Below are 56,503 nucleotides of genomic sequence, written 5' to 3'. Positions count from 1 at the left end.
GGAAGTGCGACATGGACGCTCGACCCACGGCGATGGTGGGCTGGGGCCATGACTTCGAGCAGTACGACATCCGAACGTGTGGTCATCGTGGGCGGCAGCTCAGGCATGGGCCTGGCGCTGGCGGCCGCGCTCGTCGCCGAGGGCGCGGAGGTCACCATCGCGGGCCGTTCCGCCGAGCGGCTCGCCTCGGCGGAGCGCACCCTGCCCAAGGGACCGGGCACGGTGCGCTCGGTCGTCGCGGACATTACCAGCGAAGCCGACCTCGAGCGTTTGTTCGCCGATCCAGAGCCGGTCGATCACGTCGTCACCACGGCGGCCGACGTCACCGGCGCCTACCAGCCGCTGGCCCGGTTCGACGCCGACCTGGCCCGAAACCTCGTCTCCGCCAAGCTGATCGGCCCCACTCTGCTCGCCAAGCACGCTCGTGTGGTACCCGGCGGCTCGGTGACGTTCACCTCCGGCGTCGCGGCGTACCGGCCCGCCCCCGGCGGCGCCATGGTGGCGGCCGTCAACGGCGCCCTCGCCTCACTGGCCTACGCTCTGGCCCTCGAACTCGGTCCGGTCCGTGTCAACGTGGTCTCACCAGGGTGGGTCGACACCCCGATCTGGGACACCATCGCGGGCGCCGCGAAGACCGAACGCCATCGGCAGCTCGCGGTGCGCCTGCCCGTCGGACGTATCGGTCGTCCCTCCGATATCGCGCAGGCAATGCTCGGCGTGATGCGCAATCCCTTCATCACCGGCACTGTCCTGCACGTCGACGGCGGGCATCGCCTGGTCTGACGCCTGGACAGGCGGAGTGGGGAGAGCTCGAGCAGACGATGGGATGTGGGTCATCGTCACCGGCAGGCGTTGAATTCAGCATTCGGATGCAACGGCGGGGCGAAGGCAGCCCGGTGAACGCTTGTCACCCCCCAGAATCACATATGGCTACGTGCCTATGCGCATCTAACTATCAAAGTCCGATCGATCACACACCGGTTCGCTGACTATTACCCCGAGAACTGCTAGGAAGGGAGGGTGCCCTAGCTCGCCGGACTGTCGATTCGAAGCGCAGGGCGATCAGGGTGGTCCCAACGGACGAAGAAATCCGGGGTGTACGGGTTCTCGGCGTCGTGCCGCAGCAGGGCGGGGATGGTCCACTGCGCATCGGGCGGAGTGTTGCGGCGGAGCGCGGCTTCGGACAGGTCCAGGCGGAGGCTCACGTCGACTGCGAGGTGTCGGCCCGCGAGCATCGGACCCGCGAGGACGATCGTGGTCGCGGGCGGCGCCGTGCGGATCGCGGCGCGCGCGGAGCGGTCGGCTGCTTCGTCCCAGAGCGCGGGCAGCCACCGGCCGTGCCCGCGCAGCGCGTCGACCACTTCGCGGCGCAGCGCGGTGTAGTCGAACCACGCTGTGCGATAGGACATCTCGTCGGTGCGGCCGAACTCCATGCGCAGTGAGGCAGGTCGCACGTAGTCGTGCAGGGAGACCACCTCGGCGGACCGGCCCGCGTCGCGCAGCGCCTCGACGATCCGGTCGGCGAGGGCCGCGGGCTGGGCGGCGTCCGCACCGTCGACGGCGATCACCGTGTGCGAGCGCGCGGTCAGGACGGGCTGGATCACTTGCTCGACAAGGCCGTCGCGGGTGATCGGCAGGAAGCGTGGCACCCGTCCATCTCAGCAAACCGCGACCCCCGGGCGGCCGGGGAGCGCACATGTTGCCGAGCGTTCACCGGCGGCCGGACGGCGCCCCCATCAGTGGCCGGGATAATCTCAGCGCATGGCGACAATCGAAGAGGCGCTGGAGATAGAGCGGCTCGAGCGGGACATCTTCCGTGGCGCGTCCACCAAGACCCAGCTTCCGCGCACGTTCGGCGGCCAGGTTGCCGGCCAGGCGCTCGTGTCCGCGGTGCGGACGGTGGAACCGCGGTTCCAGGTGCACTCGTTGCACGGTTACTTCTTGCGTCCGGGCAATCCGCAGGAGCCGACGGTCTACCAGGTCGAGCGCATCAGGGACGGCCGCTCGTTCTGCACCCGGCGCGTGACCGGCATCCAGGACGGCGCCGCGATCTTCACCATGTCGGCCTCGTTCCACGTGGGTGACCAGGGCCCCGAGCACCAGGACGTCATGCCCGAGGTCCCGATGCCGGAAGACCTCCCCGACGCGAGCACCACGATGAGCCCCGAACGGTTGTGGGAAATGCGCGAGTGGGAGCACTGGGACATCCGCATGGTCCCGCACGAGGATGTGTCCCGCCGCGATGGCGTGGTCTCCCAGCAGCAGGTGTGGTTCCGCTACCGGCACCTGCTGCCCGACGACCCGCTGGTGCACGTGTGCACCCTCGCCTACATGAGCGATATGACGCTGCTGGGCTCCTCGAAGGTCATCCATCCCGACGATCCCACCCAGAACGCCTCGCTCGATCACGCGATGTGGTTCCTGCGCCCGTTCCGCGCCGACGAGTGGCTGCTCTACGACCAGTCGTCGCCGTCGGCGGGCTTCGGTCGCGCCCTCACCGGCGGCAAGATCTTCACCCGGGAGGGCACGCTGGTCGCGGCCGTAGTCCAGGAAGGTCTCATCCGCACGCTGCGCGAGGGCTGACCGCTCGGCCGCGGCGACCGCCGTCGCGCACCGGACGGCGACCGTGAGCAGGCCCACATCGGCACGGCTCGTAAGCTTTCCAGCGTGAACGCTACCTCGGTCGCCGCGCCCGACGCCGACACCGGACAGACGCGCTCCCGTCCCGCTGTCGGTGTGCTGGCGCTGCAAGGCGACGTCCGGGAGCACGTCGCCGCGCTCGAGCGCTGTGGCGCCGAGCCCGTGCTGGTGCGGCGCGAGTCGGAGCTCGCCGCGGTGGACGCGCTGGTGCTGCCCGGCGGGGAGTCGACGGCGATCAGCAAGCTGCTGGAGGCCTTCGAGCTGCTGGAGCCGCTGCGCGCCCGGCTGCGCGACGGGATGCCCGCGTTCGGTTCCTGCGCGGGCATGATCCTGTTGGCCTCGGAGGTGCTCGACACCCGCCCGGACGCCCGGCACCTGTCGGGAATCGATATGACGGTGCGCCGCAATGCGTTCGGCCGTCAGGTCGATTCCTTCGAAACGGATCTGCCGTTCGCCGGCCTGACCGGCGGTCCGGTGCGAGCGGTGTTCATCCGGGCGCCGTGGGTGGAGCGGGCAGGTGAGGGCGTCGACGTGCTGGCCACCGTGCCGGACGGTCCCGCCGCGGGCCGGATCGTCGCGGTGCGGCAGGGCAATGTCCTGGCCACGTCGTTCCATCCGGAGGTGACCGGCGATCTGCGGGTGCACGAGATGTTCGTGGAGATCGTCCGCTCGGTTTGACGCACGCGGCCACGCGGGGGTGGAGTAGGCCGCGAAGCCGGGCGCTTTGCACGGCCCCGGTGGACGCCCGAGTAGGCTGGGGAAACTGTCCGCCCGGCCGTGCCGGTACCGTACACACGACCAGACGTGCCATCGACCTGAAGGAAGTAGGGAATGAGCGGCCACTCCAAATGGGCCACCACCAAGCACAAGAAGGCTGCGATCGACGCGAAGCGCGGCAAGCTGTTCGCGAAGTTGATCAAGAACATCGAGGTGGCGGCCCGGACCGGTGGTGGTGACCCGGATGGCAACCCGACGCTGTACGACGCCATCCAGAAGGCGAAGAAGTCGTCGGTCCCCAACGACAACATCGAGCGCGCCCGCAAGCGCGGCGGCGGTGAAGAGGCGGGCGGCGCCGACTGGCAGACGATCATGTACGAGGGCTACGGCCCCAACGGCGTCGCCGTGCTGATCGAGTGCCTCACCGACAACCGCAACCGGGCCGCGGGCGAGGTGCGGGTAGCGATGACGCGCAACGGCGGCAACATGGCCGATCCGGGCTCGGTGGCCTACCTGTTCCACCGCAAGGGCATCGTCACCCTGGAGAAGAACGGTCTGTCCGAGGACGACGTGCTGATGGCCGTGCTCGACGCGGGCGCCGAGGAGGTCAACGACCTCGGTGAATCGTTCGAGATCATCAGCGAGCCCGGGGATCTGATCGCGGTGCGCACCGCGCTGCAAGGCGCCGGTATCGACTACGACTCCGCCGAGTCCGGTTTCCAGCCCTCGGTGTCGGTCGCGGTGGATGCCGACGGCGCCCGCAAGGTGATCAAACTCGTGGACGCCCTCGAGGACAGCGACGACGTGCAGAACGTCTACACCAACGTCGACATCTCCGACGAGGTGCTTGCTCAGCTCGACGACTAGTCGATCAATCGCGCGTAGTACTCCTCCATGGCGGGATAGTAGTGCGCGAAATCGGGGCGGTCGCTCTGCGCACGGGCCGCCCCGAGCATGTCCAGGTAGTACTCCCAGCCGGGGCCGATATGCGGCACCTGGGCGATCTCGGTGTCGGTGAGCAGATGTTGAGTGAAGCGCAGCTCGGTGGTTCCCGCCGTCTCGCGCAGCGCCAAGTCCAGCCGCCAGCAACCGTGGTCGTCGATGGCGGAGACAGCGAGGCGGTGCGGTGGTTCGCAGGCATCGATGCGCAGCTCCATCCACGGCTGCCCATCCTCGAAAGCCAAGTGCACTTTGACGGTTCGTCCGGCGCCCGCCTCGCCCTCCCACGGTCCGAACCAGCGTGCGGTGCGGTCGGATTCGGTGACGCTGGCCCAGACGTCGTCGATCGGTGCGCGGTAGGTGCGGGTCAGCACCAGATCTCGGCCCGTATCGGCGGGAAACAGCTGTCCGGTGGGTCGCTTGGTCATGCGGTGTCCTTTCTCCATTCGGCGGGGCCGTGCGTGGTGACGCTGCGCTGCCGCCGTTGTGTTCGACCGCTCACGCGGTGTTGTTTTCTCGAGTGAGCGGGCCCTGCGTGGTGACGCTTCGCTGCCGCCTCCGGGCTTGACCGCTTACGCGGTGTCCTCCCGAATCGTGTACTGGTCACCAGAGCGGCGCTCGCGTCTGGCCCGGTACACCTCGGTTTCGAGTGCGTCGAGGTGGTGTGCCCAGGTAGCTGGTTGCCGGAATCGCTCGAGCCACTCGGTGAGCGCCGAGAGCGGTCCGGTGTCGAGCACGTAGAAACGCTCTCTACCGACGAGTTCGTCGCGTACCAGCCCGCTTTCGCGCAGGACCCGCAGATGCCGGCTGACAGCGGGGCGACTGATCTCGAAGTGCCCGGCGATCTCTCCTGCGGTGCGACGGGCGTTGATCAGTAGTTCCATGATCTCCCGGCGCACCGGATCGGCGATCGCACCGGCTACCTTGTCCACGACAAAAGCGTAACCGCTTGGTTACGCTTTTGTCCATAGCTGTGCGAGTCGGATTCGGTCAGAACTTCGCGACCAGGGGGCGCGTCACCGCCGCCGGAACGGGAAGGCGGAGCTCACTCGGCGATCTTCGTACGATCGCACCACTCGTACACGCGCAGTCGCCCTTGGGGGGTGTCCTGTTCCCGCTGAGTCACCTTGAAATGCTCGTATCCGCCCCGGTACGCGACCTTCAACTCCACTCCGGGCGGGGTGATCGGGACGATGCGCGCGGGCAGGTCCTGCGGCCCGCCTTCGAGGACAGCTTTTGCACCATTGCTCATCCTCGGATGGTAGAAGCGCGAACGCCCTGATCGTGGCAGATTCAGGGCACGGTGAGTACCAATTTGCCGACGGTTCGCCCGGTGTCGCCCAGCGCATGCGCTTTCGCCGCATCCGCCAGCGGGAAAGACCCCGCGAGCGTGGGACGCAGGGCGCCGGATTCGGCGAGTCCGGCCAGGGCGCGCATACCGGCGTGATCGTGTTCGACCAGCATGCGGACCGCGCGGACACCGAGCGCGTCGGCCTCGGCCGCGAGGTCGGCCGGACCGAGGGCGCGCAGTGTCACCAGCAATCCGCCCGGGCGCAGGGTGCGCAGCGAGCGAATGCTGTTGTCGTCATCGATCGAGTCCAGCACCACGTCCACGTCGCGAACCGCCTCGGCGACATCGGTGTCGCGGTAGTCGATCACCTCGTCGGCGCCGATTCCACGAAGGAAGGCATGGTTGGGCGCGCTGGCCGTACCGATGACGTAGGCGCCGCGCGCCTTGGCGATCTGCACCGCGAAGTGGCCTACGCCGCCCGCCGCGGCGTGGATCAGCACGCGTTGTCCCGCGCCGAGCTCGGCGGTGTCGACCAGCGCCTGCCAGGCGGTGAGTCCCGCGAGCGGGATCGCCGCCGCCTGCGCGTGGTCGAGGACGGCCGGTTTGCGGGCGAAAGCGCGGGCCGGGCCTGCGACGTATTCGGCGCAGGAGCCGTGGCCGTGCGGGTAGGGGAGCATTCCGAACACCTCGTCGCCGGGCCGGAACAGGGTGACGCCGACGCCGGTGTCCACCACTTCGCCGGAGACGTCCCAGCCGAGGACGAACGGCGGCTCCGGCAGGAACAGTCCGGCGTCGGCCCGGTGGCGCCAATCGGTCGGGTTGAGTCCGGCGGCGCGCACGCGAACCAGGATCTGGCTGGGCCCCGGGACGGGTTGCGGGAGTCGTACTTCGGTGAGCACCTCGGGGCCGCCGAGGGTGTTCTGGCTGATCGCGCGCATGGTGGCGGTGCTGTCGATGTCGGTCATGCCTGTCAGCCTGCCCCGGGTGAACGGCGAGGGAAATGGCACGATTGCCATTCTTCGATATGATCGTGCCATGGTGGACGGGGCCGCACTGCATCGAGTGGTCGTGCTGGCATTGGATGGGGTGTATCCCTTCGAGTTGGGTATCCCGAATCGGGTATTCGGTAGCGCTGCGGGCAGATACGAGGTGAGCACCTGCTCGGTCGACGGGCGTCCGGTGCGCAGCGCGGCCGATTTCGATATCGCCGTCGCGCACGACAGCCGGGCCTTGCGGAAGGCCGACACCGTCGTGCTGCCGGCCTGCGATATAGCGACGGCTGTCTCCGGCACGCTGCCGGAGCCGGTGCTCGCCGCGTTCGCGCAAATTCGTCCGGGCGCCAGAATCGTCGCGATCTGCACCGGCGCCTTCGTCGCCGCGGCCGCGGGCCTGCTCGACGGGCGACCGGCCACCACGCATTGGAACCAGGCCGGTCTGTTCCGGCGCGCCTTCCCTCGGGTGCGTCTCGACCCGGACGTGCTCTACGTGGACGACGGGGACGTCCTCACCTCAGCGGGCGCGGCGGCGGGACTGGACGTGTGCCTGCACTTGGTGCGGCGCGATCACGGCAGTGCCGTCGCGAACGCGGTCGCGCGCCGCTGTGTCGTCCCGCCGTGGCGCGAGGGCGGCCAGGCGCAGTACATCGAGCAGCCGGTGCCGCCCGCGACGTCGGCGGGCACCGCCACGGCCCGGGAATGGGCGCTGGAGAACTTGCGCTCTGCGCTGACCGTCGACGAACTGGCGGTCCGGGCTCGGATGAGCAAGCGCACCTTCGCCCGGAGGTTCCGCGACGAGGTCGGCATGAGCCCGGGGCGCTGGCTGATCCAGCAGCGGGTCTTCCGCGCCAGGCACCTGCTGGAGACCACGGACCTGACCATCGATCGCATCGCGGGCGAGGTCGGTTTCGCCACCGGGACCTCGCTGCGGCAGCACCTGGTCGAGTCGATCGGGGTGTCACCGCAAGCTTATCGGCGTACGTTCCGTGCGCGTGCCGCCATGGCGGAGAGCCGGACGATCGTGGCGTGATCCGCGCGAACCCGCCGGTCGGCTCGGCCTTCGCCCGCACGACGCAACCGCGCTGACGGGCCGACTCACGGCGCCGCGAACCGTGCGCGGGGCAGAATGCCAACCATGGTCGAACTGGTGCTCGTGCGTGGCGACATCACCGAACAAGAGGTGGACGCGGTGGTGAACGCGGCGAACTCGTCGCTGCTCGGCGGTGGGGGAGTCGACGGCGCGATCCACCGTCGCGGTGGCCCGGAGATCCTGGCGGATTGCCGCAGGCTGCGTGCGTCCCACTATGGCGGGGGACTGCCGACCGGGGCGGCGGTCGCCACCACGGCGGGACACCTGCCAGCGCGGTGGGTGATCCACACGGTCGGCCCCGTGTGGTCGGCTACCGAGGACCGCTCCGCCCTGCTGGCCTCCTGCTATCGCGAATCCTTGCGTGTGGCGGACGAATTGGGAGCGCGGACCGTCGCGTTCCCCGCGATCTCGACGGGCGTCTTCGGCTGGCCGATGGACGACGGCGCCCGAATCGCCGTCGACACGGTTCGGGCCACCGAGACGGCGGTGTCGGAAGCGCGGTTCGTCCTGTACGACGAGCGCGCTCACGCGGCGTTCGCGCGGCATGTCTCGGGAATCTCCGAACTCTGAGTCGCCGATGGCTTCCTTTCCGGAGCCGATTCGGATGAGGGGCGGCGAGTGTTCGGGCTATGTCCCGCCGAGTGCTCGACTGTCGGTCTGCATGCATCGCCTGCCGGTGCGGCGAACTTGTCGGTGCCTCCTGGCACAGTCGGCTCGTGTCGTTCAGTACTCGAATCGAAGTCCGCGTGTCCGATCTGGATCCGCAGTTGCACGTCACCGGCGCGGCCTACCACCAATTCGCCGACCACGCGCGTTTCGCGTGCGTCCAGGCGGCGGGTGTCTCGGTCGACGAACTGATCGCTTCCGGTCTGGGCCCGGTCAATCTGGAGACCGTGCTGCGCTTCCAGCGGGAACTGCGCGGCGGCGACTCGGTGGACGTGTCGTGCGCCTGGCAGTGGGGTGCGGGTAAGACCTATCGAGTCGAGCACGTCCTGACCCGTGCCGACGGGGTGGTCGCCGCGACGGTGACCAACATCGGTGGCTTGCTCGACCTGGCCGCGCGGCGCCTGGTCGCCGATCCCGCGCGGCAGTGGGCGATTCGCGCGAGCCGTCCCGAGCTGCTCGGGCTGCCGGGGGAGGCTCCGGAAGCGGGCGGATAGCCTGCCGTGTCGCTGGACGGCGAAAGGCCAAGCCTTCGCTAGACTCTCGAACAGTTGTTCGCTTCTGTGAGAGGGGTTGTCGTGCGGGTGATGGGCGTCGACCCCGGACTCACCCGATGCGGCCTCAGCATCGTCGAGGGCGGATCGGGGCGGAAGGTCACCGCCGTGGACGTCGACGTGGTCCGCACACCCGGGGATATGGATCTGGCCCACCGCCTGCTCGCGGTCGCAGACGCCGCCGAACGCTGGATGGACACCCACAAGCCAGGGGCCGTCGCCATCGAACGCGTCTTCGCCCAGCACAATGTCCGTACCGCCATGGGCACCGCGCAGGCGGGCGGAGTGATCGCGCTGGCCGCCGCGCGCCGGGGAATTCCGGTCGCGTTCCACACACCCAGCGAGGTCAAGGCCGCGGTCACGGGCAACGGCAGCGCGGACAAGAAGCAGGTCACCGCCATGGTGACCCGCATCCTCGGTCTGCCTGCCGCGCCGAAACCGGCGGACGCGGCGGATGCGCTCGCTCTGGCGATCTGCCATTGTTGGCGGGCCCCGCTGCTGGAGCGGATGGCGACGGCGGAGGCCGCGGCGGCCGCGGCGCAGCGCCGATACATCGAACGACTGGCCGAACAACGGAAGGCGGTGCACGGGTGATCGCGTCGGTACGCGGTGAGGTGCTGGAGATCGCCCTCGACCATGTGGTGATCGAGGCGGCCGGCGTCGGCTACCGGCTCAACGCCACGCCGTCCACGCTGGCCGGGCTCACCCGCGGCGAGGAGACCAGGCTCTACACCGCGATGATCGTCCGCGAGGACTCGATGACGCTCTACGGTTTCGCCGACACCGAGGCCCGCGACCTGTTCGGTCTGCTGCAAACCGTCTCCGGTGTCGGACCTCGTCTCGCCATGGCGGTGCTGGCGGTACTCGAGCCCGAGGCGCTGCGCAAGGCGCTGGCCGAAAGCAACGTGGCCGCGCTGACCAGAGTGCCGGGCGTCGGTAAGCGCGGCGCCGAGCGCATGGTGGTGGAACTGCGGGACAAGGTGAATCTCGTTCCGGTGCCCTCCGGTCCGCCCGGATCGGCGCCGGCGGCGGGCACGCCGGTGCGCGATCAGGTCGCCGAAGCGCTCGTCGGGCTCGGATTCTCCGCCAAGCAGGCCGAACAAGCGATCGATGCGGTGCTGGCCGACCAGCCCGCCGCCGACACCTCCACCGCCCTGCGGGCCGCGCTCGGCATGCTCGGCAAGAATCGGTAAGGCGTCATGGACCACCCAGAGGAACCCACCGAATCCCCGGTCAGCCCGGACTATCTGAATTCCGACGGTGAGATCGAGGCGAGTCTGCGGCCGAAGTCACTGGACGACTTCATCGGTCAGCCCCGAGTGCGCGAACAGCTCGCGCTGGTGTTGCGTGGGGCCAAACAGCGCGGCGGCACACCGGATCACGTCCTGCTGTCCGGCCCCCCGGGGCTGGGCAAGACCAGCATGGCGATGATCATCGCCGGGGAACTCGGCACCGCCCTGCGGATCACCTCCGGTCCCGCGCTGGAGCGGGCGGGCGACCTCGCCGCCATGCTCAGCAATCTGGTCGAGGGCGACGTGCTGTTCATCGACGAGATCCACCGGATGGCCCGGCCCGCCGAGGAGATGCTGTATCTGGCGATGGAGGACTTCCGGGTGGACGTGGTCGTCGGCAAGGGGCCGGGCGCGACCTCCATTCCTCTGGATATCGCCCCGTTCACCCTGGTCGGCGCCACCACCAGGTCCGGAGCGCTGACCGGGCCGCTGCGCGATCGTTTCGGTTTCACCGGGCACATGGATTTCTACGAGCCCGGTGAGCTGTTGCGCATCCTGCAACGGTCGGCGCACATCCTCGGCGTCGTCATCGAGGAGGAGGCGGCGGCGGAGATCGCGGGCCGCTCGCGCGGCACGCCCCGCATCGCCAACCGCTTGCTGCGTCGCGTCCGCGACTACGCGGAGGTCCGTGCCGACGGCCGGATCACCCGTCCGATCGCGCAGGCCGCGCTCGAGGTTTACGACGTGGACGTGCTCGGCCTCGACCGCCTCGACCGCGCGGTAATAGGCGCGCTCGTCCGCAGTTTCGGCGGTGGCCCGGTCGGGGTGTCCACCCTGGCCGTAGCGGTCGGCGAGGAGGCGGCGACCGTCGAAGAGGTCTGTGAACCGTTCTTGGTGCGTGCGGGCATGGTCGCGCGCACACCCCGCGGCCGGGTCGCCACCGCCGCCGCCTGGGAGCACCTCGGCCTCGTCCCGCCACCGGACCTGGTCTTCGGCTCCATCGAAGTGCGCGGTCGCGAGCCGCACCCCACCCTGGACCTGTTCGAGTGAACCGCGCGTTCGCGTGAACCGACCCGCGGTGGCGGGTCAGCGGCGGCGGCGCAGCGCGGCGGCGACCAAGTCGAGGAAGGCATCGACCTCGTCGCGTTGATAGCCGCGCGTGCCGAGGCGAGCCTCGGTGAATCGGACCGCTTGGACGTCGTCGATGGTGAGGCTGCCCGGTCCGCCGTGCGCGAGGGTAGCGGTGACCAGGTCGAGGAACGCGGCGACCTCTTCCTCGTCGTATCCGCGTCGGCCGACCGGGGCATGGGTGAATCGCATGCGCCGCACGTCATCGGCGGTGAGCAGGCTGTGGCCGTCGCCGTTCGCGCCCGGCACCGGCCGGACGCCGCGTTGGCGGAACTCCAGCTCGACGCGCAGCTGATCGAGATACTCGTCCACCTGGTCGGCGCGGTAGCCGCGCCGGCCGAGCCGAGGCGGGCCGAAACCGACACGCCGCAGATCGTCGGCGGCGAGTTCGCCCTCCCCTGCCAAGGTCGCGGCGACCAGCTCGAGGAAGGCGTCTACCTCGTCCGCGTGGTAGGCGCGATGCCCGGGCGTCGGGGTCGCGAAACGGGTGCGGCGCACGTCCTCGGGGGTCACGGGCCACATTCTGTCAGGCTCGGTGCGTCGGGCCGCTCCGAAGGAAAATCTCGCGATTCCCTGGCCTCTAGCGAACAAGGGCCGTCCCCCTGGCGAAAGCGTCGGATCAGTGCGCCTCACCCTAGCGCCGGTGGTCGTGTCAGGGGGATTGCCGAGTTGCTCAGTCCTTGCGGACACCGTCCACGAGCAGGCGTCGGATCGCCTGGTTCAGCCCGGCGATCGCGGCCTCGTCCGGCTCCCGCAACGAGTACACGATGCCCCCGATCAGCATGCCGGTCACCGCACGCGCGGTGTTCACGGTGTCCAGGTCGGCGCGCAGGTAGCCCTGCTCGACACCGTGGTCGAGATAGCCCGCGGTCAGCGCGTCGGCGGTGTCGAGCAGGCCGTAGAGCCGCTGGGTGAGTTCGTCATCGATGCCGGTGGCGTGGAACAGCAACAGCTGGGCCACCCGGCGATCGGCCAGCAGGATCTCGGTGAGAGCCACGCCGATTCGGTCGATCTGGGCGCGGTATTCGTCGAGATCGGCGGCGGCGTCCGGGGCGTTCTCGGTGCCCAGCGCGGCGATGATGCGCGCGGCCAGATCGTCGATGACGTGATCGATGATGTCGCGCTTGTTGCTGAAGTAGCGGTAGAAGGTGCCGTGTCCGATGCCCAGCTGCCCCGCGATGTCGGCGATGCCGGTGGCGTGATAGCCCTTCTCCGCGAAACAGACGAACGCGGTGTCGATGATCTCCTGGCGCAGTTCGGCTTTGCGTCGCTCGGCACGCGTGGATGGCTTCGTCACCTAGCCGATGATACAGTCGTCAGCAACGGAATGATGTGTCATTCTGTGATATGCGGTTCAGCTAGCAGGAGGTTCGGTGTGGCGCCTCAATACGACGCGGTCGTGGTCGGTGCGGGGTTCGGAGGCATGGGAGCGGGCATTCAGCTCGATCGGCTCGGTCTGAGCAATTACGTCATCCTCGAACGCGAGGACGATCTCGGTGGCACCTGGCACGTCAATCACTACCCGGGTCTGGCGGTCGACATCGCCTCGGTCACCTACTCGTACTCGTTCGAGCCTTACCCGCACTGGTCTCGGTTGTTCGCGCCGGGCGCGGAGCTGAAGAAGTACGCCGAGCACGTCGCCGACAAGTACGGCCTGCGCAGGCGGATGCGCTTCGGCACCACCGTCGACGGCGCGCGCTGGGACGAAGAGCAGCAGCACTGGGTGGTCTCGCTGGCGGGCGGCGACACCGTCACCGGTCGCTATCTGCTGACCGCGACCGGCTTCCTGTCCCAGCCCTACACCCCGCCGTTCCCCGGCATCGACTCGTTCGCGGGCAAGATCATCCACACCACCGCCTGGGAGGACGACTTCGACCTCACCGGCCGCAGGGCCGCGATCATCGGCACCGGCGCCACAGCCGTGCAGCTGGTGCCCGAGGTGGCCGATAAGGCCGAGGCGCTCACGGTGTTCCAGCGGACCCCGATCTGGGTGGTCCCCAAGATCGACACCGCGATCCCCGCCGCGGTGCGGAAGCTGTTCGAACGGGTCCCCGCCACGCAGAAGGCCGCGCGACTGGTCAACACCAGCCTGCTCGAGGCGTTGATGGTGGTCGGTGTACTGCACTTCAAGCAGGCCCGGCTGATGAACAAGGGCGCGGCCGCGCTGGCCAAAGCGCACCTGCGGGCGTCCGTGCGGGACAAGCAGACGCGCGAGCAGCTGACACCGCACTACGACTTCGGATGCAAGCGGCCGACTTTCTCCAACCGCTACTTCACCACGTTCAACCAGCCGCACGTACGGCTGGAGACGAATTCGATCGACCACATCGAGCCCGACGGCATCGTCACCGCCGACGGGCACAAGACCGAGATCGACACGCTGATCCTGGCCACCGGTTTCAACCTGTGGGACGTGAACTTCCCGGCCATCGAGATCATCGGCCGTGACGGGGTGAATCTCGGAAAGTTCTGGCGGGACAACCGCTTCCAGGCCTACGAGGGCATCACGGTGCCGAAGTTCCCCAACTTCCTCAGCCTCAACAGTCCCTACTCCTACAGTGGCTTGTCCTACTTCACCACCATCGAAGCGCAGATGAAGCACATGGGCAGATTGTTCGGCGAGATGCGCCGCCGGGGCGAGACCACCTTCGAGGTCACCGAGCAGGCCAACGCGGCGTTCCTGGACCGGGTCACCGCCAAGCTCGGTTCCTCGGTCTTCTACGGCGGTGACTGCGCCACGGCGCGCAGTTACTACTTCAACCCGCACGGCGAGGCCGCCCTGTTGCGGCCCACCAGCACCCTCAACGCCCACCGCGAAGCGGTCGGCTTTCCGCTGGAGGATTACGTCTACGGCAAGACGGCCTGAGCCGGGGCCGGGCCGCGCCGCACACACGATCTCGCCCGCCGGAGTATGTTCCGGCGGGCGAGTCGCTGTGTGAAGGAACGTTGTAGCTGCCCAGCAGGTGTGCCGGTGTGGCACGCGCGCGGCGAACTGGCAGACTGTGTGGGTACTTGTCCATCCCACCCACAACACTAGGGACTGACTTCGACGATGGAACTGCTGTTTCCGCTGCTACTGGTAGCCCTGCTCGTGCCGATGTTCCTCGGTGTCCGCCGTCAGAAGCGGGAGGCCGAGAAGGTCGCGAGCATGCAGGACAACCTGAAGATCGGCGATCAGGTCATCACCACGTCGGGTCTGTACGGCACCGTGGTCGAACTCGACGACACCACGGTCGACCTCGAGATCGCCGAGGACGTGGTCACCACGTGGTTGCGCCAGGCCATCCGTGAGGTGCGCGCCGACGACACGGCGAGCACCGAGGAGACCGGCGCGGACGCCACCGGCTCGGACACGCCCGAGGCCGTCGAGGAATCCACCGAGCAGACCGAGACCCGCCTGACCAAGGACTGATCGTCCGGTTGTGCCCCGGCTCGCCGGATTGTCGCCGCGGCCGTCCGTCCGCGCACCCGGCGTCGCTGGTGCATGCCCGCTTGTTCCATCCTCGACTTCCCGCCTAGGAGATGACGTACTGTGCCACCTTCCCAAGGATCGGCGCACCCGCTCCGGCTGCTCGGCGTCTATGCCGCGCTGCTGGCTGTGGTCTATGCGCTGGTGTTCTTCACCGGTGACAAGTCCCCGACACCCAAGCTCGGTATCGATCTGCAGGGTGGCACCCGGGTCACGCTGTCCGCACGCACGCCCGACGGCAGCAAGCCGAGCCAGGACAGCCTGAAGAAGGCGCAGGACATCATCGAGAACCGCGTCAACGGTCTCGGCGTCGGTGGCTCCGAGGTCGTCATCGACGGCGACAACATCGTGATCACCGTGCCCGGCGACGACGGGCAGCAGGCGCGCGCGCTGGCGACGACCGCCAAGCTCTACATCCGCCCCGTGCTGCAGGCCGTTCCCGCGACAGGACGCGGCGCCACCCCGCAGACCGCACCGGGCACGCAACCCGCCCCCGCCGCGCAGCCGGAGACGACCGCGACGCCGGACACGCCGGAGACGACGCAGCCCACGCCCGCTCCGCAGCAGCGTGTGTTCCCCGCCCAGCAGCCGACCCAGCCGCCGGCCGATCCCGCCCTGACGCCCACCGAAGAGGCCACCAGGGAGATCCAGGCCGCCAAGGCGCTGCGGCAGAGCGCCGATCCGGCCGTGCAGCAGACCGCGCTGGCCACCCTGGACTGCGCGAAGGCCGATCCGCTCATCGGCAACGACGATCCGGCGCTTCCGCTGGTCACCTGCTCGACCGACGGCACCGAGGTCTTCCTGCTGGACAAGAGCCGCATCGACGGCCAGGAGATCAAGGACGCCACCTCGGGCCTGAACCAGCAGCAGGCCAGGCACGAGGTCTACCTGGACTTCAAGTCCGGCGGCAGTGACGCATGGGCCTCGCTCACCGGCGAGTACGTCTACAAGCGGGTCGCCTTCGTGCTCGACTCGAAGGTGGTCAGCGCCCCGGTCGTGCAGCAGGGCCCGCAACAGGGCGGCCGCACCCAGATCTCGGGCAACTTCACCGCGACGTCGGCGAAGGAGCTGGCGAACACACTGAAGTACGGCTCGCTGCCGCTGTCGTTCCAGACCTCCGAAGCCGAGACGGTCTCCGCGACGCTCGGCCTGTCGTCGCTGAAAGCCGGTCTGATCGCGGGTGCGGTCGGTCTGGCCGTGGTGTTGCTCTACTGCCTGGTGTACTACCGGATGCTGGGCTTCGTCACCGGCTTGTCCCTGGTCGCCTCCGGCTTGGCCGTCTACGGCATCATGGTGCTGCTCGGGCGCTGGATAGGCTTCACCCTCGACCTAGCCGGCATCGCCGGTCTGATCATCGGTATCGGTATGACCGCCGACTCGTTCGTGGTGTTCTTCGAACGAATTAAGGACGAGATGCGCGAGGGCCGCAGCTTCCGTTCCGCGGCCCCACGCGGCTGGCAGCGCGCCCGCCGGACCATCCTGTCCGGCAACGCCGTCAGTTTCATCGCGGCGGCCGTGCTGTACATCCTGGCCGTCGGCCAGGTGAAGGGCTTCGCGTTCACCCTCGGTCTCACCACGATCCTCGACGTCGTGGTGGTGTTCCTGGTCACCTCGCCGCTGGTGTTGCTCGCTTCGCGGACGGCGTTCTGGTCCAAACCGTCGGTGAACGGCCTCGGCGCGATCCAGCAGATCGCCCGCGAGCGGAAGGCGGCCCAGGCCGCCGTCGGGAAGGCGTGAGGACGCGATGACCAACAGCCACACCACTCCCTCGCTCGACAAGTCGAGCGCCACCGAGACCACCGACGTGTTCCCGGCGCTCACCGAGCCGCGGCCACCCGAGCACGGCTTCTTCACCCGCCTCTACACCGGCACCGGCGCGATCGACGTCATCGGCAAGCGCCGGATGTGGTATCTGATCACCGCCGTGATCGTGCTCGTCTCGCTGGCCAGCATCCTGTTCCGGGGCTTCAATTTCGGCATCGATTTCGAGGGCGGTTCGCGCATCCAGTTCCCCGCGGGGAACGCGACCACCAGCGCGGTGGAGGACGTCTACCGCGGCGCGATCGGCACCGACCCGGTCTCGGTGCAGACCGTCGGCACCGGGGCCTCGGCCACCATGCTGATCCGCTCCGAGGCGCTGGACCAGAAGCAGGTGGAGGCGGTGAACAACGCGCTGTTCGCCGAATTCCAGCCGAAGGACAAGAACGGCAACCCGAGCCTGGCCGCGATCAGCACCTCTGACGTCAGCGAGACCTGGGGCAGCCAGATCACCCGCAAAGCGCTCATCGCGCTCGCGGTGTTCCTCGTGCTCGTCGCGGTCTACATCGCGGTCCGCTTCGAGACGCACATGGCCCTGGCGGCCCTGGCGGCGATGGCCTTCGACGTCAGCGTCACCGCGGGCGTGTACTCGCTCGTGGGGTTCGAGGTCACCCCGGCGACGGTGATCGGCATCCTGACCATCCTCGGCTTCTCGCTCTACGACTCGGTCGTCGTGTTCGACAAGGTCGAGGAGAACACCCACGGGATCCTGCACTTGACCCGGCGCACCTACGGTGAGCAGGCCAACCTCGCGGTGAACCAGACACTCATGCGTTCGATCAACACCGCCTTGATCGGCATCCTGCCGATCGTCGGCTTGATGGTGATCGCGGTGTGGATGCTGGGCGTCGGCACACTCAAGGACCTAGCCTTGGTGCAGCTGGTCGGCCTGCTGGTCGGCACGTACTCCTCGATCTTCTTCGCGACGCCACTGCTGGTGTCGATCAAGGAGCGCTGGGGCCCAGTGGCGACCCACACCAAGAAGGTTCTGGCGAAGCGGGCCGGTGCGGCCGGCGCCCGTGCGGGTATCGCCGCCGAGCGCCGGGCGCGCGGGGCAGCGGGCCGGGACTTCGACGAGACTCCGCGCCGACAGCGCGAGGCCGCGCAGGCGCCGCGCCCCGGCGCGCGCCCGAGCGGGAAACGACACAAGAGGCGGAACTGACACCAGGCAGGGGGTTTCATGCGACAGCCACGCAGGGCGGTACGACTGATCGGAGCGCTCGTTGCGGGCACGCTGGCCGCCGGGCTGATGGTCGGCTGCTCGAGCAAGAACCAGGTGCCCTCCATCGGTTACGCGACCGATGCCACCATCGCCACCTATAACGGCGGCAGCACGCTAGGGGCCGGTTCCGGCTCCGTCGCGGTGTTCTCCCGGGTGCTCACCGGATTCTTCTACACCGGTCCCGACGGCCAGCAAGTCGCCGACACCGACTTCGGGACCGCCAAGGAGGTGCCGGGCGAGTCGCAGACCATCCAGTACCGCCTCAACCCCGACGGCGTGTACTCCGACGGGGTCCCGACCTCGTGCGACGACTTGGTGCTGGCCTGGGCCGCCCGCAGCGGGCGGTACACCAAACCTGGGGACCGGGGACCGGTTCCGCTCTTCGACGCCGCGGGCACCAGCGGCTACGACGCCATCGAGCGGGTCGATTGCCAGCCCGGCTCGCGGGATGCCACGGTGGTGTTCCGGCCCGGGCGCCGGTACCTGCCGTGGCGCAACCTGTTCGCGGCCGGTGAGCTGATGCCCGCGCACGTCGCGGCCCGGGTGGCGAACGTGCCCAACGTCGTTTCGGCGTTGCAGACCGGCGACCCGAACGCCCTCGGCCGGATCGCGGAGTTCTGGAACACCGGATGGACCATCCCGGCCGACGGCCGCTTGGACCTGTCGCGCTTCCCCTCGTCGGGGCCGTACCGCATCGAATCCTTCGGCAAGGAGGACGGTTTGGTGCTGGTCGCCAACGAGCGCTGGTGGGGCAACAAACCGGCGACCGGGCGAATCGTGGTGTGGCCGAAGACGTTCGATGTGCGGCAGAAGGTCGGCGAGAACGCCGTCGGCGTGCTGGACGTGGGCGCGAATTCGGTGAAAGACCTGAATCTGAGCGGCTTCTCGGTGCAGACGCTGCCCGGACGGGGCGCCGAGCAGTTGGTACTCACGACCGGTGGAGTGTTCGCCTCGGTGGAGGCGCGCCGTGCTTTCGCGCTGTGCCTGCCGCGGCAGACACTGTTCGACAAGCTCGGCAAGGTGCCCGACGCACCGAAGACCGGGCTCGGCTCCGGCCCGCTCAACGCCCACATCGTGCAGCAGGATTCCCTGCTCTACCCGGCGGTCATCAGCGCGTCGAACAAGTACTCCGGCGGCGACGTGGCGAACTCGACCAGGGCGGTCGCGGCCTCCGGTGCGCCGAACCCGACCGTCCGGATCGGCTACCTGGGGCCGGACGATCGCCGCGCGCAGACCGTCTCCATGATCGCCGAAGCCTGTAAACCGGCGGGTATCACCGTGGTGGACGCCGGCTCGTCCGATTTCACTCCCACCCGGCTCACCGAGGGCAAGGTCGACGCCGTCCTGGGCAGCACCGCGTCGTCTTCCGGTCCGGCGGGCTCGATCGCGGGAGTGGCCGCGACCAGTGCGTTGCGCACCGGTAGCGGGCTCAATTTCGGGCGGTTCGGCAACGGCCGTTACGATGCGATCACCGAGCAGCTCGGGGCCGACGACAGCTCGGCCGCCCAGCTGAATCTGCTCACCGAGGCCGAAAACCTGCTGTGGGCGGAGCTGCCGAGCATTCCGTTGTTCGCCACCCCGCGCACGATCGCCTTCGGCAAGGGGCTGCGCAACGGGATCGCCGCCCCCACCCAGGCCGGATCCGGCTGGAACATGGACCGGTGGGTGCTCGAGCGGTGACAGACGGTGTGGGTGATGTGATCATGGAGAGGTGTCGATGAGCAAGCATGCGGCAATCGAGTCCGAGGACATAGCCGCCGAACGGACCACCAATGCCGCACGAGTGGTCGACCGTTTGACCCGCTGGCACGACGACTTCCCCACACCGGGTGTGCGTTTCGCCGATCTCACCCCGGTGTTCGCCGACGCCGAGGGCTTCCGCGCGGTGATCGACTGCCTGGCCGCGTGCGCGCCCGACGCCGACCTGGTGGCGGGGGTCGACGCTCGCGGCTTCCTGCTCGGGGCCGGTGTCGCCGCGACCCTCGGCACCGGTGTGCTCGCGATCCGCAAAGCGGGCAAGCTGCCGCCGCCGGTGATCAGCCGGGAGTACAGCCTGGAATACGGCACCGCCGCGTTGGAGATTCCCGCGGACGGCATCGAGCTGGCGGGGCGGCGGATCCTGCTGCTGGACGACGTGCTCGCCACCGGTGGCACGCTGGCCGCGGCCGCCGAACTCTTCAAGCAGGCCGGCGCCGAGGTGGCCGCCGCCGCGGTCGTGCTGGAACTGGGCTTCCTCGGCGGGCGCGAACGGCAGGGCGACTACCCGCTGACCTCGATCGTCCACATCTGAGCCAGAGCAAGACCGGGTGCGCGGGATCTCCCGCGACCGCGGCCATCGGTGGCCGCGCGGAAACTTCGTTGCCCGCAACCGGCGTCGGCTGCCGGGGTCGCGGCATGCGAACCGACGAGCCGCTGCGCCGGATCCGGGCGGTCTACGACGAGCACACCATCGTCGTCTACCAGGCGTACGCGCCGGAGATCGTCGAACCAGCCCTTGCCGCAGGCACTTTCGTCGCCCCGTTCCGCCGGGAGCGGATGACGTGGGTCAAGCCCTCGTTCCTGTGGATGATGTATCGCTGCGGGTGGGCGAGCAAGCCCGGCCAAGAGCGCGTCTTGGCCGTCACCATCACCCGAGCCGGGTTCGAATGGGCGCTGGCGCATTCCTGCCTGAGCCACTACGAGCCGAAACTCCATTCGAACCGAAAGGCATGGGCCGAGCGGCTCGAAGCGAGTCCGGTGCGCATCCAATGGGACCCGGAACGCGATCTCGGGCATCGGCCACTGTCGTACCGCTCCTTGCAAGTGGGCTTGGGCGGCATCGCCGTGGGGCACTGCGTCGACCGCTGGATCACCGGTATCCGTGATGTCACGCCGGAGGTGCGGCAGCTGCGGCAGATGGTAGCCGCCGGAAAGCTGGAGGCGGCGGCTCGTTGGCTTCCGGACGAGCGGCCCTATCCGCTGCCTGCGGCCGCGGCGGCCGTCGTCGGCGCGTCGTTCTGACCGCAGAAGTGTGATCCGGATCGCACTGGCGCATCCGGCCGAGTTGTGTTTAACCTGGATGAGTCTTATCCCCGTTGATCGGAGTTCTGCCGTTGCTCATCTGAGGTAGCCACTCGTACGGCCTGCATTCGCGCGCCGTGTTTCGTTGCAACCTCTGGGAGCTGGCATGACCAATCTGTCTTTTTCCGATCTCACTTTCGGCTGGCCGGACGGCACCCCGGTTTTCGAGGGGCTGGATGCCGTCCTCGGCCCTGGTCACATCGGCTTGGTCGGTGGAAACGGTGCGGGCAAGTCCACGTTGCTGCGATTGATCGCGGGGGAGCTGAGACCGATTCGTGGATCCATCACGGTCAGCGGGCAGCTCGGGTATCTGCGCCAGGATCTCGGTCTGGGCGCGGGCCAGCGCGTCGACGCGGTACTCGGCATCGCGGAAGTCCGAAAAGCGCTGCACCGCATCGAGTCCGGCCAGGGTGATGACGCCGACTTCGACCTCGTCGGAAACAACTGGGACGTCGAGGAGCGGGCGTTGGCGTTGTTGGCCCGGCTCGGCCTGCACTACGTCGCGGACTCGGTGCGACAGCTCGATCGCACACTCGACACCCTCTCCGGCGGCGAGACGGTGCTGCTCGGACTGGTCGCCGAGCTGCTCGCCGAGCCCGACGTGCTCTTGCTGGACGAACCGACGAACAACCTGGATCAGGTGGCTCGCGGGCGGCTCTACGAGGTGGTCGGTCAGTTCTCCGGCACAGTGCTCACGGTCAGTCACGATCGTGAGCTGCTGGAGCGGATGACGTCCATCGCGGAGCTGCGCCACGGCGAACTCCGGTTGTTCGGCGGGAATTTCAGCGAGTACGAGCGGATCGTCGCCGCAGAGCAGGAAGCGGCCCGCGCGGCGATCCGGGATGCGCGCAGCGACGTCCGCAAGCAGGCACGCGAACTCGTCGAGGCGCGCGTCAAGCTGGATCGCAGACAGCGGTACGGGCAGAAGATGTGGGACCAGAAGCGGGAGCCGAAAATCATCATGGCCGAACGCAAACGGCAGGCGCAGGTGTCGGCCGGCAAGCTGCGCAACAACCACATCGAAAAGCTCGACACCGCCAAGGAACAGCTCGAGCAGGCCAAGGAGCTGTTGCGCGACGATCGGGAGATCCGGGTGGAGCTGCCCGACACGCGGCTGTATCCCGGCCAGGACGTGATCGAGCTGGACCAGGTCGAGCTGGCGTGCGGGCCGACGGTGACGTTGCGGATCTGCGGGCCCGAGCGGATCGCGTTGACCGGCCGCAACGGCGTCGGAAAGACGACGCTGTTGCGACGCGTCGCGCAGGAAGGGCCGAAGGTGCCGTGGCGGATGCTGCCGCAGCGCCTGGACGTGTTCGACGAGCGGCGATCGGTGTTCGAGAACGTCGTCTCGACGGCGCCGCACGCGTCGGCGGAGCGGATCCGGGCGCAGTTGGCCCGCTTCCTGTTCCGGGGCGCGGACGCCGACGTCGCAGCAGCGGCGCTGTCCGGCGGTGAACGGTTGCGTGCGGCGCTGGCCATGCTGCTGCTGGCCGATCCGGCGCCGCGGCTGCTGCTGCTGGACGAGCCGACCAACAACCTCGACCTGCCCAGTCTGGAGCACCTCACCCAGGCGCTGGCCGGCTTCGAGGGCGCGCTGATCGTGGTCAGTCACGATCCGCGTTTCCTCGACGAGATCGGGGTGACCCGGCGCCTCGAGCTGACCGCGGAGGGGCTGTCGGAGACGCTGGTGACCTGACTCGCCGTCGATCCGGCCACGGTGGCCGGTACGCGGTGGCCGGTACGCGGTGGCTACGCGGCCCGGGCGGCGCGCCGCAGGACGCCGGGGTGCCGGAACAGGCCGGGTGCCAACCGCACCGCGAGGTAGGTGAGCGTGAGCCAGGGTCGTAAGTGCGGCTGCAACGTGCGGATGCGCCCGTGCTCGTCGAGGCCGAGCACCAGCGCCTCGGTCAGCCGGAACGGCCCGATCGTGGCGCTGGCAAGCAGGACGCGCCGCGTGCCCGCGCCGATCTCTTCGGTCCAGCGCAAGCCGGTGAGGCTGCCGTAGGCCGCCGAGAGCAGCACCCGCAGATCGTCTCGGCCGCGGAACACCAGCCGGCCCGACAACGGCGAGATCAGTTCCGCGTCAGGCGCCAAGACCTGCGTCAGCGCATCGATGTCACCGGTCTCGGTCGCCCTGCGGAACTCGGCGATCGCATCGGACATGTCCGCTCACCCCTTTTCTCGTCGATCGTCCGAACCTAGTTCAAGTCACTTGCAAAAAGCAACGGACTAGACTGGCCTGATGGCCAAGGCTGCTTTCTCCGACATCGTCTGCTCGATCGCGCGCACGGTCGACGCGATCGGAGAGCGCTGGACGCCGCTGATCCTGCGTGACCTGTTCGTCGGGCTGACCCGGTTCGAGGATCTCCGCCGCGATCTCGGCATCGCCTCGAACGTGCTGGTCGCGCGTCTCGATGGGCTGCAGAAGCACGGCATCGTCGAAAAGCGCGCCTACCAGTCGAATCCGGTGCGCTACGAGTACCTGCTCACCGAACGTGGGCGCGACTTGTATCCAGTGCTCACCATGTTGATCAGCTGGGGCGACAAATGGCTGGCGGGCGCGGAAGGGCCGCCCGCCGTCGTGGTGCATCGCGAGTGCGGGCGGCCGACGGCCGGGGTGGTGGTGTGCCGGGAGTGTGGCGAGCCGCTCACCGCGACCGACGTCCGGTGGATGCCCGGCCCGGGTGGCAGGCAGGGGCCGGGAACGATGCTCATCGGCGGCTTGCTCGACGCCGAGAACTGATCCGCGCACGCCTCATGTGTCGGAATGGGTTGCCACGCTGAAGATCTACCTGCCCGGAAGGTGACTCCGAACGTGCTCGATCGAGCCCGATAGTCGAAGGCGCCGTGCGGGCGACTTTCCCTGGCGGCCCTCCCGGGTCTGGCGCGTACCGGCAAACACCGTCGAAGCGACCGGCCGGCCTGCCGCGGTATGGGCCTCCGGCGCTCAGGAATGAACGGCGTACTCACCGCGGGGCGGGTTGTTGCCCGCATCGCGGTTCGGACGCGGACCGGCACCACCACGGTTCCGTGTGGGCCCGGATACTTCGGTCAGCGGCGCGGCGCGTACATGATGACGGCGACGCCGACAAGGCAGATCACCGCACCGAGGTAGTCCCAGCGATCCGGGCGGAACTTGTCCACCAGCACGCCCCAGGCCAACGAGCCCGCGACGAAGACACCGCCGTAGGCGGCGAGGATGCGACCGAAATTCGGGTCCGGCTGGAAGGTGGCGACGAAGCCGTACGCGCCGAGAGCGAGGACGCCCGCGGCGATCCAGACCACACCGCGCTGTTCCCGCCAGCCCTGCCACACCAGCCAGGCGCCGCCGATCTCGGCCAGCGCGGCGAGGGCGAACAGGAGCAGCGAGCGGGCGAGCGTCATGGCGGCGAGGGTACTTGCCCGGCGGTTGCCGGACGCGGGTCAGGGCCGGTCTCGTAGACGGCGTAGGCGCGCCCGAGCACCGGATAGGAGACATTGCGCACCGGCACACCGCCTTGGGTCCGGCCGAATTCCGTTCCGCCGTGCGCATGTCCGTGGACGGCGAGCAGTGCCCCGCCCGCGTCGACCGCCCCGGCCAGATCATGGCAGCCGAGACCGGCGAAGATTTTGGCTGGTTCACCGGCCAAGGTGTCTACGACAGGCGCGAAGTGCATGAGGGCGACGCGAGTTTCGCAATCGAGTGTGTCCAGTGCCTGCCGCAGGCGCAGCGCGTCGAGCGGTCCGCGGCGCATACGCGCGCGATGCTCGGCGGAGCCCTCGTCAGGGTTGCCGGGATGGCCGGGGAAGCCGCCGCTGCCGCCCATGACTCCGGCGACGCCCAGCCGGATCCCGTTGAGCTCGAGGGTGATCGCGGTGCCGTCGAGCACGTGGACGCCCAGCGCGGTGAGCCGCGCCGCGATCAGGTGGCCGGAACCGTCGTCGTGGTCGTGATTACCCAGCACGGCCACCACCGGCACCGGGAGATCATCGAGTTCGGCGCACAGCAGATCGGATTCGGCTGGGGTGCCGCCATCGGTCAGATCGCCTGCGAGTAACAGGACGTCGGCGTCTGCTGCCAGGCGGAGGAAATCGGGACGGAAATGTCCGGCCACGGCCGCGCGCATATGCAGGTCGGCGACGGCCGCGACGCGAATGCACCGTGCGGTGCGCGCTGCGGTCACGACGACTAGCCAGCCATATCGGCGGAGGACGTGTCAAAGGACGCTATGTCTCGTTCAACGGCTGTTCAGCGAGGCTACGGGCAGTGCGGCCCTCGATGAAACGTCCGTGAACATTGCCGTGACGGGCTATCGGGCGCACCGGTCGGTCCCGCATGGTTCGCGGTATGAGCCGAGCGCGACTGCTGTCGGAAGTCGTTGCCGTCGTGGCGATCCTGTTCCTTCCGCTGTCCGCCGCGATCGGAGTCGCCGAGGGCGAGGCTCCGGTCGCCAAAGTAGTCGTGATCGGGTTGGACGGGCTGATGTACAACAAGATCGAGCATGCGCAGGCGCCGAATCTGTTGCGACTGGCAGGCGAGGGCCTGCTGAGCCGTTCATCTATCGCCCCGCACATCACCATCTCGGGGCCGTCCTGGGCCAGCGTGCTGACCGGGGTGTGGGATCGTAAGCACGGCATCACGAACAACCAGTTCACCGCCGCGCCGTTCGCGCGGTACCCGACGGTCTTCACCCACCTCGAACGGGCGCGGCCGTCACTGAAGACCCAGTCCATCGCCACCTGGGACCAGATCGCCACCATGACCGGCAGCGGCAGCCCGCGCGCCGACGTGGTCGTCTCCACCGCACCGGTGCCCGACGACCGCGACGAGTCCCGTACCGACGCCGCCACCACCGACGCCGTGGTCACCGCGATCGGCAGATTCGCGCCCGACCTGCTGTTCACCCATCTGGACCAGGTGGACCGCGCCGGTCACGACGCGGGCGGCGCCTCCGGCGCCTACCTGGACGCCGTGAGACGCATCGACGCTCTGGTCGGCCGCGTCGTCGCCGCCGTCGACGCCAGGGCCGCCGCCCACCCCGCCGAGCGGTGGACCGTCCTCGTCACCGCCGACCACGGCCATACGCCGAAAGGCGGGCACGGCGGTCAGTCGCCGGACGAGACGACGAATTTCGTCATCGCGCGCGGCCCGGACTTCCGGCCCGGCGCCACCAGCACCCGAGCGACCCTGGTCGACATCACCCCCACCGTGCTGGACCTTCTCGACGTGGCCCCCGCCTCCGATCTCGACGGCCTCTCTCTTCGTCCCGAGCCCGTACCCGCTCGACCTCCGTCGGCCGGACCCCAGCCCGCCGCGATTCGCTGACCGAGCCCCGGACACCCGCCCCACGCGTCCACTTCCGGATCTCGGGTCTCGCTTCCGGTCGATCGTCCCGCTCGGGGTGATTGCCGCGCCGAGCGCCGCGGGGCTATGTCTCATCGGGCGAACGCGCTGGTTGACGCAGGGGGACACGGTGTGGTGGGTCGGCGTGTCTCAGGAGAACGGCCGAGTCCGGCGGGCGTGCGCGCCCGATATGCGGCGTCTGTCCGGGTGACCGGAACAGCACCGCGCCCACGTCCTTTCCTCGTCCGAGGACTCCGATGCGCATCCTTGGTCAGCTGATCGGACGTCGGTGCTCCGGCCGGACTAAAGTTGGTGGTCCGGGAGGTTGCACCGGTCGGATAGGGTGGTCCGATCGAGGCGCGGAGAGGTGGTGGCATGACTCGGCATCTGGGCGAGGCGAAGGCCGAGCAATCGACAGGCCCGCAGTCGAACGGCGCGGGCGCCACCGATGCCGCGCTGCCCGCGAAACCACCGGCCGGTCCGACGCCTCCGCGTCAGCCGGGCGCCTCCGCCGCCGTCCCGAGCTCGGCTTCACGCCGGGTACGTGCGCGTCTGGCACGCCGCATGACCGGTCAGCGTGGCATCGCCGCGGTCAAGCCGGTGCTCGAGCCGCTGGCCACCGTGCACCGCGAGCTGTACCCGAAGGCGAACCTGACCCTGCTGCAGCGCGCGTTCGACGTGGCCGACGAGCGGCACAAGCATCAGTTCCGCAAATCCGGCGACCCTTACATCACCCATCCGCTCGCCGTCGCCAACATCCTCGCCGAGCTCGGCATGGACACCACCACGCTGGTGGCCGCGCTGCTGCACGACACGGTGGAGGACACCGGTTACAGCCTCGACCAGCTCACCCAGGACTTCGGCTCCGAGGTCGCCCACCTGGTCGACGGCGTCACCAAGCTGGACAAGGTCAATCTGGGCGCCGCCGCCGAGGCCGAGACCATCCGCAAGATGATCATCGCGATGGCCCGGGACCCGCGCGTGCTGGTGATCAAGGTGGCCGACCGGCTGCACAACATGCGCACCATGCGTTTCCTGCCGCCGGAGAAGCAGGCGAAGAAGGCCAAGGAGACGCTGGAAGTCATTGCGCCCCTTGCCCATCGCCTCGGTATGGCGACGGTGAAGTGGGAGCTGGAGGACCTCGCCTTCGCGATCCTGCACCCGAAGAAATACGACGAGATCGTCCGGCTGGTCGCCGACCGCGCGCCCTCGCGCGACACCTACCTGGCGCGGGTGCGCGCCGAGATCGTCAACACGCTGGCCGCCTCCCGGATCAACGCGATCGTCGAGGGCCGCCCTAAGCACTACTGGTCGATCTACCAGAAGATGATAGTCAAGGGGAAAGACTTCGACGACATCCACGATCTGGTCGGCATCCGCATCCTGTGTGACGAGGTGCGTGACTGCTACGCGGCCGTCGGCGTGGTGCACTCGCTCTGGCAGCCGATGGCGGGCCGGTTCAAGGACTACATCGCCCAGCCGCGCTACGGTGTCTACCAGTCGCTGCACACCACCGTGGTCGGCCCGGACGGCAAGCCCCTGGAGGTGCAGATCCGCACCCAGGACATGCACCGCACCGCGGAGTTCGGCATCGCCGCGCACTGGCGCTACAAGGAGACCCGCGGCAAGCACTCCAACGACACCGCCGAGGTCGACGACATGGCGTGGATGCGCCAGCTCTTGGACTGGCAGCGTGAGGCCGCGGACCCGGCCGAGTTCCTGGAGTCGCTGCGTTTCGATTTGAAGTCGCCGGAGATCTTCGTGTTCACGCCGAAGGGCGACGTGATCACGCTGCCGCAGAAGTCGACGCCGGTGGACTTCGCCTACGCCGTGCACACCGAGGTGGGCCACCGCTGCATCGGCGCCCGGGTGAACGGGCGCCTGGTCGCGCTGGAGCGCCAGCTGGAGAACGGCGAGGTCGTCGAGGTGTTCACCTCCAAGGCGCAGAACGCCGGACCCAGCCGCGACTGGCAGAACTTCGTGGTGTCGCCACGCGCCAAGGCCAAGATTCGCCAGTGGTTCGCCAAGGAGCGGCGCGAGGAGGCGCTGGAGAGCGGCAAGGAGCAGATCTCCAAGGAGGTCCGCCGTGTCGGGCTGCCGCTGCAGCGGTTGATGAGCGTCGACGCGATGACCGCGGTCGCCCACGAGCTGCACTACACCGACATCTCCACGCTCTACACCGCCGTCGGCGAGCACCAGGTCTCCGCGCATCACGTGGTGCAGCGGCTCATGGCGCAGCTCGGTGGCATCGGCGACGTGGAGAACGAGCTGGCCGAGCGCTCCACCCCGTCGACGACACCGAGCAGGCAGCGGGTCACCGGCGATGCGGGCGTGCTGATCCCCGGTGCTCCGGGCACGGTCGCCAAGCTGGCGAAATGCTGCACCCCCGTGCCCGGTGACGAGATCATGGGCTTCGTGACCCGCGGTGGCGCGGTGAGCGTGCACCGCACCGACTGCACGAACGCCGGTTCCCTGCGGGAGCAGGCCGAACGGATCATCGAGGTGTCCTGGGCGCCGTCGCCGTCCTCGGTGTTCCTGGTCGCCATCCAGATCGAGGCGCTCGATCGCACGCGGCTGCTGTCCGACGTGACGAAGGTGCTGGCCGACGAGAAGGTCAACATCCTGTCCGCGTCGGTGGCCACGCACGGCGACCGGGTGGCGATCAGCAAGTTCACCTTCGAGATGGGCGATCCGAAACACCTGGGCCACTTGCTGAACGTGGTGCGCAACGTCGAAGGCGTCTACGACGTCTACCGCGTCACCTCCGCGGCCTGACAGTTGCGATAGCTGTCTATTAACTGTTGGCGCAACCGGTTTCGGCCGCGCGCGCTCCGGCTCCGGGTTGCCTTTCGTTGTGCGCTACCGGAAACTTGTCGGACTGAAACCGGGAACGTGCCACGGTGTGTCGCGTTCCTATCGGCGTGTCACGAAATTTTTCCGGCGATGCGGCAGTAATAGCCGGAATCTGTTACGGTCTATTGCGTTTCATGGCGTTGAGGGTAGCTGCGGCAAACGACTTGATTGCGGATCGCTATGACTGGATACACGGCAAGACTCTCGGGGATGCTGGTCGCACTCGCCGTGGCTGTGGCGACCGCCGGTGTCGCCACGGCGGAGCCGTCGAATCCGGCGGGCCCCTCCACGAATCTCCGCATCGCGACATGTCCGGCGTTGTACGCCTTGGGAATTCAGGGCACCGGTGAATCGTCGCCCGACGCCGCGCCCACCACCGACACCGGCATGCTCTCCACGGTCTTCCGGCCGATGATGGCGAAAGCTCCCGAGACCGGCTTGGTCGACCGTGCCTATGTGCCATACGAATCCGGCTTCGGCGGTGCGACAGCCGGTGGCGTGGTGCCCTACTCGGAGTCAGTGGCCGGTGGCCTCACTCGTTTGCGGAGCATGGCCGAGACCGTCGCCGCCACCTGCCCGGACAGCCGCTTCGCGGTGGTCGGTTATTCGCAGGGCGCGCATGTCGCCTCGGTGTTCGCGCAGGAGATCGGCCAGGGCCATGGCGTGCTGCCCGCCGAGAAGGTGGCCGCCGTCGCGCTGTTCGGCGACCCCACCCGCAATCCCGGCGCACCGCTGTTTCCCGGCGCGCCGGGCAAAGCGACCCCGGACCCCGCGCCAGGCACCTCGGGTGACCGGCTGGAATCCATCGCCGCCCTGCCGCAGGCGCCCGCCGCCGGCGGTGGCATCGGCCCGGAACGCGACAAGGCCGCCAACTTCGGGGCGCTCACCGGCCGGGTGGCGAGTTTCTGCGCGGCGGGCGATCTCGCCTGCGACGCCCCGGACGGCGCGCCCATTTTGAAGGCGGTCGCCAACGTGGCAGGCCAGTCCAAGCTCAGTGGCGGCGACCCGATCGCGTCGCTGGTGTCGATCGCACAGGCGCTGGCGTTCACCTCGATCAAGACCGCGACTCGGGTGGTCGCCGAGGATATTCAAGGCAATTCACTGGCCACCCTGGCGATATCGCCGCAGAAGTCGATCTCGCAGCGCCTCGCCGACGCCTCCGACCCGCGCACGCCGCTGAATCTGCCCGGCGCGCTGCAGGCACTGCTCAAGGTCGGCATGATCGGCTTGAACTCCGTGATCACCGTGGTTCGGTCGGTGCTCGCCCCGGCGAACATCTCCGAGCTGGCCACCGCGGGCCTGGCGAACCCGCCCGCCGCACTGCTGTCGCTGGGCGCCAAGCTGCTCGGCGCCATTCCCCAGCTGATTCCGCCGACCACCGGGGTGCGGCTGGTCACCCAAGCGTTCGACGCGGTGGTGCAGAACATCACCGACAACAGTGAACTGCTGAACACGACCACCTGGGTGCGCTACTGGGACACCGTGCAGCGCCACACCGCCTACACCAGCGCGACCGTTTCGGCGAACGGTGACGCTCCCACGCAGTTCGTCGCCGACTGGTTCGCGGCCGTCGCCCGCGACATCGCCGACGCCTTCGGCAGCGAGATCCAGCCGCGGGGAGTGCTCGAGAAGCAGCCGACGGGATTCTTCGGAGACGGCTCCGGCGCGTCTCCCACGCCGAGTTCGTCCGGTACGGGACAATTTCCGTTCGGGACAGGAGCCGATGGCGCCTCATCCGGCGGCGTGACATCGATTCCGCCCACCGACCGACCCGGCACACCCAACGCCTACCCGTTCTCCACGAACTGATCGCCGAGAGGGTCCGACGATGCGATACTGCGTGCCCTGCTCTGCGGGAATGGGGGAATGTTGAAGTCGTACAAACAGCTTTCCCGCTGGTACGGCGCTTTGGAGCCGGAGACCGGTGCGCCGGAGGCAGGCAAGCGGGACGGGGCGAACGCCATCATCCCGGTGGATGACGACGGCCCTTCGCGCTATCCGGACTACATTCGCGACGACGACGAGCCGTGGCAGCGCAAACCCGAGGACGCCCCGGCGGATCTGCCCGCGCAGCGCAGCGAGTTCACCGGCGGGTGGTCGGATTGGGTGGTGACCGGGCACGCTCCCGGTCCCGACGACGACTACGTCGCGCCGAGGCAGGCCGGTCCCGCGCAGTTCCCATGGGCGGATGACGACGACCACGAGCCCGTCGACCGGCCACGCCCCGCGGTCTCGCGCGGGCTGCGGCAAGCCGCCCGCGACCACCCCGCCATGCGCCGGGCCCGCGTGCTGCTCATCGTGATCGCGGCGGTGCTGATCGTCGCCGTGGCAGCCGTGTGCGTCCTGTTCCTGCTGCGCGCCGCGGGTGATCGCGCCGCGCAGCCGCGAGACTCGCATGTCTCCGCGTCGGTCCAGCTCACCGTCGGCAGCGCGCAGGCGGGAAGCAATCCGCGCGCGGTGAGCGCGGGCGCCTGCCCCACCGAGCGCAGCGACGCGATCGTGCGCAGCGCGGAGGCGGGGGGCACGGGGTCCGGGCCCGACGCGGTGCTGTCGTTCCAGTACGCGTACTACGTGGAGCGCTCCGGGGAACGGGCCCGCGCGGCCGTCGCCCCGGACGCCGACGTCCAGCCCGCCTGGGTCATCCAGCGGGGCATCGACTCGGTTCCGGCGGGCACCACGCATTGCGTGCGGATCGTGACCGTCGGCGACAACCGGTATTCGGTCGAGGTCACCGAGTATCGGCCCGGCGGCGCGCCCGCCACGTACAACAGGCAGGTGGTCACCACCGCGGTGATCGACGGCCGCACCCTGATCACGGGTATCGCGGCCGGATAAAGGAGAGCAGAGGCGATGGGAGAGGACTGGAGCCGCTGGCTCGACGAAGCGCCCGGCGAGGGTGCGGCGTCGAGCCGGCCGGTGCGCTCCAAGGCTCCGGTGGTGCGGTTGCGGCGCCGCAAGGGTGACGGCTCCGAGGCGGATCATCCGGTACAACGGCCGATCCTGGTGGTCGGCGGATGTGGTGGTGCGGGAACCACCACGACAGCGTTGGGCTTGGCGGGTGAACTGGGTACGGCCGGGACGCCGACAGTCGCGGTGGACGCCACCACGGCGGGCAGCGATCTCGCGCTGCGCGGCGCGGACGAGCATCTGCACCCGATCAGCTTGCAGTCCTGGTTGTACGGACGCGGTGACGACGAACCCGCGCCGCTCAAGGAGTGCCTGTCACGCGCGACTTCCGGCATCGGGCTGCTCTGGCGTGATGCCGCGCCGTTGCGCAGGCGTGCGACGTATCTCACGGTCGCCCGCGCGGTGCACGACGCCGGATACACCGCCGTCTACGACGGGGGACATCCGATTGCCGCGAGGCAACTGACGCCCTTGCTCGACGACGCGGATGTTGCTCTGGTACTTGCCATTCCGGCCCGCACCGACGCGGCCAACCGGTTGCGGGTCGCGCTGGAATGGCTCGATGACCAGTTCGGTGACACCGGAGAAGGGCACGGCGGCGGCGTCGTCGGCGATACCACCATCGTCGTCTCCCACCAGTATCCGGGTGACGACTCCCGGGTAGCGGATCATTTGCGTGAGCACCTGTCCGGCTGGGTCCGCGATATCAGGGAGATTCCCTACGATCCGCATCTGGCCCGCGGTGAACTGGTGCGGCACGCCTCGTTGGCCGCCGAGACGCGCCGGGCATATGGGCGCCTGCTCGCCGGGGTGGCATCATGACCGCCGCCATGATTTTTCCGCGTCAGCCCGACCCCGCGCCCGCCGGTGTGATCGCCCCGCCGGAGTCCCGCCGTGCCGCCGTCTGGGACCGCCCCGTCCCCGGTGTCGGCCGTGCGCCGCTGGTCTGGCTGCTGGGTGTGCACGGCGGCGCCGGAGCCAGTACCCTCGCGCACGTGCTTGCGCCCGCGGCGGATTCGGGCCGCCGCTGGCCCGGCGTCTTCGACCGCGAAAGTCCGTTCGTCGTCCTCGTCGCCAGGGAGACCATCGCCGGGCTGTCCCGCGCGCACGACCTTCTGCGCCAGCATCTTTCGGGTTTCGCCGGTCCCTGCGACGTGCTCGGCCTGATCACCGTCGCCGCGCGGCCCGGCCGGATGGCTCCCGAGATCCGGCGCTACCGCGACGTGGTCGGCTCCCTGGCCGGGCAGGTGTGGCAGGTGCCGTGGTACGAGGAGTGGACGCTGGTCGAACCCGAGCAGCTGCCGGTGTGGTCGCCCGGTGACCCGCTGCCGCCCAAGAAGCGCAAGCTCGATCTGCTGGAGGAAGTCCCGCTCGATGTCCGGGAGCTCGGCGCCGACATCGTGGCGGCCGCTCGGACGGCATTGGAGGAGGCCAGCTACGACCGCCGGTCACCCGATCTCCGCAAGCCGTCCGATGAGTGAACGTCCGCATCGCATCGGCGACAACCACCCACTATTCGAGAAAGGCACCCGATGAGCATGATCCTCCTCGCCGTGCAGGACACGTACGGCACCGTACTCGCGCAAGTCGGTAATCCGACGCCCGAGGCGCCGCCGGGCTCGGAGAAGATCCTGCAGCTGGTGCGGTATCTCACGTGGTTCGTCCTGTTGTCCGGGATCTGCGGGATCATCTACGCCGGCGGTAGGTTCGCCTGGGAGAAGTGGACCGGCGGTGGTCTGGAGTCGCCGAAGATGGTGGCGGGCGCGATGATCGGCGGCGTGGTCGCCACGAGCGCGGGCACCATCATGAACGCCGTCATCGGCACCTGATGTCGGCGATGAGTACTGTGCGCATGCCCGCGGCGCAGCTGCTGGCCTACAAACAGATGCCCGCCGACGTTCTGGCACCGCTGATGCAGCTGCTGAACTGGCTGCTGTGGTTCGTCCTGCTGGTGTGCCTGGCCTGGATGATCGTGTCCGCGGGGAAGCTGTGGCTGACCTTCCGCAGCGATCTGGCCATGAACGATGCCTCGCACGGCGTCCTGATGAGTCTGCTGGGTGCCGTGGTGGCGAGCACGGCGTCGGGGATCGCCCTGGCGTTCCTGCCCGCGTGAGCCGCCGGATCGGGACGGGGACGACGCGGGAATGAATTCGACAGTACTGCGGCCTGCGGACTCCGCGGCGTGGCGGCGCGACATCCGCCGCCCCGCGGCCGGAGTCGTGGGCGCCGCGCTGCTGTTCGCGGCGGTCGGCTGTGGCGGTAACGAGGACTCGGCGGGGCCGGATCTGTCGGCCGCTCCCACCAACGTCCGGTGGCAGCCGTTCCAAGGTGTGCCGCTGCCGCACACCGACCAAGGGCCGCGCTCGACGGCCGACGGCGCGGCGACCGGTTTCGACCACTCGCCACGCGGGGCGGGCATCGCCGCGCTGACCCATTCGGTCCGCTTGGCGGTGGCCGCCGATACCCAGTGGGCGAAAGTGGCTGCCAGGGAAGTGGTTCCGGGCCCGGCCAAGGACGAGTGGGCGATCAACCGGGTGCAGCTGTCCATCACCGGCCCGGCGGGACCGGAGTTCGCTCCCCGCTTGCTGGGATACCGGATCACCGGTTACACCGAGCGGCATTCCACCGTCGACGTGTACACCGAATACTCCGACAGCTCCAAGGCGGTGCACCACACGGCCGTCGAATGGTTCGGCGACGACTGGAGATTGCGGCTTCCCGATCCGGACTCGACCGCACGACCCATCGACTCGATCGACGCATTACCCACCGACATAGTGAAATTGGAGGCACCGACGTGAGCGACAGGGAGTCGTACGCGCGCGACCGTGTCTCCTTCGGTGTCGTCGCCTCCGCCGCCGTGCTGGCGCTCATCGTGGTGGTCGGCATCTTCGTCTTCGTCGGCCGCGACGACGAGAGCATCAGCGGCGCACCGGCCGTCACCGAGGGCTCGGGCGGCACCGGCTTCGCCACCCCTGAGGTGGACATCCTCGGCAGACGGGTGGATATCCCCAACAATGCGGCCGGACAACCGCTTCCGCAGGACCCCTCCCGCCAGCGCAAGCCCACCGATCCGGATTGGCTGACCGCGGCGCCGGAAGGCACCACCGAACCGCACGGCTGGCAGCGGGTGTACGGCGCCTCCGTCCCGTTCTCCACCTCCGACGGGCCGACGCGGATCGAGGACGACCTGGCCGTCGGCTACTCGCACACCCCGCAGGGCGCGGTGCTGGCCGCGGCGCAGATCACCTACCGGCTCAACGCGCGTCCCGCCGACCGCGACCTGTACGTGCGGCAGGTCCGAGTCTCCGCCCAGCAGATCGCCGCCTACGACAAGGCGCTGGCCGACGACCGTCTGCCGCAGCAGCAGCCGGAGAAGGTGACCCGCTACTTCGTCGCCTCGGACGCGTTCAAAGTGGACGACTACGCCGACGATCTCGCCATCATCCGGCTGGCAACCAGGGGACCGGTGGTGGACGGCAAGCAGCTGTGGGCGGCGACGCGCCTGGTCATGGTGTGGGATGCAGGGGACTGGCGCCTGAAGCCCTCGACCACCAACAACGCGCAGACCGAGTACCTCGAATCGTTGACGGGGTGGACGAGATGGTGACCACGCGCAGATCCGGCCGGATGCCCTTGGCGCTGATGGGCGCGGGCGCGGTGATCAGTGTCGCGCTCGCGGTTGCACTGACGACTGTCGCTCTGCGAGACAACGCATCCGGAGACGAACCGGTCGCTGCGACGGGCACGACATCGGGCACCGCTGCAGATCCCGGCGGCGCGGCCTTCGGTAATCCCGAGAACGACATGTTCGGCCGCCGGGTCGATGTGCCGATCCGCGCGACAGGTGTTGTCCTGCCCCAGCATCCGGACCAACAGCAGCGTCCGGGCACGCCCGGATGGATCTCCGCTGCACCCACGCCGTCGAGCGGCGAGGGCGTATGGCAGCGGGTGTTCGGTGGTCCTGTCGTGCGCTTCTCCGCTTCCGACGGCCCCGCTAGGATCGACGGCTCCGCTGCCCTGGGCTTCGCGCACACTCCGCAGGGCGCCGCGCTGGCCGCCGAGCAGATCTACTGGCGGACCAACGCCAATCCCAAAGATCGTGACCTGCTGATTCGGCTGGTCGATGTGACGCCGCAGTACTTGACCGAGTACGACCGGCTCGTCGCCGAGGGCAAAGTGTCCGACCGCCTGCCCGACAAGCTGAGGCCCCTGTTGTTCGCTTCGGATGCGTTCCGGATCGAAAGCTATGCAGATGATTTCGCGAAAGTGCAGTTTGCGAGAAAGGCTCGAGAAACAGTTGATGGCCAACCAACATGGGTGGGCATGCGCCTGGCGGTCCGGTGGCGAGACGGAGATTGGAAGCTCACCCCGGTGACAGGTGACGAGCGAGTACAGATCGAGTCCCTGCGGAGCATCGAGGGGTGGACACAATGGTGAGGCGCCTAGTCACGATATTCGCGGTCATCTTCACGGTGATGATCGCGACGCCGACCGTGGCCTACGGCCAGACCTACGGTTTCGACGAGACGTGCAACGAGATTCATGACACGCTCGACAACGTCGGACTGCCCGGCATTTCTCTCGGTGACGCCGCGTCCGCCGCGTGCAAGGCGGGCAATGCCGCCTCGCATCCCGGCCAGGCCGCCGAGGCGGTGAAGGACAAGGCCTGGGACTCGACCTTCGGCAAGGTGGTCGATTCGCTGATGAACGGTCTCGGCCAGGCCATCATCCTGGCGTTGACCTTCTGGATGAAGGTGCCCAACGAGGCGGTCAGCGACTCCGGCTCACTGTTCACGAAGATCAACGACTACACCTATCAAGCGCAGATCCTGCTGTTGATAGCGTCGGTGATCCTCTCCGGCGCGCGATTGGCCGAAGCCAGACGCGGGGCCACGATGAACGAGGCGGCCGAATCGTTCCGGATGTTCACCCGCGTCGTGTTCAGCTCCTGGATGCTGGGCGCGGTGATCGTGGCGGGCACGCAGGCGTCGGATCGTTTCGCGGAGTGGATCATCAGCGACTCGACCAACGGCAACGCCAAGGACCTCGCCGAGCTGATGGTGAAAACCAGCAAGCTGCAAGCTTTTTCACCGGGCCTGGTGCTGATCATCGCGATCGTCGGCCTGCTCGGCGCCCTCGCGCAGATCGTGCTCGCCATCGTCCGGCAAGGTCTGCTGGTGATCGCGGCGGGCGTGTTGCCGCTGGCGGCGGCGGCCTCCGGCATGAACGTCGGCAAGCAGTCCTATCAGAAGCTCATCGGCTGGATCATCGCTTTCATGCTGTGGAAACCGGTGGCGGCGATCGTCTACATGATCGCGTTCACCACCGCGGGCCACGTCGACTCGCTCACCCCGACCGGCGGTCTGCCCGACGGTGAGCAGGCCCAGCGCATGCTGGTCGCGATCGTGCTGCTGTGCAGCGTGGCGTTCGTGCTGCCCGCGCTCATGCGACTGGTCACTCCGGCCGTCGCGATCGTCGGCAGCGGCGGTTCGGGTTTCACCGCGGCGGGCGGCACCCTGGTCGGTGTGGCGGCCCTGGGCGCGATGGGCACCAAGGCGGTCGGCGTCAAGGGCGCCGCGGCGGCGGGCGCGCCCGGCTACGTGGGCGGCAGCGGCACCGGGCCCCGGCCCGGCGGCCCGGCCGGACCGCGTGGCGGCGGCGCACCGCGGCCGACCCCGCCACGAGGTGGCGGCGGTGGTCAGGGTGGTGCGGCACCGCGCGCCTCCGGACCAGCGGGCGCGGCGGGAGTAGCGTCCGGAGCGGCCAGGGCGGCCGGCCGGATCGGCGCGGCGCGCGCCGCGAGCGGCGGCCTGAGCCGGGCCGACCAAGCCATGGGTGACGTCGCGGGCGATCGCTGGACGAACCGTTCACCCGACCTCGGGAGGAGCACCATTCCGCGATGACACTCACCGACACCTACGAGCGGCGCTCGTACGGACTCTGGCAGAAGCCGCGCAGCGCGGGTCTTTTCGGCCTGCGCTGGGAGGAAACCGTTCTCGGCTTCGCGGTCGTGATCACGGCGTTGATCACCGCGATGGTCGGCGGCTTCCAGTGGGGTCTGATCGTCGGCGGCACCGGTGTCGTCGTCATGGTCCCGCTGGTGTGGCGGACCGGAGGTCGTTCGGGCTACGAGACGGGATTGATGATGTTCAACTGGATGCGCTCGCGCAGTCGCGGCGAGCACGTGTACCGCGGTGGCCGCTTCTCCCGGATCCCGGGCGGCGTCACCCGATTGCCCGGACTGCTGGCGCCCTCGAAGTTGTACGAGGGCATCGACGCGGGTGGCTACAGCTTCGGCATGATCCACCTCCCGCAGTTCGCCCAGTACACGGTGGTGCTGCGCGCGTGGCCGCAAGGACACGAGGCGGTGGACCAGCCGGTGATCGACCGGTGGGTGTCGGCGTGGGGCACCTTCCTGGCCTCGGTGGGACAGACCAGCGACATCGTCGCCGTGGTGCCGGTCATCGACACCGTGCCCGAGACCGGAAACCGCCTGCTCACCGAGGTTTCCACGATCACGAGGCCGGAGGCGCCGGAGCTGGCCCAGCAGGTCATGTACGAGCTGGCCACCGAATTGCCCCAGGAGCGTGTGCAATTGCTGCCGCGTGTGGCGATCACGTTCAAGGCCACCACCGCCGAGCGCCGCAAGAACCCGGCGGAGGAGGCGGTCGAGATCGGCCGTCGGCTGCCCGGGATCTGCGCGGCGCTCGCCGAAGCCGGTGTGCGCGCACAGCCGATGTCGGCCGACGAGGTGATCTCGTTCATCCGCCGCAGTTACGATCCCGCCTCGCAGGCCGACCTGGAAGTGGCCGCGGGCGAACCCGAGGGCCACGGTTTGGACTGGGCGGACGCGGGCCCGGTGTCCCATGACGAGAAGTGGGATCACTTGGTGCACGACGGCGGCCGGTCGGTCACCTGGGAGATGGACGCCGCTCCCGAGGGCGCGGTCGACGAGCGGGTGCTGCAGCGGCTGCTCGCACCGAATCCCGAAGTCCCGCGCAAACGTATCGCGATCGTGTACCGTCCGCACTCAGCCGCCGACGCCGCCGAAATCGTCGACGACGACTTCAAGAACGCGTTGGTGGCCCAACAGAGCGAACGCGGGGTCGTGTCCGCGGCGGCGACGCTGCGGGTGGGCGCGACTCAGCAGGCCCGCGAAGAGCAGGCCAGGGGTCACGGTGTGACCCGCTTCGGGGCGCTGGTGACCATCACCGAGCCCTTGCGCGGCGACCTGCCGCGCATCGAAGCCATCACGCGCGACCTGTCGACGCAGGCGCGTCTGAAGATCCGGCGGTGTTACCGCTACCAGGCGGCGGCCTTCGCGGCCTCGCTCGGTTGCGGGGTGATCCTGCCGGAACACGCGACTATTCCGAAGGCACTGGCGGGGTGAGCGATTCATGGCACGGGACTACGAGCCACCCGTACGGGAACGGGACGAGGACGCACGTCGCAGGCGGCTCGAACAATCCGGCCGGGACGAGTGGGGACAGCGGCCGGAGCGCCGCCGCCCCGCACGGGATTCGGCGCGGGTGAACGGCGAGGACCGGCCGGGCGTCGACGCGCCCGATCGGCGGACGGCGGAGCGGCGGACGCGAGCGGGCACGGGCCGGTCCGACGGCGTGCGCGGCGACCGGGCGCACGCCGAACGTCCACGCGGTGAGCGGAACTCTCGGATGTCCCGTGACGCGGTCACCGAGCGCATCGCCGCGCGGCCGGAACGCAACGGCGGCAGGAACGGCCGGGTGGCGCGGTCGGCGAAGGTCGACTACACCGCCGACCGCGCCATGGGCGCCCCGTACACGGACAAAGCGGCTCGCCGCGCGAAGGCGAAAGCGGATCGGCGCAAGCAGTCCGGTCCGCCGCTGCTGGACGACGCCACCCGCGCCAAGCTGGAGATGATCGCCCGCGAGGGCAGTGGCCTGCGTGCGGCGTGGGCGCAGTTCCGGGTTCGCACCGACGACATCCGCCGCCGCAACTACGCGGCCCGCGCGGAGCAGACGATCGAGGACGGATTCGACCGCAGCACAGCCCAGCTCACCGACCGCGGCTACGCGGGACCGGGAGGCGGGCGCATGAACGTGGTCGGCCGCCCGGTGGAGTACCGCGCCACCACCGCCCAGGTCGCCGGCCTGTGGCCGTGGTCGGTCGGCGCGGGCGCGCCGCTGATCGGCACGCCCCTCGGTTCACATCTGCACACCGGTGCGCCGGTCTGCTTCGATCCGATGAACTGGTTCATGCGCGGCAGTTTCATCACCGCCCCCAGCCTGTTCGTACTCGGCCTCAACGGTTTCGGCAAGTCCTCGCTGGTGCGCCGGATCGTGCTCGGCGGCATCGCGCAGGGGATCACGCCGTTGATTCTCGCCGACGTCAAACCGGACTACCGCAAGATGGTCGAACTGGTCGGCGGCCAGGTGATCGATCTGGGCTACGGGCACGGCAAGCTGAACCCGCTGGCGGCGGGCGTGCTCGGTGCGGTGGTGCCCCGACTGGAGGAGTTCCCGGCACTGCAACTGCAGGTGTTGCAGGACCTTCGGGCCCGGCAGGTGACGCTGATCGCGGGTCTGGTCGAATTGGTGCGCGGCGACCGCGTCCGCGACTACGAGGAGACGCTGATCTCCACCGCGCTGCGCATCCTCTACCGGCCGGGCAGCGGATACACGCCGGACAAACCGCCGATCATGGAGAACCTCCTCGAGGTGATCGTCGGCGGCGGTGAGGAATTGATGCTCGACGCCGGTTCCGACAATCCGGCCGAATACCAGGAAGCGATCAAGGGGCTGCGCCGCTCCCTGCGCGCGCTCACCCAGGGCCCCTTCGGCGCGGTGTTCAACGGCCAGACCACCGTGCCGATCGACACCAGCGCGGTTGCGGTGTGCATGGACGTCTCGCACATCCCGACCGGCGACAAGAAGCTCAAGGCCGCTGTCATGCTGGCCTGCTGGGCCGACGGATTCGCCTCGGTCGAGGCCGCGCACGTGCTCGCCGACGCGAAACTCGGCCCACAGCGCTATTTCCAAGTGGTGATGGACGAGCTGTGGCAGGTGCTCGGTCTCGGCGACTTCATGGTCGACCGCGTCGACGAGCTCACCCGGCTGCAGCGCGGCATCGCCACCGCGCTGATCATGATCAGCCACACCATCAAGGACCTGCAAGCGCTCGGATCGGAAGCCGCCATCGCGAAAGCGCTCGGTTTCCTCGAGCGGGCGCGCGCCAAGATCTTCGGCGCGCTCCCGGCCGAGGAGATCAAACGGCTCGACAGCACGGTTCCGTTCACATCGGCCGAGGAGGAGATGGTGACCGGATGGTCCGCACCGCAAGCGCTGACCGGCGAGGCGCTCAAACCGGGGCAGCAGCGCCCTTCCCCGCCCGGCACCGGAAAGTTCCTGCTGAAGATCGGCGAGGACCGTCGGCCCGGCATCCCCTTCCACATGGAATTCACGCTGTCGGAGAAGGAAAGCGGAATCCACGACACCAACCAGCGGTTCAGCGAGTTCACCGAATCGACTTCGCGCGGATCGAATTCGCCGGGGAGCGCCGCATGATGCCGCACCGGTCCTACCGCCGCGTCTCACCGGAGGTACGCCAAGCGGCGGTCGAACAGGTCATCGCGCTGACCGGCAAGCTGCGCAGTGAATCGGAGGCCTGCCGCGTGGTCGCCGAACAGATCGGCGTGCACACGAATTCGGTGCGGAATTGGGTGCGCGCGGCCGAGGGGCCGAGTCTGGAGCGGATGGACGCGACGGCGCTGCGGCGCAAAGTCGCACTGCTGCAACAACAATTGGCGGCCGCCGCCGAGATGAACCGCACGTTGGCCGACACCCTCAACGAAGCCCGGCGCCGGACGTGAAGCACGGCTGCGCGCGGCACGATGCCGGAGTGCGGCGATGAGCGGCAAATCGGCGTTGTGGACGGCGCTGGGCGCGGTGCTCGGCCTGATGACCATCGTGCTGGTCATCGTCATGCCCGCCGTGGACGATGCCTGCGAGGGCAGGTCGGTGCTGGGCTCGCAGTCGGCGCTTCCGCCGCTGGGCGGTTACGCGCCGGGCGATCGGCGCGCTGCCGCGACCACGGGTCCCGGCGCGACACAGACCAATCCGGCGGCGACCGCCACGCCCTCGCTCGCCGCGGGCGCCGGTCCGCTGCGCCGCACGCTGCCGATGGCCACCGGAACCTTCACGGTGTCGGACACCTTCGGCTCGCGGGGTGGCGCGCACCGGGGCATCGACTTGGCCGCGGCCGACGGCACGCCCATCTTCTCGGTATCCGACGGCCGGGTCGTCGCCGCGGGTCCGGCGTCGGGATTCGGCAACTGGATCGTCGTCGATTCGGTGGATACCAACGGCCGTTCGTACTCGGCGGTCTACGGACACATGTGGGACTCCGGCGTGTTCGTCCGTGCGGGCGACACGGTGACCGCGGGACAGCACATCGGCGCGGTGGGTTCGGCGGGTGAATCCAGCGGCCCCCATCTGCATTTCGAGATCGTCCCGGGCGGCCGGTTCACCGGAGGACGTCAGATCGACCCGCTGCCCTGGTTGGACGGCGCGCCGACCCCGGATGTCGGCGGTGCGCGCGCCTTCTCCAACGATCCACGCTGTACTCTCGGCTTCGGCACCGCCGGTGGCGCGCTCGCCGCGGGGAAGGTGCCGCAGGAACTGGAGATCTGGTACCGCCGTGCGGGTTCGATCTGCCCGCAGGTCACGCCGTCGCTGCTGGCCGCGCAGGGCAGGCAGGAGTCCGGTTTCCGGCGCGGCGCGACCTCCCCCGCCGGTGCGCAGGGGCTGGCGCAGTTCCTGCCGACCACCGCGGTGAGCATCAATCCCGACGACGGTCAGCCCTACGTGATCGACGCCGACGGCAACGGCGTGGCCAGTGTGTGGGACGACGGTGACGCGATCATCGGTCAAGGGCGCTACATGTGCGCGATCGCGCACAAGATCCAGCGGTGGCAGGCCGAGGGCCGCGTGCAGGGCGATCTCGTCGCGCTGGCACTGGCGGCGTACAACGCGGGCGAGGGCGCGGTGCTGGCCTCCGGCGGCATGCCGAACCAGCTCGCGGCACACTATGCCGAGACCCAGCCGTACGTGCGCAACATCCTCGCGATGGAGGCGCAGTACCGAGCGCCGGGTTCGGTCGGCCGATTCACCCCCGGGCAGGGGTCGACAGGCGACCAGATCGTGGAAGCCGCGCACGAATGGCTCGGCACCCCTTATGTCTGGGGCGGCGGCGGACCCCAAGGACCCACCGGCGGAGGACTGGACGGACCGGGCTTGACCGCGGCGGCGGTGTTCGCGGCGTCCTCCGGCACGGTGACGCTGCCGCGCACGGCCGAACAGCAATGGGAGGCGGGTGCGGAAGTGCCGATGAGCAAGGCGCGGCCGGGAGATCTGGTGTTCAGCTCGTTCGGTCCGCGTGGTCCCGCGCAGGTCGGTGTCTACGCCGGGAACGGGCGGATGATCCAATCGGTGCCGGGTGCGGATTCCCGCTCCGCGGGCGGTGTTTCGGAAGTCGCGGTCCCGGGGGACGGACGTGCGAGGAGGGTGTTGTGAGCGTCCACCGGTCCGAACACGCGGCGGCGGGACTGCCGCGCCGCCCCGGTATGCGGCTAGCCTGGATGGATAGAGCAAGTGCACGCGCGAAACTGGTGGTGATGCTGGTGGTGAGCGTCGCGGTGCTGAGCGCGGCCTGTGGCGGCGTGGACGCGGGATCCGATGCGGCGCGCCCCGCTACGTCCACACCCCGGTTGCTGGAAGGCGTGCCCGCCCCCGACCCTGTGACGCCCGACGGCGTCGCGGTCGCGGCGCTGCGGGAGATCTACAGCTGGCAGCCCGCCACGGAGAGCCAAGGCGCCTCGCTAAGCCGGGCTCGGAAGTTTCTCGGCCCCAGCCTGATTCGTATGCTGGATGCGGCGCCGACCGCGGTGGAGACGCCGAAGTCGACGCTGCAATGGGCGGATTGGGCGAGGGAAGGGGCGCGCGTGGAGGCGTTCACGTTCGCGTCAGGGGAGAAGGCGCCGACTCTCAGCGACCCGAACGTCCAGCAGTTCAAGATCGGGATCGAGCAGACCGTCGTCTATCCGGACGGGCGCAAGGAGCCGCTGCCGCCCGCGACGGTGATCGCCACCGTCGTGCGCACACCCGATGGCTGGCGGCTCGACGCATTCCGCTGACCACCCGCTTTCCGTACCGGACGGCCGACCCAGGAGGCACACATGGCGAAGAAGAAAAAGGTGACGGATCCGGCCGTGCCCGGACCCGATGTCAGCCTGCTACTGACCTACGCCGGCTTCGCGATCTTCGGAACCCTCTGGCTCGCGCTGCATCTGGGCAACCTGCTGGCAGGCAGCCCGCAGAAGGTCCCGTTCAACCCGATCGCCATCGCGGCCGATCTGGCACGGGGCAAGCTGCAATGGCCGGGCGCGGCCACCGCGATCATACTGCTGGTGATCCTGAGCGTGATCGCCTATCTGGTGATCCGCAAGCGGTTGCAGAAGCACCGGACGAAGGGCAGGCTGCCGGTCGACGACAAGGCCGACGTGATGGGCAACGGCGGCGCGATCTCGATGCTCACCGAGGCGGGTGTCCGGGAGAAGGCCCAGCAGCTCGGCGTGAAACTCGGCTACGACGATCTTCCCGGCGTGCCGATCGGTATCGGTGTGGCCGACGGGGTGATGCTCTACGGCTCCTATGAGGATCTGCATCTGGACATCTGGGGTCCCCGTCAGGGCAAGTCGACATCCCGCGTGATCCCGGCGATCCTCACCGCGATCGGCCCGGTGCTGGCCACCTCGAACAAACGCGACGTGGTCGACGCCACCCGAGACGTCCGCGAGGCCAAGGGAAGTCCCACCTTCGTCTTCGATCCGCAGGGTGTCGCGGGCGAAGAGCCGACCTGGTTCTGGGATCCGCTGTCCTGGGTTGATGCCAAGCGCGAGGGCTGTGAAATGCGCGCGGCGCGCTTGGCGGGGCACTTCGCCGACGGCGACGACGGCCGCGACACCAAGACCGACGCGTTCTTCGATCCCGAGGCCGAGGACCTGCTGGCCGGACTGTTCCTCGCCGCCGCGGTCGGCGATCGCAACGGCAGCAGGCCGATCGTGCAGGTGTGGGAATGGGTGACCAACCCGCAGGACACCGAGCCCATCGAACTCCTGCGCGCCGCCCGCCATCACTACACGGCCTCGGGTCTGTCCTCGCAGTACAACACCGACCCGCGGACGCGCAGCGGCATCTTCGGCACCGCCAAGAAGATGATCCGCTGCCTGAAGTTGTCGAACGTGCATCCGTGGATCACCCGCGGCGGCGACCGCAGGGAATTCGACGAGCTGGAGTTCCTGGACAACAACGGAACGCTCTACAGCCTGTCGCTGGAAGGCCGCGGGTCGGCCGCCCCCCTGGTGAGCGCGCTCACCGAGGCGGTAGTGGACGTGGCGATGCGGAAGGCGTCGCAGTCGGCCGGTGGGCGACTGGCGATCCCGATGCTCGCGGTGCTCGACGAGGCCGCGAACGTGGTGCGCTGGAAGGATCTGCCCAAGCAGTACAGCCACTTCGGCTCGCGCGGCATCGTGGTGATGACGGTGCTGCAGTCCTGGGCGCAGGGCGCGCGCTGCTGGGGCGAGAGCGGCATGAACGCGCTGTGGTCGGCGGCGAACATCAAGGTGCTCGGCAGCGGCGTGGACGACACCAAGTTCCTGCAGGAACGTTCGGACGTGCTCGGCGATTACGACGCGATCTCGCAGTCGGTCTCCGAATCCAAGGGTGGCAAGAGCTACTCGCGTTCGCTCAGCTCGTCCAAGACGTTCTCGGTCAACGGTTTGGCGACGCTGCCGCGCGGCCGGGCCATCCTGTTCCCCTCCGGTGCGCCACCGGTGCTCATCCGGACCGTGCCGTGGTGGGAGGGTGAGTACGCTGCCGACGTGAAGAAGTCCATCTCGCGTCACGATCCGCAGCGCAAGACGGAGATCACGGACCTGGGCTCGCCGTCGCTGACCAAGTCGACGCCGCCGCAGGAACAGGGACAAGTCGAGGAGGTTCGGCCGCTGTGACCGAGCAGCAGCAACAACCGATGATCTACGCGAGCGTGGTGGAGTTCGTCGAGAACTATCTCAGCCTGGTCTACCGGCGGCAGGTCACCGATCTCAGTGACACGGTGTGGTGCCCGGAGTGGTGGCAGCATGCCGAGGCGGTCGCCCGCCTGGACGCACTGTGGCGGGCCTGGGAGCACTACCGGCTGGACGGGCGGACCGGATTGAGCGTCTGGTTCCTGGATCACGCGGACCCGCACATGTCGAAGCTGTTCGACCCCAAGGGGCCGTTCAAGTACTGCAGTGTGCGCAACGGTCACAAGGACATGCTCAGCCCGCTGCCCCTGAAGTCGCCGCAGCACGGCATGTTCGGTGATCCCACAGTGGGTGACTTCCGCACGTGAATTGCTGTGCTACAGCGGTTCTCGCGAGAGTCCCGGAACGACGAACGCCCGCCGGAATCCGGCGGGCGTTTGTTCGTTCGGCTACCTCGTGCGTTCCAGGCCGCGGGATTCCTGTTCCCTCGCCCTGGTGACCGACGGCGCCTCGTCGGGGCGGCCGCGTACGGCTTCGCCCGGCGGTTGCGCCTGCCCTACTTCGATCAGCATCCGTACCGCCGCGAGTTCCGGCGCCACACCCATTTTGGCGAGATGGGCGGCGATCGCCATCCGCCGTTCCGCGGAATCGTATTGCATAGCAGGCTTGGCGGTGGCGGCGGCATTGGCCGCCATCCGTCCTGCCTCGGCCTGCGCGGAGAAGCGGTCCTTCTCCAAAGACACACCCTTTTCCGCGAGCGGCTTCTCGATCAGCCTGGCCAGCTCGGTATTGCGCGGGTCCTTGGCCTTCGCGTCCCTGGCTTCACGGAGCTGCAATTCCTTGGCCTCTTTGATACGGGCCTCGGTGAGCTTGGCGCGCGCTTCGGCTTCCTTCTGACCACGCTCGCGGGTCCGCAAGGCGACGAGCGTCGCAAGCTGCAACATTGTCCTCATCATGGCCGCGGTTTCCCGGCCGATGTCGTCCAGTTCCTCGGACATGGCTGCTCCCCGATGCTGCAGTGATCACTATGGATGATTGTGGTGCTTCGTTACGGACGCCGCCACGCGAACTGTAGTCCCGTGCAGCGGGTCCCGCCTGCAAACGTGGACACCCGGAGCGCTCGCGGCGCGGCACTCCCAGGGCGGGATCACCCGGCCGAGGGGGTACTGCGCTGCGGGAACTCCTTGTTTCGAGATTACCCGACAAAGGTCGGCACAATCGAACGAGCGTGCTGCTTTATCAGCATATATCGCACATTTCCGGCGTGTCTGCGGGCGCGCCGGATGATCTTCGAACTGAGGGCATCCTATCCGAAGAAAGGTTCGACTATCCTCGCTCCGGCCGGACGGGGCCGGATATGGCTCGGGCCCGCGGCCGGAGATCGGCGGCGGGCCCGGGCGCTGCGGCTCAGCGGTCGATGCGAACCGACTGGATCGTGACCGGCTGCTTCGGCTTCCCATCGCCGGGACCGTTGGAATCGTCCTGGCCCAGCTCGGCGATCTTGTCCAGGGTGCCCAGGCTGTTGTCGTCCACCGTGCCGAAAATCGTGTATTGCGGCGGGAGCTGCGAATCGGAGTACACGATGAAGAACTGGCTGCCGTTGGTTCCGGGGCCCGCGTTGGCCATGGCCAGTACGCCGCGCTTGTACGCGATCGGCTCGGAGGTCGCCGCCGGATCGGTTGGAGCGTACTGATCGGTCGGGTATTCGTTGTCGAATTCGTAACCGGGCCCGCCCATCCCGGTGCCGGTGGGGTCGCCGCACTGCAAGACCTTCAGGCCCTCACCCGCGGTCATCCGGTGACAGCTGGTGCCGTCGAAGTAATTCTGTGCCGCCAGGCTGACAAAGCTGTTCACCGTGCACGGCGACTCGGCGTTGTTCAGGGTCAGGCCGATCGGGCCCTGGCTGGTCTCCACGCTGACGCTGACCTTCGCGTCGACGCCGGTGGTCGGGATGCCGTCGGCTTTCGGCTTGGTGGCCTGCTTGTCCGCGGGCTTGGCGCTGTCGCGGTAGGCGCAGTCGACCGTCGCGGGTTTGGCCTTCGCGGCGGGCGGCGCGGCCGCGGTGGGGGCGCTGGACAGCGAGGGGTCGGCGGCGTCGGAACTGCCGCTGTCCTCGCCGCGGGTCAGGAAATACACCCCGGTCACGGCGGCGACCACGACGACGACACCGAGCACCGATCCGGCGATGGTGAGTTGCTTGCGCCTGCGCGCCCGCTCGGCCCGGTTGGCGAGCTGACGTTCCAGCTTGCGTTTCGCCGCTGCTCGTCGCTGTTCGTTGCTCGGCACTACCACGTTCCTCCCGTATCCGGTTACATCGGGTAAGAGTGTGCCATTTCTTCCTGAGACTGCTCCGCAACCTTCCCTCAGGGGCGGTTCGGCGAACCGGTTGGACTTGCGGGGGCGTAGTGGTGGAAACTGGAGCATCGTGACCAAGACCAGCAGCTTTTCCGCCCCGAAGGGGGTACCGGACTACGTGCCACCCGGCTCGGCCGAGTTCGTCGCGGTGCGCGACGGTCTGCTCCGCGCCGCCCGACTGGCCGGGTACGGGCATATCGAGCTGCCGGTTTTCGAGGACACCGGCCTGTTCGCTCGTGGTGTCGGCGAGTCCACCGACGTGGTCACCAAGGAGATGTACACCTTCCCCGACCGCGGCGACCGCAGCGTCACCCTGCGTCCCGAGGGGACCGCGGGCGTGATGCGGGCGGTCATCGAGCACGGCCTCGACCGCGGGCAGCTGCCGGTGAAGTTGTGCTACACCGGTCCCTTCTTCCGCTACGAGCGGCCGCAGGCCGGCCGGTACCGGCAATTGCAGCAGGTCGGCATCGAGGCGATCGGCGTCGACGATCCGGCGTTGGACGCCGAGGTGATCGCCATCGCCGATGCCGGGTTCCGCGGGCTCGGACTCGACGGGTTCCGGCTCGAGATCACCTCGCTCGGCGACGAGACGTGCCGTCCGCAGTACCGCGAACTGCTGCAGGACTTCCTGTTCGGGCTGCCGCTGGACGAGGAGACCAAGCGGCGCGCCCAGCTCAACCCCCTGCGCGTGCTGGACGACAAGCGACCCGAGGTGCGTGCGATGACCGCGGACGCGCCGCTGATGATCGATCACCTGTCGGAGTCGGCCAAGGCGCACTTCGAGCAGGTGCTCGGCCACCTGGAAGCGCTGGGTGTGCCGTACGTGGTGAACCCGCGCATGGTGCGCGGCCTGGACTACTACACCAAGACCACGTTCGAGTTCGTGCACGACGGTCTGGGCGCGCAATCCGGCATCGGCGGCGGCGGCCGCTACGACGGTCTCATGGCCGAACTCGGCGGACAGCCGCTGTCGGGTATCGGGTTCGGCCTCGGCGTCGACCGCACCATGCTGGCGTTGGCGGCCGAGGGCAAGTCGGCGGGCAACCCGGCGCGCTGCGAGGTCTTCGGCGTGCCGTTGGGCGACGCCGCCAAGCAGCGGCTGGTCGTGGTGGCCGCGCAGTTGCGCGCGGCGGGCGTCCGGGTCGATCTCGCCTATGGCGGGCGCGGCGTGAAGGGCGCGATGAAGGCGGCCGACCGCTCCGGGGCGAAGTTCACGCTCGTGCTCGGTGATCGCGATCTCGCGGACAACACGATCGGGCTCAAGGACATGGCCACCGGTGACCAGCGGCAGATTCCGCTGCCCGAGGCGGTCGGCGTGATCCGGGAGTCGCTGGCCGGGTAGCGGCGCGGCGGCTGCGCGTGCCGTCGGGTATCGCGGCACAACCGCCGCGCGCACGGAACTGTGCGTCGAATCCGTCGCAGGACGGGTGGTGGGCGCGGTAGCGTGACCGGCGCGCACACCACCGGCGGCCGGAGTCGCGAGAGGGCGGAGCAGTGTCCACGAATTCTGATGACCAGCGGGCGGTCGCGCCGGTGGGGCTCGATCTGGTCGCGCCCGAGTTGTACGCGCCGATGCTGCGCCGCCTCGCGCTGGCCGCGGCGGGCATCGGGCTCGGCGCGGCGCTGCTGGCCGCGACCGTGGTGAGCTGGCCGATCGCGGTGGCCGTCGGCATCGTCGTCGGCGCGCCCACCGTCCTGTACGCCCTCGCGCTGCGCCGACGGCGGATGTGGTTGACCGGCACGCGGATTCACGCCCGCAGGCTGTTCGGCGAACGACAGGTGGAGATCTCGGCGGCGACCGGAGTCGAGATCCTGGTGTATCCGGCGCGGTTGAGCCGGATCGCCCTTCGGGTCACCGCGGGGGAGGTGTCGCAGGTCGTTCCGCTGGCCATGTACACCGACGCGGGCAGCGGCCGCGAACTGCATCTGCTCGGCCTGCGCAGGCTCGCGGACGCGCTCGCCGCGAGTCGGTTGGCTGCGGCGGTGGCCGTTTCGGAGATGTTGGTGCACCAACTGCGCGCCGAGGCGCGCGACGCCGGGCTGGAGGAACGGCCGCTCTACCGCGCCGTGCGGCTGGCGCGGGCAAAGGACGTGGTGTCGCCGATCGTTCTGACCGACACCGAGGTCGCCACGCTCGGCTGACCTCCGTGCCGCTGTGCCTCGTAGCGTGGACGCTCGTATCTGCTCCGGGCCGCTCCTCCTCCCCGAGCTCGGTACCGGGTCGCGGCGGGTGTCGTGTGGCTCACCGTGGGCATCGAGAGGCGGTGAGTGTGGTTAGGGTGGGCAGCGAGAGTCCGCCGACCGCAAGGAGTTCGTCGTGAGCACCGCCGCTGGGACCGTGACCGTCACCGTGACCGGAGCCGCGGGCCAGATCGCCTACGGCATGCTGTTCCGGATCGCCTCCGGCGCGATGCTCGGCCCGGACACGCCCGTGCGTCTGCGGCTACTGGAAGTCCCGGCCGCCGTGGCGTCACTGGAGGGCGTCGCGATGGAGCTGGAAGACGGCGCGTTCCCATTGCTGAAGTCCATCGACTTCAGCGACGACCCATGGATCGGCTTCGCGGGCGCCGACATCGCCCTGCTCGTCGGCGCCCGGCCGCGCACCGCCGGAATGGAACGCTCGGATCTGCTCGCCGCCAACGGCGCGATCTTCACCGAGCAGGGCGCCGCGATCAACGCCAGCGCCGCGGACGACGTGAAGGTGCTCGTGATCGGCAACCCGGCCAACACCAACGCCTTCATCGCCATGAGCAACGCGCCCGACGTGCCCGCCGAGCGTTTCACCGCCATGACGCGTCTGGACCACAACCGCGCCATCGCGCAACTGGCCAAGAAGACCGGTGCGGCCGCCGCCGACATCGCGCGAGTCGCGATCTGGGGCAACCACTCCGCGACGCAGTATCCGGATATCGCGCACGCCACCATAGCGGGCCGTCGCGCCCTCGACCTCGTCGGCGATCCCGCGTGGCTGACCGAGGACTTCGTGCCCACCGTTCAGCAGCGTGGCACCGCCATCATCCAGGCCCGCGGCGCGTCGTCGGCGGCCAGTGCGGCCAGCGCCGCGATCGATCACATCCACGACTGGGTGCGCGGCACCCGGGACGGCGACTGGGTCTCCATGGCCGTTCCCTCGGACGGCTCCTACGGCGTGCCCGAAGGGCTGATCAGCTCGTTCCCGGTCACGTGCGCGAACGGCGAGTACACGATCGTGCCCGATCTGGCCATCGACGACCTCGCCCGTCCCCGGATCGACGCCTCGGTCGCCGAGCTGGAGCAGGAACGCGACGCCGTCGTCGAGCTCGGCTTCGCCAAGCGCGGCTGACCCGCTGCACGGGCACCCGGCCGGTTATCCGACCGTCCAGGTCTCGCGCCCGGTGAGCAGGGACTGGAGCGTGTCGGGACCGATGGGGCTCTTTTCCCGGGCCGTGTCGGTCTGGTAGCGCACCGCGTCGTCGTAGGTCGGCCGCGAGACGCTGCGGAAGATGCCGGTGACGACGTGCTCGAGCCCTTGGTCGGACAGGCGCGAGAGCGCGTACGCGTATTCCGGGTCGTCGGCGTAGGCGTCGTGCACGACGATGTCGGACTCCGCGACGCTGTCGGTGCGGGCCACCGCGAGCCCGAAACCCTTTCGTACGACCGCGAATTCGCCCTCCGTGCCGAAACGGATCGGCTCGGCGTGCCGCAGGGGGATCAGATGGTCCGCGGCGTTCTCCCGGCGCAGCACGTCGAAGGAGCCGTCGTTGAAGATCGGGCAGTCCTGCAGGATCTCCACGAACGACGTGCCGCGGTGCTCCGCGGCGGCGCGTAGTACCTCGGTGAGTCCCGCGCGATCGGAATCCAGCGCGCGGGCGGCGAAGGTCGCCTCGGCCCCCAGCGCCACCGAAAGGGTGTTGAACGGATGGTCCACCGAGCCCATCGGGGTCGACTTGGTGACCTTGCCCTGCTCCGAGGTCGGTGAGTACTGCCCCTTGGTCAAGCCGTAGATCCGGTTGTTGAACAGCAGGATCGTCATGTTCACGTTACGGCGCAACGCGTGGATCAGGTGGTTGCCGCCGATGGACAACGCGTCGCCGTCACCGGTCACCACCCAGACCGACAGGTCGGGCCTGCTGACCGCCAAACCGGTCGCTATGGCGGGCGCACGACCGTGGATGGAGTGGATGCCGTAGGCCTCCAAGTAGTACGGGAAGCGGCTCGAGCAGCCGATCCCGGACACAAACATCAGATTCTCCCTGCGCAATCCGAGTTCGGCGAGGAAGCCGCGCACCGTCGCCAGGATCACGTAGTCGCCGCAGCCCGGGCACCAGCGCACCTCCTGATCGGAGGTGTAGTCCTTCACCTTCTGCGGTCGGTCCGCGGACGGCACCCCGGACACTCCGGTCAGTCCCAGATCGGTGCCGACCAGCGAGGTCTCCACGATGGTCATGCGTTACCCCCAGCCGTGTGGTACGTGGCCCGCGCCCGTGCGGCGAAGACCTTGTTCTGTTCCATCTCCGTGATCGAACCGTCCAGTGCCGCGTCGATGACCCCGACCAGTTCCTGGGCGGAGAACGCGGTGCCCGCGATCTTCGTCCACGGACGCACGTCGACCAGGTACCTGGCGCGCAACAGTGTGGCCAGCTGCCCGCCGTTCATCTCCGGCGCGACCACGACGCGGTAGCGGCGCAGCACGTCACCGAGGTTGGCGGGCAACGGATTCAGGTGACGCAGATGTGCCTGGGCCACCGGAACCCCGCGACGCCGCGCGCGCCTGCACGCCTCACCGATCGGACCGTAGGAGCTGCCCCAGCCGATCAACAGCAGCTCGGCGCCGCCGTCCGGATCGTCGACCACGAGGTCGGGCACATCGATGCCGTCGATCTTGGCCTGCCGCAGGCGGACCATGAGTTCGTGGTTGGCCGGGTCGTAGGAGATGTTGCCGCTGCCGTCCGCCTTCTCCAGACCGCCGATGCGGTGGGCGCGCCCCTTCGTGCCCGGGACGGCGAGCGGGCGCGCGAGTGTGTCGGGATCGCGCGCGTACGGCTGGAAGGGGTCGGCGTCCTCGCCTTCCGGTTCGAACGCGGGGTCGATCGGTTCCAGATCCGTGACCTGGGGAATGGACCAGGGCTCGGAGCCGTTGGCGATCGCGCCGTCGGACAGCAGCAGCACCGGCGTGCGGTAGGTGAGTGCGATCCGCGCGGCTTCCACCGCGGTGGCGAAGCAGTCGGCGGGGGAGCGCGGCGCGAGCACCGCCACGGGCGATTCGCCGTTGCGGCCGTAGAGCGCCTGCAACAGGTCCGCCTGCTCGGTCTTGGTCGGCAGGCCGGTGGACGGTCCGCCGCGTTGGACATCGATCACGACCAGCGGCAGCTCCGTCATCACGGCCAGGCCGATGGTCTCGCTCTTGAGCGCGAGTCCGGGACCGGAGGTACTGGTGACGCCGAGCGCGCCGCCGAGCGAAGCGCCCAGCGCCGCGCCGATTCCGGCGATCTCGTCCTCGGCTTGGAAAGTGGTGACGTCGAAGTTCTTGTGCTTGCTCAGTTCGTGCAGGATGTCCGAGGCCGGCGTGATGGGGTAGGTGCCGAGGAAGACCGGCAGCCCCGCGAGCTGACCGGCGGTGATCAGGCCGTAGGCGAGCGCGGTGTTGCCGGTGATCTGGCGGTAGGTGCCCGGCGGCAGCTTGGCGGGCGCGATCTCGTAGGTCGTGGCGAAGCTCTCGGTGGTCTCGCCGTAGTTCCAACCCGCACGGAACGCCAGGATGTTGGCCTCGGCGATGTCCGGTTTGGTCGCGAACTTCTCCCGCATGAACTGCTCGGTGCCGCCGATCGGTCGCCCGTACATCCAGGACAGCAGGCCGAGGGCGAACATGTTCTTCGCGCGCTGGGCGTCCTTCTTGCCGACTCCGGTCGATTCGGTGGCGCCGAGGGTGAGCGAGGTCATCGGGACGCGGTGGACCACGAAATCCGACAGCGTGTCGTCGGCCAGTGGATCGGCGGGGTAGCCGACCTTGGCGAGGGCCCGCTTGGTGAACTCGTCGGTATTGACGATGACGGTGGCGCCGCGCGGGAGATCCTCCAGGTTCGCCTTCAGCGCGGCGGGGTTCATCGCGACCAGCACGTCGGGCTGGTCGCCCGCGGTGAGGATGTCGTAGTCGGCGATCTGGATCTGGAAGGACGAGACGCCCGGCAGGGTGCCCTGTGGCGCTCTGATCTCGGCCGGGAAGTTGGGCTGGGTGGCCAGGTCGTTACCGAAGGCGGCGGCCTCGTGGGTGAAGCGATCGCCCGTCAGCTGCATTCCGTCGCCGGAATCCCCGGCGAACCGAATGACGACCTTTTCCAATTTCGCTGTGCCGACATCTTTTTGGTGTGAAACCATATGCCTGCTTCACTTCCTCGTCGCTGAGAGGTGCCATCGCCAAACTACTCCGTCGAATGCGGTGCGCGCCCCGAAGTGCGAGGACCGGCGAGATTCGGCGAGGATGGCGTCAGGCGAACAATGCCAGCTGCGCGTCGGTCGTGTGCGCGGTTTCGGGTCGTGTCTCCGGTTCGGGTTGCCTGCGCGCCGTCAAACCGTGCTCCGCCAGCAGCGGAGCGACTCGCGCGCGCAGCCAGGCGGAGTACTCCGGCGTGACGTAGGCGCCGCCGCGGTAGAGCCGGCGGTACCGGCGCAGCAACGCCGGATGGTGCTCGGCCAGCCAGGACAGGAACCAGCCCCTGGTGCTGCCGCGCAGATGCATGGGGAACGCGACGGCGGATTCGGCTCCCGCCTCGGCGATCGCGCCGAAGATCGCGTCCAGATGTGCCCGGCCGTCGGTGAGGCAGGGAATGACCGGCGCGACCAAGACGTTCACGGCGAACCCCGCGTCGGTGAGGGCCCGCACCAGCTCCAGGCGAGCACGCGGGGACGGCGTGCCGGGTTCCAGGCTCTGGTGCAGATCCTGATCGAGGATCGCGATGGACACCGCGAGGCTCACCCGCACCTCGCGCGCGGCCGACGCGAGCAACGGCAGGTCCCGGCGCAACAGCGTGCCCTTGGTGAGGATGGAGAAAGGGGTGCCGGACTCGGCCAGCGCGACGATGATGCCCGGCATCAGTCGATACCGGCCCTCGGCGCGCTGATAGGGATCGGTGTTGGTGCCGAGCGCGACCGGTTCGCGGCGCCAGGACCGCCTGCCGAGTTCCTTGCGCAGCACCGCGGCGACGTTCGTCTTCACCACGATCTGCGAGTCGAAATCCCGGCCCGCGTCCAGATCCAGGTACTCGTGCGTGCCGCGTGCGAAACAGTAGCGGCACGCGTGGGAGCAACCGCGCATCGGATTGACGGTCCACTGGAAGGGCACGTTCGCGCCCTCGGGCACCCGGTTCAGCGCGCTCTTGCACAGCACTTCATGGAAAGTGATGCCCTCGAACTCGGGCGTCCGCACGGTGCGCACCAGACCCGCCCGGGACAACCCGGGCAGCGCGCCGTCCTCGGCGTCCAGGGTCTGGTTCTGCCACCGCACCCCCTCAGTCGAACATGTGTTCTATCAGCTGTCAAGCGATCCGGCGGGTGTCGGATGGGGTGATCCGGATGGGCTCGCCGAAGAAGGCGACCAGGTCGCGGACGGTCTCGTCGAGCGGGCGCGGCCGGTAGCCCAGTTCGCGTTCGGCCTTGGCGTGGTCGACGACGGGTGCGGAGATCAGGGCGCCGAGCGCGGCCTTGGAGACGATGTCGGAGTTGAACAGCTTGCCGATCGGCGCCAGCACGGGGATGACGCCGGACACGAGCTTGGGGGAGATGGCGAACTTCGGCCCGCGCTTGCCGCCGTGGGTCGCCGCGATACGGCACAGTTCGAGCATCGAGATCATCGATCCGCCGAGCAGGTAGTTCTCCCCGGTGCGGCCGCGTTCCCCGGCCAGGATCAGGCCCTCGGCCACGTCGCGGACATCCACCAGGTCGAATCCGCCGCCGATCATGGCGGGTATGCGCCCGAGCGCCGCGTCCTTGAGCGTCCGGTTGATGCGCGACAGCGGCTTGCCGTGGTCGAGCGGGCCGAAGACGCCGGTGGGGTTGCACAGCACGGCGTCCAGGCCTCGGTCGATCACCTTGCGCAATTCCACCTCGCCCGCCCACTTCGACCGGTCGTAGACCGGCAGCGTGGGGTCGGTCGATCGCGGAGCGCTCTCGTCGATCCGCCCGCCGCAGCTGTACTGGTTGAACGCGTGGA

Annotated in this window: 57 protein-coding genes (1 of these 57 running past the window's edge); 41 read left to right on the top strand and 16 right to left on the bottom strand. The window is 68.9% G+C overall.

The window, feature by feature from the left end; genetic code table 11:
* Positions 1 to 48 precede the first annotated feature (48 nt).
* Positions 49 to 783, top strand: a complete 735-nt coding sequence (locus tag GVY39_RS00805) for an SDR family oxidoreductase (protein ID WP_159919424.1) — start codon at positions 49 to 51, stop codon at positions 781 to 783.
* Between the two features lie 242 nt (positions 784 to 1,025).
* Here GVY39_RS00805 and GVY39_RS00800 read toward each other — a convergent pair whose 3' ends face one another.
* Positions 1,026 to 1,649 carry a hypothetical protein gene (locus GVY39_RS00800; protein ID WP_159919422.1) on the bottom strand — a complete coding sequence of 208 codons (624 nt, stop codon included), beginning with the start codon at positions 1,647 to 1,649 and terminating at the stop codon, positions 1,026 to 1,028.
* A gap of 112 nt (positions 1,650 to 1,761) precedes the next feature.
* Here GVY39_RS00800 and GVY39_RS00795 point away from each other — a divergent pair, with 112 nt between their 5' ends.
* The 3 genes from GVY39_RS00795 to GVY39_RS00785 all read left to right on the top strand — a co-directional run bounded on the left by GVY39_RS00795 (position 1,762) and on the right by GVY39_RS00785 (position 4,224).
* The gene (locus GVY39_RS00795) at positions 1,762 to 2,583 is read left to right on the top strand and encodes an acyl-CoA thioesterase II (protein ID WP_159919420.1); all 822 of its coding nucleotides are present in this window, start codon (positions 1,762 to 1,764) and stop codon (positions 2,581 to 2,583) included.
* An 84-nt stretch (positions 2,584 to 2,667) separates the two neighbouring features.
* Positions 2,668 to 3,318 (top strand): pyridoxal 5'-phosphate synthase glutaminase subunit PdxT, encoded by a 651-nt coding sequence (gene pdxT, locus GVY39_RS00790; protein ID WP_159919418.1) that lies wholly within the window; start codon positions 2,668 to 2,670, stop codon positions 3,316 to 3,318.
* Positions 3,319 to 3,471: 153 nt separating this feature from the next.
* A complete protein-coding gene (locus GVY39_RS00785; RefSeq protein ID WP_159919416.1) occupies positions 3,472 to 4,224 on the top strand; it encodes a YebC/PmpR family DNA-binding transcriptional regulator in 753 nt (250 codons plus the stop codon).
* Here GVY39_RS00785 and GVY39_RS00780 read toward each other — a convergent pair.
* From GVY39_RS00780 to GVY39_RS00765, 4 genes are all read right to left on the bottom strand, one after another.
* Positions 4,221 to 4,724: an SRPBCC family protein gene (locus GVY39_RS00780; RefSeq protein WP_159919414.1), complete on the bottom strand. Its 504-nt coding sequence runs from the start codon at positions 4,722 to 4,724 to the stop codon at positions 4,221 to 4,223. The two genes, GVY39_RS00785 and GVY39_RS00780, sit on opposite strands and share 4 nt — an antisense overlap.
* Positions 4,725 to 4,868: 144 nt before the next feature.
* Positions 4,869 to 5,228 carry a metalloregulator ArsR/SmtB family transcription factor gene (locus tag GVY39_RS00775; protein ID WP_159919412.1) on the bottom strand — a complete coding sequence of 120 codons (360 nt, stop codon included), beginning with the start codon at positions 5,226 to 5,228 and terminating at the stop codon, positions 4,869 to 4,871.
* A gap of 113 nt (positions 5,229 to 5,341) precedes the next feature.
* Entirely contained in the window at positions 5,342 to 5,548 is a 207-nt protein-coding gene (locus GVY39_RS00770) for a DUF5988 family protein (RefSeq protein WP_159919410.1), read from the bottom strand.
* Between the two features lie 41 nt (positions 5,549 to 5,589).
* Positions 5,590 to 6,552, bottom strand: coding sequence for an NADP-dependent oxidoreductase (locus GVY39_RS00765; RefSeq protein WP_223513226.1), 963 nt, complete (start codon positions 6,550 to 6,552; stop codon positions 5,590 to 5,592).
* Between the two features lie 70 nt (positions 6,553 to 6,622).
* Here GVY39_RS00765 and GVY39_RS00760 point away from each other — a divergent pair, with 70 nt between their 5' ends.
* The 6 genes from GVY39_RS00760 (at position 6,623) to ruvB (ending at position 11,171) form a co-directional block, all read left to right on the top strand.
* A complete protein-coding gene (locus GVY39_RS00760; RefSeq protein WP_201295124.1) occupies positions 6,623 to 7,612 on the top strand; it encodes a GlxA family transcriptional regulator in 990 nt (329 codons plus the stop codon).
* A gap of 105 nt (positions 7,613 to 7,717) precedes the next feature.
* Positions 7,718 to 8,242, top strand: coding sequence for an O-acetyl-ADP-ribose deacetylase (locus GVY39_RS00755; protein WP_159919406.1), 525 nt, complete (start codon positions 7,718 to 7,720; stop codon positions 8,240 to 8,242).
* Between the two features lie 146 nt (positions 8,243 to 8,388).
* The gene (locus GVY39_RS00750; RefSeq protein ID WP_159919404.1) at positions 8,389 to 8,832 is read left to right on the top strand and encodes a thioesterase family protein; all 444 of its coding nucleotides are present in this window, start codon (positions 8,389 to 8,391) and stop codon (positions 8,830 to 8,832) included.
* An 81-nt stretch (positions 8,833 to 8,913) separates the two neighbouring features.
* Positions 8,914 to 9,483: a crossover junction endodeoxyribonuclease RuvC gene (ruvC, locus tag GVY39_RS00745; RefSeq protein WP_159920223.1), complete on the top strand. Its 570-nt coding sequence runs from the start codon at positions 8,914 to 8,916 to the stop codon at positions 9,481 to 9,483.
* On the top strand, positions 9,480 to 10,082 hold the full coding sequence (gene ruvA, locus GVY39_RS00740; RefSeq protein WP_159919402.1) for a Holliday junction branch migration protein RuvA: 603 nt from the start codon (positions 9,480 to 9,482) through the stop codon (positions 10,080 to 10,082). Before ruvC ends, ruvA begins: the two co-directional genes overlap by 4 nt.
* 6 nt (positions 10,083 to 10,088) lie before the next feature.
* Positions 10,089 to 11,171, top strand: a complete 1,083-nt coding sequence (gene ruvB / locus GVY39_RS00735; RefSeq protein ID WP_159919400.1) for a Holliday junction branch migration DNA helicase RuvB — start codon at positions 10,089 to 10,091, stop codon at positions 11,169 to 11,171.
* 36 nt (positions 11,172 to 11,207) lie between these two features.
* On the opposite strand, the gene GVY39_RS00730 is transcribed toward ruvB, so the two are convergent.
* Both GVY39_RS00730 and GVY39_RS00725 read right to left on the bottom strand, forming a co-directional pair.
* Entirely contained in the window at positions 11,208 to 11,771 is a 564-nt protein-coding gene (locus tag GVY39_RS00730; RefSeq protein ID WP_159919398.1) for a DivIVA domain-containing protein, read from the bottom strand.
* Between the two features lie 151 nt (positions 11,772 to 11,922).
* A complete protein-coding gene (locus GVY39_RS00725) occupies positions 11,923 to 12,546 on the bottom strand; it encodes a TetR/AcrR family transcriptional regulator (RefSeq protein ID WP_159919396.1) in 624 nt (207 codons plus the stop codon).
* A gap of 78 nt (positions 12,547 to 12,624) precedes the next feature.
* Between GVY39_RS00725 and GVY39_RS00720 the strand changes: the two genes are divergently transcribed.
* The 8 genes from GVY39_RS00720 to GVY39_RS00685 all read left to right on the top strand — a co-directional run bounded on the left by GVY39_RS00720 (position 12,625) and on the right by GVY39_RS00685 (position 22,514).
* Complete coding sequence (locus tag GVY39_RS00720; protein WP_159919394.1) at positions 12,625 to 14,115, top strand: NAD(P)/FAD-dependent oxidoreductase; 1,491 nt, start codon at positions 12,625 to 12,627, stop codon at positions 14,113 to 14,115.
* 186 nt (positions 14,116 to 14,301) lie between these two features.
* Entirely contained in the window at positions 14,302 to 14,661 is a 360-nt protein-coding gene (gene yajC, locus GVY39_RS00715; protein WP_159919392.1) for a preprotein translocase subunit YajC, read from the top strand.
* Between the two features lie 120 nt (positions 14,662 to 14,781).
* Positions 14,782 to 16,455, top strand: coding sequence for a protein translocase subunit SecD (secD, locus tag GVY39_RS00710; RefSeq protein ID WP_159919390.1), 1,674 nt, complete (start codon positions 14,782 to 14,784; stop codon positions 16,453 to 16,455).
* A gap of 7 nt (positions 16,456 to 16,462) precedes the next feature.
* Entirely contained in the window at positions 16,463 to 17,698 is a 1,236-nt protein-coding gene (secF, locus tag GVY39_RS00705) for a protein translocase subunit SecF (protein ID WP_159919388.1), read from the top strand.
* An 18-nt stretch (positions 17,699 to 17,716) separates the two neighbouring features.
* Positions 17,717 to 19,438 carry an ABC transporter substrate-binding protein gene (locus tag GVY39_RS00700; protein WP_159919386.1) on the top strand — a complete coding sequence of 574 codons (1,722 nt, stop codon included), beginning with the start codon at positions 17,717 to 17,719 and terminating at the stop codon, positions 19,436 to 19,438.
* Between the two features lie 37 nt (positions 19,439 to 19,475).
* Positions 19,476 to 20,048, top strand: coding sequence for an adenine phosphoribosyltransferase (locus tag GVY39_RS00695; RefSeq protein ID WP_159919384.1), 573 nt, complete (start codon positions 19,476 to 19,478; stop codon positions 20,046 to 20,048).
* 104 nt (positions 20,049 to 20,152) lie between these two features.
* Entirely contained in the window at positions 20,153 to 20,758 is a 606-nt protein-coding gene (locus GVY39_RS00690) for a DUF4291 domain-containing protein (protein WP_159919382.1), read from the top strand.
* Positions 20,759 to 20,924: 166 nt separating this feature from the next.
* Positions 20,925 to 22,514: an ATP-binding cassette domain-containing protein gene (locus GVY39_RS00685; protein ID WP_159919380.1), complete on the top strand. Its 1,590-nt coding sequence runs from the start codon at positions 20,925 to 20,927 to the stop codon at positions 22,512 to 22,514.
* 53 nt (positions 22,515 to 22,567) lie between these two features.
* Here GVY39_RS00685 and GVY39_RS00680 read toward each other — a convergent pair whose 3' ends face one another.
* Positions 22,568 to 22,981 (bottom strand): nuclear transport factor 2 family protein, encoded by a 414-nt coding sequence (locus tag GVY39_RS00680; protein WP_159919378.1) that lies wholly within the window; start codon positions 22,979 to 22,981, stop codon positions 22,568 to 22,570.
* A 79-nt stretch (positions 22,982 to 23,060) separates the two neighbouring features.
* Between GVY39_RS00680 and GVY39_RS00675 the strand changes: the two genes are divergently transcribed.
* On the top strand, positions 23,061 to 23,561 hold the full coding sequence (locus GVY39_RS00675) for a helix-turn-helix domain-containing protein (RefSeq protein WP_195141323.1): 501 nt from the start codon (positions 23,061 to 23,063) through the stop codon (positions 23,559 to 23,561).
* A 308-nt stretch (positions 23,562 to 23,869) separates the two neighbouring features.
* Here GVY39_RS00675 and GVY39_RS00670 read toward each other — a convergent pair whose 3' ends face one another.
* Both GVY39_RS00670 and GVY39_RS00665 read right to left on the bottom strand, forming a co-directional pair.
* Complete coding sequence (locus GVY39_RS00670; protein WP_159919376.1) at positions 23,870 to 24,202, bottom strand: YnfA family protein; 333 nt, start codon at positions 24,200 to 24,202, stop codon at positions 23,870 to 23,872.
* Complete coding sequence (locus GVY39_RS00665; protein WP_236565233.1) at positions 24,199 to 24,981, bottom strand: metallophosphoesterase; 783 nt, start codon at positions 24,979 to 24,981, stop codon at positions 24,199 to 24,201. Before GVY39_RS00665 ends, GVY39_RS00670 begins: the two co-directional genes overlap by 4 nt.
* A 164-nt stretch (positions 24,982 to 25,145) precedes the next feature.
* Here GVY39_RS00665 and GVY39_RS00660 point away from each other — a divergent pair, with 164 nt between their 5' ends.
* From GVY39_RS00660 to GVY39_RS00570, 19 genes are all read left to right on the top strand, one after another.
* A complete protein-coding gene (locus tag GVY39_RS00660; RefSeq protein ID WP_159919374.1) occupies positions 25,146 to 26,123 on the top strand; it encodes an alkaline phosphatase family protein in 978 nt (325 codons plus the stop codon).
* Positions 26,124 to 26,516: 393 nt separating this feature from the next.
* Entirely contained in the window at positions 26,517 to 28,916 is a 2,400-nt protein-coding gene (locus GVY39_RS00655) for a bifunctional (p)ppGpp synthetase/guanosine-3',5'-bis(diphosphate) 3'-pyrophosphohydrolase (RefSeq protein WP_159919372.1), read from the top strand.
* Between the two features lie 288 nt (positions 28,917 to 29,204).
* The gene (locus tag GVY39_RS00650; protein WP_159919370.1) at positions 29,205 to 30,803 is read left to right on the top strand and encodes a cutinase family protein; all 1,599 of its coding nucleotides are present in this window, start codon (positions 29,205 to 29,207) and stop codon (positions 30,801 to 30,803) included.
* Between the two features lie 57 nt (positions 30,804 to 30,860).
* A complete protein-coding gene (locus GVY39_RS00645) occupies positions 30,861 to 31,829 on the top strand; it encodes a hypothetical protein (protein ID WP_159919368.1) in 969 nt (322 codons plus the stop codon).
* A gap of 15 nt (positions 31,830 to 31,844) precedes the next feature.
* Positions 31,845 to 32,723 (top strand): hypothetical protein, encoded by an 879-nt coding sequence (locus GVY39_RS00640; RefSeq protein ID WP_159919366.1) that lies wholly within the window; start codon positions 31,845 to 31,847, stop codon positions 32,721 to 32,723.
* Positions 32,720 to 33,382, top strand: coding sequence for a DUF6668 family protein (locus GVY39_RS00635; protein ID WP_159919364.1), 663 nt, complete (start codon positions 32,720 to 32,722; stop codon positions 33,380 to 33,382). The genes GVY39_RS00640 and GVY39_RS00635 overlap by 4 nt, the downstream gene beginning before the upstream one ends.
* Positions 33,383 to 33,433: 51 nt before the next feature.
* Positions 33,434 to 33,730 carry a hypothetical protein gene (locus tag GVY39_RS00630; protein ID WP_159919362.1) on the top strand — a complete coding sequence of 99 codons (297 nt, stop codon included), beginning with the start codon at positions 33,434 to 33,436 and terminating at the stop codon, positions 33,728 to 33,730.
* Positions 33,731 to 33,738: 8 nt separating this feature from the next.
* The gene (locus tag GVY39_RS00625; RefSeq protein ID WP_223513292.1) at positions 33,739 to 34,014 is read left to right on the top strand and encodes a hypothetical protein; all 276 of its coding nucleotides are present in this window, start codon (positions 33,739 to 33,741) and stop codon (positions 34,012 to 34,014) included.
* Between the two features lie 31 nt (positions 34,015 to 34,045).
* A complete protein-coding gene (locus GVY39_RS00620) occupies positions 34,046 to 34,702 on the top strand; it encodes a hypothetical protein (protein WP_223513295.1) in 657 nt (218 codons plus the stop codon).
* Positions 34,699 to 35,511, top strand: a complete 813-nt coding sequence (locus tag GVY39_RS00615) for a hypothetical protein (RefSeq protein WP_159919358.1) — start codon at positions 34,699 to 34,701, stop codon at positions 35,509 to 35,511. The genes GVY39_RS00620 and GVY39_RS00615 overlap by 4 nt, the downstream gene beginning before the upstream one ends.
* Positions 35,496 to 36,341 (top strand): hypothetical protein, encoded by an 846-nt coding sequence (locus GVY39_RS00610; protein ID WP_159919356.1) that lies wholly within the window; start codon positions 35,496 to 35,498, stop codon positions 36,339 to 36,341. Before GVY39_RS00615 ends, GVY39_RS00610 begins: the two co-directional genes overlap by 16 nt.
* Complete coding sequence (locus tag GVY39_RS00605) at positions 36,335 to 37,807, top strand: hypothetical protein (protein ID WP_159919355.1); 1,473 nt, start codon at positions 36,335 to 36,337, stop codon at positions 37,805 to 37,807. The genes GVY39_RS00610 and GVY39_RS00605 overlap by 7 nt, the downstream gene beginning before the upstream one ends.
* The gene (locus GVY39_RS00600; protein WP_159919353.1) at positions 37,804 to 39,294 is read left to right on the top strand and encodes an SCO6880 family protein; all 1,491 of its coding nucleotides are present in this window, start codon (positions 37,804 to 37,806) and stop codon (positions 39,292 to 39,294) included. Before GVY39_RS00605 ends, GVY39_RS00600 begins: the two co-directional genes overlap by 4 nt.
* A gap of 7 nt (positions 39,295 to 39,301) precedes the next feature.
* Complete coding sequence (locus tag GVY39_RS00595) at positions 39,302 to 41,446, top strand: hypothetical protein (RefSeq protein ID WP_159919351.1); 2,145 nt, start codon at positions 39,302 to 39,304, stop codon at positions 41,444 to 41,446.
* Positions 41,443 to 41,751: a transposase gene (locus GVY39_RS00590; protein WP_159919349.1), complete on the top strand. Its 309-nt coding sequence runs from the start codon at positions 41,443 to 41,445 to the stop codon at positions 41,749 to 41,751. Before GVY39_RS00595 ends, GVY39_RS00590 begins: the two co-directional genes overlap by 4 nt.
* A gap of 37 nt (positions 41,752 to 41,788) precedes the next feature.
* On the top strand, positions 41,789 to 43,453 hold the full coding sequence (locus GVY39_RS00585) for a peptidoglycan DD-metalloendopeptidase family protein (protein WP_159919347.1): 1,665 nt from the start codon (positions 41,789 to 41,791) through the stop codon (positions 43,451 to 43,453).
* Positions 43,450 to 44,073 (top strand): hypothetical protein, encoded by a 624-nt coding sequence (locus GVY39_RS00580; RefSeq protein WP_236565232.1) that lies wholly within the window; start codon positions 43,450 to 43,452, stop codon positions 44,071 to 44,073. Before GVY39_RS00585 ends, GVY39_RS00580 begins: the two co-directional genes overlap by 4 nt.
* Before the next feature lie 42 nt (positions 44,074 to 44,115).
* On the top strand, positions 44,116 to 45,948 hold the full coding sequence (locus GVY39_RS00575) for a type IV secretory system conjugative DNA transfer family protein (RefSeq protein WP_159919345.1): 1,833 nt from the start codon (positions 44,116 to 44,118) through the stop codon (positions 45,946 to 45,948).
* Positions 45,945 to 46,331, top strand: coding sequence for a DUF4913 domain-containing protein (locus GVY39_RS00570; RefSeq protein ID WP_236565231.1), 387 nt, complete (start codon positions 45,945 to 45,947; stop codon positions 46,329 to 46,331). Before GVY39_RS00575 ends, GVY39_RS00570 begins: the two co-directional genes overlap by 4 nt.
* An 81-nt stretch (positions 46,332 to 46,412) precedes the next feature.
* Here GVY39_RS00570 and GVY39_RS00565 read toward each other — a convergent pair whose 3' ends face one another.
* Positions 46,413 to 46,961, bottom strand: coding sequence for a hypothetical protein (locus tag GVY39_RS00565; RefSeq protein WP_159919343.1), 549 nt, complete (start codon positions 46,959 to 46,961; stop codon positions 46,413 to 46,415).
* Positions 46,962 to 47,370: 409 nt separating this feature from the next.
* A complete protein-coding gene (locus tag GVY39_RS00560) occupies positions 47,371 to 48,249 on the bottom strand; it encodes a peptidylprolyl isomerase (protein WP_159919341.1) in 879 nt (292 codons plus the stop codon).
* Positions 48,250 to 48,388: 139 nt separating this feature from the next.
* On the opposite strand from GVY39_RS00560, the gene hisS reads away from it, so the two are divergent.
* The 3 genes from hisS to GVY39_RS00545 all read left to right on the top strand — a co-directional run bounded on the left by hisS (position 48,389) and on the right by GVY39_RS00545 (position 51,640).
* Positions 48,389 to 49,660 (top strand): histidine--tRNA ligase, encoded by a 1,272-nt coding sequence (gene hisS, locus GVY39_RS00555; protein WP_159919339.1) that lies wholly within the window; start codon positions 48,389 to 48,391, stop codon positions 49,658 to 49,660.
* Positions 49,661 to 49,812: 152 nt separating this feature from the next.
* Positions 49,813 to 50,460 (top strand): hypothetical protein, encoded by a 648-nt coding sequence (locus GVY39_RS00550; RefSeq protein WP_159919337.1) that lies wholly within the window; start codon positions 49,813 to 49,815, stop codon positions 50,458 to 50,460.
* A gap of 241 nt (positions 50,461 to 50,701) precedes the next feature.
* Entirely contained in the window at positions 50,702 to 51,640 is a 939-nt protein-coding gene (locus GVY39_RS00545; RefSeq protein WP_236565264.1) for a malate dehydrogenase, read from the top strand.
* Between the two features lie 24 nt (positions 51,641 to 51,664).
* Here GVY39_RS00545 and GVY39_RS00540 read toward each other — a convergent pair whose 3' ends face one another.
* The 4 genes from GVY39_RS00540 to GVY39_RS00525 all read right to left on the bottom strand — a co-directional run.
* The gene (locus GVY39_RS00540; protein WP_159919334.1) at positions 51,665 to 52,744 is read right to left on the bottom strand and encodes a 2-oxoacid:ferredoxin oxidoreductase subunit beta; all 1,080 of its coding nucleotides are present in this window, start codon (positions 52,742 to 52,744) and stop codon (positions 51,665 to 51,667) included.
* Positions 52,741 to 54,672 carry a 2-oxoacid:acceptor oxidoreductase subunit alpha gene (locus tag GVY39_RS00535; protein WP_159919332.1) on the bottom strand — a complete coding sequence of 644 codons (1,932 nt, stop codon included), beginning with the start codon at positions 54,670 to 54,672 and terminating at the stop codon, positions 52,741 to 52,743. Before GVY39_RS00535 ends, GVY39_RS00540 begins: the two co-directional genes overlap by 4 nt.
* A gap of 109 nt (positions 54,673 to 54,781) precedes the next feature.
* Entirely contained in the window at positions 54,782 to 55,798 is a 1,017-nt protein-coding gene (locus GVY39_RS00530; RefSeq protein ID WP_159919330.1) for an Rv2578c family radical SAM protein, read from the bottom strand.
* A 31-nt stretch (positions 55,799 to 55,829) separates the two neighbouring features.
* On the bottom strand, positions 55,830 to 56,503 hold the 3' portion of the coding sequence (locus GVY39_RS00525; RefSeq protein ID WP_159919328.1) for an NAD-dependent epimerase/dehydratase family protein. It continues 331 nt past the right edge of the window; 674 of the gene's 1,005 nt are visible here — the last part of the coding sequence; its start codon lies beyond the right edge, outside the window — the gene reads right to left on this strand; the stop codon is at positions 55,830 to 55,832.

The organism is Nocardia sp. CY15 (genome assembly GCF_009829295.1).
Classification (GTDB): Bacteria; Actinomycetota; Actinomycetes; order Mycobacteriales; family Mycobacteriaceae; genus Nocardia; species Nocardia sputi.
The sequence above is the reverse complement of the archived record's forward strand: the minus strand, read 5'-3'. Positions and strand labels throughout refer to the sequence as shown.

Bases quoted from the DNA above. Each gene is read 5' to 3' on its own strand.
- GVY39_RS00805 (WP_159919424.1), top strand. From the start codon at position 49: ATGACTTCGAGCAGTACGACATCCGAACGTGTGGTCATCGTGGGCGGC.
- GVY39_RS00795 (WP_159919420.1), top strand. From the start codon at position 1,762: ATGGCGACAATCGAAGAGGCGCTGGAGATAGAGCGGCTCGAGCGGGAC.
- GVY39_RS00785 (WP_159919416.1), top strand. From the start codon at position 3,472: ATGAGCGGCCACTCCAAATGGGCCACCACCAAGCACAAGAAGGCTGCG.
- GVY39_RS00780 (WP_159919414.1), bottom strand. From the start codon at position 4,724: ATGACCAAGCGACCCACCGGACAGCTGTTTCCCGCCGATACGGGCCGA.
- GVY39_RS00770 (WP_159919410.1), bottom strand. From the start codon at position 5,548: ATGAGCAATGGTGCAAAAGCTGTCCTCGAAGGCGGGCCGCAGGACCTG.
- GVY39_RS00765 (WP_223513226.1), bottom strand. From the start codon at position 6,552: ATGACCGACATCGACAGCACCGCCACCATGCGCGCGATCAGCCAGAAC.
- GVY39_RS00760 (WP_201295124.1), top strand. From the start codon at position 6,623: ATGGTGGACGGGGCCGCACTGCATCGAGTGGTCGTGCTGGCATTGGAT.
- GVY39_RS00755 (WP_159919406.1), top strand. From the start codon at position 7,718: ATGGTCGAACTGGTGCTCGTGCGTGGCGACATCACCGAACAAGAGGTG.
- ruvB (WP_159919400.1), top strand. From the start codon at position 10,089: ATGGACCACCCAGAGGAACCCACCGAATCCCCGGTCAGCCCGGACTAT.
- GVY39_RS00730 (WP_159919398.1), bottom strand. From the start codon at position 11,771: ATGTGGCCCGTGACCCCCGAGGACGTGCGCCGCACCCGTTTCGCGACC.
- yajC (WP_159919392.1), top strand. From the start codon at position 14,302: ATGGAACTGCTGTTTCCGCTGCTACTGGTAGCCCTGCTCGTGCCGATG.
- secF (WP_159919388.1), top strand. From the start codon at position 16,463: ATGACCAACAGCCACACCACTCCCTCGCTCGACAAGTCGAGCGCCACC.
- GVY39_RS00700 (WP_159919386.1), top strand. From the start codon at position 17,717: ATGCGACAGCCACGCAGGGCGGTACGACTGATCGGAGCGCTCGTTGCG.
- GVY39_RS00695 (WP_159919384.1), top strand. From the start codon at position 19,476: ATGAGCAAGCATGCGGCAATCGAGTCCGAGGACATAGCCGCCGAACGG.
- GVY39_RS00690 (WP_159919382.1), top strand. From the start codon at position 20,153: ATGCGAACCGACGAGCCGCTGCGCCGGATCCGGGCGGTCTACGACGAG.
- GVY39_RS00685 (WP_159919380.1), top strand. From the start codon at position 20,925: ATGACCAATCTGTCTTTTTCCGATCTCACTTTCGGCTGGCCGGACGGC.
- GVY39_RS00680 (WP_159919378.1), bottom strand. From the start codon at position 22,981: ATGTCCGATGCGATCGCCGAGTTCCGCAGGGCGACCGAGACCGGTGAC.
- GVY39_RS00675 (WP_195141323.1), top strand. From the start codon at position 23,061: ATGGCCAAGGCTGCTTTCTCCGACATCGTCTGCTCGATCGCGCGCACG.
- GVY39_RS00670 (WP_159919376.1), bottom strand. From the start codon at position 24,202: ATGACGCTCGCCCGCTCGCTGCTCCTGTTCGCCCTCGCCGCGCTGGCC.
- GVY39_RS00660 (WP_159919374.1), top strand. From the start codon at position 25,146: ATGAGCCGAGCGCGACTGCTGTCGGAAGTCGTTGCCGTCGTGGCGATC.
- GVY39_RS00655 (WP_159919372.1), top strand. From the start codon at position 26,517: ATGACTCGGCATCTGGGCGAGGCGAAGGCCGAGCAATCGACAGGCCCG.
- GVY39_RS00650 (WP_159919370.1), top strand. From the start codon at position 29,205: ATGCTGGTCGCACTCGCCGTGGCTGTGGCGACCGCCGGTGTCGCCACG.
- GVY39_RS00645 (WP_159919368.1), top strand. From the start codon at position 30,861: ATGTTGAAGTCGTACAAACAGCTTTCCCGCTGGTACGGCGCTTTGGAG.
- GVY39_RS00640 (WP_159919366.1), top strand. From the start codon at position 31,845: ATGGGAGAGGACTGGAGCCGCTGGCTCGACGAAGCGCCCGGCGAGGGT.
- GVY39_RS00635 (WP_159919364.1), top strand. From the start codon at position 32,720: ATGACCGCCGCCATGATTTTTCCGCGTCAGCCCGACCCCGCGCCCGCC.
- GVY39_RS00630 (WP_159919362.1), top strand. From the start codon at position 33,434: ATGAGCATGATCCTCCTCGCCGTGCAGGACACGTACGGCACCGTACTC.
- GVY39_RS00625 (WP_223513292.1), top strand. From the start codon at position 33,739: ATGAGTACTGTGCGCATGCCCGCGGCGCAGCTGCTGGCCTACAAACAG.
- GVY39_RS00620 (WP_223513295.1), top strand. From the start codon at position 34,046: ATGAATTCGACAGTACTGCGGCCTGCGGACTCCGCGGCGTGGCGGCGC.
- GVY39_RS00605 (WP_159919355.1), top strand. From the start codon at position 36,335: ATGGTGAGGCGCCTAGTCACGATATTCGCGGTCATCTTCACGGTGATG.
- GVY39_RS00600 (WP_159919353.1), top strand. From the start codon at position 37,804: ATGACACTCACCGACACCTACGAGCGGCGCTCGTACGGACTCTGGCAG.
- GVY39_RS00595 (WP_159919351.1), top strand. From the start codon at position 39,302: ATGGCACGGGACTACGAGCCACCCGTACGGGAACGGGACGAGGACGCA.
- GVY39_RS00590 (WP_159919349.1), top strand. From the start codon at position 41,443: ATGATGCCGCACCGGTCCTACCGCCGCGTCTCACCGGAGGTACGCCAA.
- GVY39_RS00585 (WP_159919347.1), top strand. From the start codon at position 41,789: ATGAGCGGCAAATCGGCGTTGTGGACGGCGCTGGGCGCGGTGCTCGGC.
- GVY39_RS00575 (WP_159919345.1), top strand. From the start codon at position 44,116: ATGGCGAAGAAGAAAAAGGTGACGGATCCGGCCGTGCCCGGACCCGAT.
- GVY39_RS00565 (WP_159919343.1), bottom strand. From the start codon at position 46,961: ATGTCCGAGGAACTGGACGACATCGGCCGGGAAACCGCGGCCATGATG.
- GVY39_RS00545 (WP_236565264.1), top strand. From the start codon at position 50,702: ATGCTGTTCCGGATCGCCTCCGGCGCGATGCTCGGCCCGGACACGCCC.
- GVY39_RS00540 (WP_159919334.1), bottom strand. From the start codon at position 52,744: ATGACCATCGTGGAGACCTCGCTGGTCGGCACCGATCTGGGACTGACC.
- GVY39_RS00535 (WP_159919332.1), bottom strand. From the start codon at position 54,672: ATGGTTTCACACCAAAAAGATGTCGGCACAGCGAAATTGGAAAAGGTC.